This window comes from Streptomyces sp. NPDC019443 (genome assembly GCF_044389785.1).
Lineage (GTDB): Bacteria > Actinomycetota > Actinomycetes > Streptomycetales > Streptomycetaceae > Streptomyces.
Genome location: NZ_JBIRYJ010000026.1, coordinates 1 through 56,984, shown reverse-complemented (window position 1 = coordinate 56,984; position 56,984 = coordinate 1). Strand labels below are relative to the sequence as shown.

At 69.4% G+C, this 56,984-nt stretch carries 52 protein-coding genes, 2 tRNA genes and 2 pseudogenes (1 of these 56 running past the window's edge); 29 read left to right on the top strand and 27 right to left on the bottom strand.

The window, feature by feature from the left end; translation table 11 throughout:
* From ACH492_RS38140 to ACH492_RS38105, 8 genes are all read right to left on the bottom strand, one after another.
* Positions 1–278, bottom strand: the 5' end (the start) of a protein-coding gene (locus ACH492_RS38140; RefSeq protein WP_398993746.1) for a long-chain fatty acid--CoA ligase. 1,369 nt of this gene lie to the left of the window's left edge; only the first 278 of its 1,647 coding nucleotides appear in the window; its start codon is at positions 276–278; the stop codon falls past the left edge of the window.
* Positions 279–430: 152 nt separating this feature from the next.
* Positions 431–1,012 carry a SigE family RNA polymerase sigma factor gene (locus ACH492_RS38135; protein WP_398993745.1) on the bottom strand — a complete coding sequence of 194 codons (582 nt, stop codon included), beginning with the start codon at positions 1,010–1,012 and terminating at the stop codon, positions 431–433.
* A 229-nt stretch (positions 1,013–1,241) separates the two neighbouring features.
* Positions 1,242–2,408 carry a lipid-transfer protein gene (locus ACH492_RS38130; RefSeq protein ID WP_398993743.1) on the bottom strand — a complete coding sequence of 389 codons (1,167 nt, stop codon included), beginning with the start codon at positions 2,406–2,408 and terminating at the stop codon, positions 1,242–1,244.
* Positions 2,405–2,800, bottom strand: coding sequence for a MaoC family dehydratase (locus ACH492_RS38125; protein WP_398993741.1), 396 nt, complete (start codon positions 2,798–2,800; stop codon positions 2,405–2,407). The genes ACH492_RS38130 and ACH492_RS38125 overlap by 4 nt, the downstream gene beginning before the upstream one ends.
* Complete coding sequence (locus ACH492_RS38120; RefSeq protein ID WP_398993739.1) at positions 2,797–3,828, bottom strand: acyl-CoA dehydrogenase family protein; 1,032 nt, start codon at positions 3,826–3,828, stop codon at positions 2,797–2,799. Before ACH492_RS38120 ends, ACH492_RS38125 begins: the two co-directional genes overlap by 4 nt.
* Positions 3,828–4,757 carry a bifunctional MaoC family dehydratase N-terminal/OB-fold nucleic acid binding domain-containing protein gene (locus ACH492_RS38115; RefSeq protein ID WP_398993737.1) on the bottom strand — a complete coding sequence of 310 codons (930 nt, stop codon included), beginning with the start codon at positions 4,755–4,757 and terminating at the stop codon, positions 3,828–3,830. Before ACH492_RS38115 ends, ACH492_RS38120 begins: the two co-directional genes overlap by 1 nt.
* Before the next feature lie 41 nt (positions 4,758–4,798).
* Positions 4,799–5,989, bottom strand: coding sequence for an acyl-CoA dehydrogenase family protein (locus ACH492_RS38110; RefSeq protein WP_398993736.1), 1,191 nt, complete (start codon positions 5,987–5,989; stop codon positions 4,799–4,801).
* 237 nt (positions 5,990–6,226) lie between these two features.
* Positions 6,227–6,532, bottom strand: a complete 306-nt coding sequence (locus ACH492_RS38105) for a hypothetical protein (protein ID WP_398993734.1) — start codon at positions 6,530–6,532, stop codon at positions 6,227–6,229.
* 313 nt (positions 6,533–6,845) lie between these two features.
* Here ACH492_RS38105 and ACH492_RS38100 point away from each other — a divergent pair, with 313 nt between their 5' ends.
* From ACH492_RS38100 to ACH492_RS38085, 4 genes are all read left to right on the top strand, one after another.
* Positions 6,846–7,721, top strand: coding sequence for a bifunctional DNA primase/polymerase (locus ACH492_RS38100; protein ID WP_398993732.1), 876 nt, complete (start codon positions 6,846–6,848; stop codon positions 7,719–7,721).
* An 80-nt stretch (positions 7,722–7,801) separates the two neighbouring features.
* Positions 7,802–8,773, top strand: a complete 972-nt coding sequence (locus ACH492_RS38095) for a helix-turn-helix domain-containing protein (RefSeq protein WP_398993730.1) — start codon at positions 7,802–7,804, stop codon at positions 8,771–8,773.
* 27 nt (positions 8,774–8,800) lie between these two features.
* The gene (locus ACH492_RS38090; protein ID WP_398993728.1) at positions 8,801–9,226 is read left to right on the top strand and encodes a VOC family protein; all 426 of its coding nucleotides are present in this window, start codon (positions 8,801–8,803) and stop codon (positions 9,224–9,226) included.
* Positions 9,227–9,233: 7 nt separating this feature from the next.
* On the top strand, positions 9,234–9,599 hold the full coding sequence (locus tag ACH492_RS38085) for an MmcQ/YjbR family DNA-binding protein (protein WP_398993726.1): 366 nt from the start codon (positions 9,234–9,236) through the stop codon (positions 9,597–9,599).
* A gap of 145 nt (positions 9,600–9,744) precedes the next feature.
* Here the strand turns inward: ACH492_RS38085 and ACH492_RS38080 are convergent.
* Both ACH492_RS38080 and ACH492_RS38075 read right to left on the bottom strand, forming a co-directional pair.
* Positions 9,745–9,831: transfer RNA gene (locus ACH492_RS38080), tRNA-Ser, on the bottom strand.
* A gap of 45 nt (positions 9,832–9,876) precedes the next feature.
* Positions 9,877–11,388 carry a trypsin-like peptidase domain-containing protein gene (locus ACH492_RS38075; protein WP_398993724.1) on the bottom strand — a complete coding sequence of 504 codons (1,512 nt, stop codon included), beginning with the start codon at positions 11,386–11,388 and terminating at the stop codon, positions 9,877–9,879.
* A 250-nt stretch (positions 11,389–11,638) separates the two neighbouring features.
* Here ACH492_RS38075 and ACH492_RS38070 point away from each other — a divergent pair, with 250 nt between their 5' ends.
* The 3 genes from ACH492_RS38070 to ACH492_RS38060 all read left to right on the top strand — a co-directional run bounded on the left by ACH492_RS38070 (position 11,639) and on the right by ACH492_RS38060 (position 14,378).
* Positions 11,639–12,439 carry a glycerophosphodiester phosphodiesterase gene (locus tag ACH492_RS38070; protein ID WP_398993723.1) on the top strand — a complete coding sequence of 267 codons (801 nt, stop codon included), beginning with the start codon at positions 11,639–11,641 and terminating at the stop codon, positions 12,437–12,439.
* A 53-nt stretch (positions 12,440–12,492) separates the two neighbouring features.
* A complete protein-coding gene (locus tag ACH492_RS38065; protein WP_398993721.1) occupies positions 12,493–13,092 on the top strand; it encodes an ATP-binding protein in 600 nt (199 codons plus the stop codon).
* Positions 13,093–13,409: 317 nt separating this feature from the next.
* Positions 13,410–14,378, top strand: coding sequence for a DUF5926 family protein (locus ACH492_RS38060; RefSeq protein ID WP_398993719.1), 969 nt, complete (start codon positions 13,410–13,412; stop codon positions 14,376–14,378).
* A 195-nt stretch (positions 14,379–14,573) separates the two neighbouring features.
* Here the strand turns inward: ACH492_RS38060 and ACH492_RS38055 are convergent, their stop codons facing one another.
* Positions 14,574–15,191, bottom strand: coding sequence for a hypothetical protein (locus tag ACH492_RS38055; protein ID WP_398993718.1), 618 nt, complete (start codon positions 15,189–15,191; stop codon positions 14,574–14,576).
* Between the two features lie 187 nt (positions 15,192–15,378).
* Positions 15,379–16,062, bottom strand: a complete 684-nt coding sequence (locus ACH492_RS38050; RefSeq protein WP_398993716.1) for a bifunctional DNA primase/polymerase — start codon at positions 16,060–16,062, stop codon at positions 15,379–15,381.
* Positions 16,063–16,516: 454 nt separating this feature from the next.
* On the opposite strand from ACH492_RS38050, the gene ACH492_RS38045 reads away from it, so the two are divergent.
* Positions 16,517–18,067: a PP2C family protein-serine/threonine phosphatase gene (locus ACH492_RS38045; RefSeq protein WP_398993714.1), complete on the top strand. Its 1,551-nt coding sequence runs from the start codon at positions 16,517–16,519 to the stop codon at positions 18,065–18,067.
* An 88-nt stretch (positions 18,068–18,155) separates the two neighbouring features.
* A complete protein-coding gene (locus ACH492_RS38040; RefSeq protein WP_398993712.1) occupies positions 18,156–19,613 on the top strand; it encodes an aminopeptidase P family protein in 1,458 nt (485 codons plus the stop codon).
* 97 nt (positions 19,614–19,710) lie between these two features.
* On the opposite strand, the gene ACH492_RS38035 is transcribed toward ACH492_RS38040, so the two are convergent.
* Complete coding sequence (locus ACH492_RS38035) at positions 19,711–20,169, bottom strand: ATP-binding protein (RefSeq protein WP_307662401.1); 459 nt, start codon at positions 20,167–20,169, stop codon at positions 19,711–19,713.
* A 192-nt stretch (positions 20,170–20,361) separates the two neighbouring features.
* Between ACH492_RS38035 and ACH492_RS38030 the strand changes: the two genes are divergently transcribed.
* From ACH492_RS38030 to ACH492_RS37990, 9 genes are all read left to right on the top strand, one after another.
* A complete protein-coding gene (locus ACH492_RS38030) occupies positions 20,362–21,147 on the top strand; it encodes a hypothetical protein (protein ID WP_398993710.1) in 786 nt (261 codons plus the stop codon).
* 96 nt (positions 21,148–21,243) lie between these two features.
* On the top strand, positions 21,244–21,981 hold the full coding sequence (locus ACH492_RS38025) for a YcnI family protein (protein ID WP_398993708.1): 738 nt from the start codon (positions 21,244–21,246) through the stop codon (positions 21,979–21,981).
* Positions 21,982–22,025: 44 nt separating this feature from the next.
* The gene (locus ACH492_RS38020) at positions 22,026–22,679 is read left to right on the top strand and encodes an SCO family protein (RefSeq protein WP_398993706.1); all 654 of its coding nucleotides are present in this window, start codon (positions 22,026–22,028) and stop codon (positions 22,677–22,679) included.
* Positions 22,676–23,143 (top strand): copper chaperone PCu(A)C, encoded by a 468-nt coding sequence (locus ACH492_RS38015; protein WP_398993704.1) that lies wholly within the window; start codon positions 22,676–22,678, stop codon positions 23,141–23,143. Before ACH492_RS38020 ends, ACH492_RS38015 begins: the two co-directional genes overlap by 4 nt.
* 22 nt (positions 23,144–23,165) lie before the next feature.
* Positions 23,166–25,076: a copper resistance CopC/CopD family protein gene (locus ACH492_RS38010; RefSeq protein ID WP_398993703.1), complete on the top strand. Its 1,911-nt coding sequence runs from the start codon at positions 23,166–23,168 to the stop codon at positions 25,074–25,076.
* A gap of 67 nt (positions 25,077–25,143) precedes the next feature.
* The gene (gene efeB, locus ACH492_RS38005) at positions 25,144–26,388 is read left to right on the top strand and encodes an iron uptake transporter deferrochelatase/peroxidase subunit (protein WP_398993701.1); all 1,245 of its coding nucleotides are present in this window, start codon (positions 25,144–25,146) and stop codon (positions 26,386–26,388) included.
* A 27-nt stretch (positions 26,389–26,415) separates the two neighbouring features.
* Positions 26,416–27,351, top strand: a complete 936-nt coding sequence (gene pheA / locus ACH492_RS38000) for a prephenate dehydratase (RefSeq protein ID WP_398993699.1) — start codon at positions 26,416–26,418, stop codon at positions 27,349–27,351.
* A gap of 621 nt (positions 27,352–27,972) precedes the next feature.
* Complete coding sequence (gene serS, locus ACH492_RS37995) at positions 27,973–29,250, top strand: serine--tRNA ligase (RefSeq protein ID WP_398993697.1); 1,278 nt, start codon at positions 27,973–27,975, stop codon at positions 29,248–29,250.
* Positions 29,247–30,050: an HAD family hydrolase gene (locus tag ACH492_RS37990; protein WP_398993695.1), complete on the top strand. Its 804-nt coding sequence runs from the start codon at positions 29,247–29,249 to the stop codon at positions 30,048–30,050. The genes serS and ACH492_RS37990 overlap by 4 nt, the downstream gene beginning before the upstream one ends.
* Before the next feature lie 31 nt (positions 30,051–30,081).
* On the opposite strand, the gene ACH492_RS37985 is transcribed toward ACH492_RS37990, so the two are convergent.
* The 7 genes and pseudogenes from ACH492_RS37985 to ACH492_RS37955 all read right to left on the bottom strand — a co-directional run bounded on the left by ACH492_RS37985 (position 30,082) and on the right by ACH492_RS37955 (position 35,389).
* A tRNA-Ser gene (locus ACH492_RS37985) sits at positions 30,082–30,169 on the bottom strand.
* 270 nt (positions 30,170–30,439) lie between these two features.
* Positions 30,440–31,075 (bottom strand): NADPH-dependent F420 reductase, encoded by a 636-nt coding sequence (locus ACH492_RS37980; RefSeq protein WP_398993693.1) that lies wholly within the window; start codon positions 31,073–31,075, stop codon positions 30,440–30,442.
* A gap of 94 nt (positions 31,076–31,169) precedes the next feature.
* Positions 31,170–31,551 (bottom strand): annotated as a pseudogene (locus ACH492_RS37975) (hypothetical protein); the annotation flags it as partial.
* 275 nt (positions 31,552–31,826) lie between these two features.
* Positions 31,827–32,546, bottom strand: a complete 720-nt coding sequence (locus tag ACH492_RS37970) for an ABC transporter permease (protein WP_398993691.1) — start codon at positions 32,544–32,546, stop codon at positions 31,827–31,829.
* A gap of 17 nt (positions 32,547–32,563) precedes the next feature.
* Positions 32,564–33,475, bottom strand: a complete 912-nt coding sequence (locus tag ACH492_RS37965) for an ABC transporter ATP-binding protein (RefSeq protein WP_398993689.1) — start codon at positions 33,473–33,475, stop codon at positions 32,564–32,566.
* A gap of 49 nt (positions 33,476–33,524) precedes the next feature.
* Positions 33,525–34,427: an ABC transporter permease gene (locus ACH492_RS37960; protein WP_398993688.1), complete on the bottom strand. Its 903-nt coding sequence runs from the start codon at positions 34,425–34,427 to the stop codon at positions 33,525–33,527.
* Entirely contained in the window at positions 34,424–35,389 is a 966-nt protein-coding gene (locus tag ACH492_RS37955; RefSeq protein WP_307665897.1) for an ABC transporter ATP-binding protein, read from the bottom strand. Before ACH492_RS37955 ends, ACH492_RS37960 begins: the two co-directional genes overlap by 4 nt.
* Positions 35,390–35,652: 263 nt before the next feature.
* Here ACH492_RS37955 and ACH492_RS37950 point away from each other — a divergent pair, with 263 nt between their 5' ends.
* The 5 genes from ACH492_RS37950 (at position 35,653) to ACH492_RS37930 (ending at position 40,838) form a co-directional block, all read left to right on the top strand.
* Complete coding sequence (locus ACH492_RS37950) at positions 35,653–36,498, top strand: M24 family metallopeptidase (protein WP_398993685.1); 846 nt, start codon at positions 35,653–35,655, stop codon at positions 36,496–36,498.
* Complete coding sequence (locus ACH492_RS37945; protein WP_398993683.1) at positions 36,495–38,264, top strand: SDR family oxidoreductase; 1,770 nt, start codon at positions 36,495–36,497, stop codon at positions 38,262–38,264. Before ACH492_RS37950 ends, ACH492_RS37945 begins: the two co-directional genes overlap by 4 nt.
* Positions 38,261–39,178: a metal-dependent hydrolase gene (locus tag ACH492_RS37940; protein ID WP_398993681.1), complete on the top strand. Its 918-nt coding sequence runs from the start codon at positions 38,261–38,263 to the stop codon at positions 39,176–39,178. Before ACH492_RS37945 ends, ACH492_RS37940 begins: the two co-directional genes overlap by 4 nt.
* 36 nt (positions 39,179–39,214) lie before the next feature.
* Entirely contained in the window at positions 39,215–40,156 is a 942-nt protein-coding gene (locus tag ACH492_RS37935; protein WP_398993679.1) for a MerR family transcriptional regulator, read from the top strand.
* Positions 40,157–40,280: 124 nt separating this feature from the next.
* Positions 40,281–40,838, top strand: coding sequence for an RNA 2'-phosphotransferase (locus tag ACH492_RS37930; protein ID WP_398993677.1), 558 nt, complete (start codon positions 40,281–40,283; stop codon positions 40,836–40,838).
* Positions 40,839–40,889: 51 nt separating this feature from the next.
* On the opposite strand, the gene ACH492_RS37925 is transcribed toward ACH492_RS37930, so the two are convergent.
* Positions 40,890–41,789 (bottom strand): LLM class flavin-dependent oxidoreductase, encoded by a 900-nt coding sequence (locus ACH492_RS37925; RefSeq protein ID WP_398993675.1) that lies wholly within the window; start codon positions 41,787–41,789, stop codon positions 40,890–40,892.
* 93 nt (positions 41,790–41,882) lie between these two features.
* Here ACH492_RS37925 and ACH492_RS37920 point away from each other — a divergent pair, with 93 nt between their 5' ends.
* A complete protein-coding gene (locus ACH492_RS37920; RefSeq protein WP_398993673.1) occupies positions 41,883–42,731 on the top strand; it encodes a Cof-type HAD-IIB family hydrolase in 849 nt (282 codons plus the stop codon).
* Between the two features lie 8 nt (positions 42,732–42,739).
* On the opposite strand, the gene ACH492_RS37915 is transcribed toward ACH492_RS37920, so the two are convergent.
* The 5 genes from ACH492_RS37915 to hisC form a co-directional block, all read right to left on the bottom strand.
* Positions 42,740–43,789, bottom strand: a complete 1,050-nt coding sequence (locus ACH492_RS37915; RefSeq protein ID WP_398993671.1) for a peptidoglycan DD-metalloendopeptidase family protein — start codon at positions 43,787–43,789, stop codon at positions 42,740–42,742.
* A 202-nt stretch (positions 43,790–43,991) separates the two neighbouring features.
* Entirely contained in the window at positions 43,992–47,516 is a 3,525-nt protein-coding gene (gene cydD, locus ACH492_RS37910; protein ID WP_398993669.1) for a thiol reductant ABC exporter subunit CydD, read from the bottom strand.
* Between the two features lie 15 nt (positions 47,517–47,531).
* Entirely contained in the window at positions 47,532–48,533 is a 1,002-nt protein-coding gene (gene cydB / locus ACH492_RS37905) for a cytochrome d ubiquinol oxidase subunit II (protein ID WP_398993667.1), read from the bottom strand.
* A 22-nt stretch (positions 48,534–48,555) separates the two neighbouring features.
* On the bottom strand, positions 48,556–50,064 hold the full coding sequence (locus ACH492_RS37900) for a cytochrome ubiquinol oxidase subunit I (RefSeq protein WP_398993665.1): 1,509 nt from the start codon (positions 50,062–50,064) through the stop codon (positions 48,556–48,558).
* 248 nt (positions 50,065–50,312) lie between these two features.
* Entirely contained in the window at positions 50,313–51,392 is a 1,080-nt protein-coding gene (gene hisC, locus ACH492_RS37895; RefSeq protein WP_398993663.1) for a histidinol-phosphate transaminase, read from the bottom strand.
* 359 nt (positions 51,393–51,751) lie between these two features.
* On the opposite strand from hisC, the gene ACH492_RS37890 reads away from it, so the two are divergent.
* From ACH492_RS37890 to ACH492_RS37880, 3 genes are all read left to right on the top strand, one after another.
* A complete protein-coding gene (locus ACH492_RS37890; RefSeq protein WP_307662375.1) occupies positions 51,752–52,864 on the top strand; it encodes a LacI family DNA-binding transcriptional regulator in 1,113 nt (370 codons plus the stop codon).
* Positions 52,865–53,037: 173 nt separating this feature from the next.
* Positions 53,038–54,210, top strand: coding sequence for a metallophosphoesterase (locus tag ACH492_RS37885; RefSeq protein ID WP_398993661.1), 1,173 nt, complete (start codon positions 53,038–53,040; stop codon positions 54,208–54,210).
* A 147-nt stretch (positions 54,211–54,357) separates the two neighbouring features.
* On the top strand, positions 54,358–55,185 hold the full coding sequence (locus tag ACH492_RS37880) for a hypothetical protein (RefSeq protein WP_398993659.1): 828 nt from the start codon (positions 54,358–54,360) through the stop codon (positions 55,183–55,185).
* Between the two features lie 49 nt (positions 55,186–55,234).
* On the opposite strand, the gene ACH492_RS37875 is transcribed toward ACH492_RS37880, so the two are convergent.
* On the bottom strand, positions 55,235–55,462 hold the full coding sequence (locus tag ACH492_RS37875) for a hypothetical protein (protein ID WP_398993780.1): 228 nt from the start codon (positions 55,460–55,462) through the stop codon (positions 55,235–55,237).
* Between ACH492_RS37875 and ACH492_RS37870 the strand changes: the two are divergent.
* Together ACH492_RS37870 and ACH492_RS37865 are read left to right on the top strand one after the other, a co-directional pair.
* Positions 55,365–56,180: pseudogene (locus ACH492_RS37870) on the top strand (IS5 family transposase). The gene ACH492_RS37875 and the pseudogene ACH492_RS37870 sit on opposite strands and share 98 nt — an antisense overlap.
* A 77-nt stretch (positions 56,181–56,257) precedes the next feature.
* Entirely contained in the window at positions 56,258–56,824 is a 567-nt protein-coding gene (locus ACH492_RS37865) for a DUF4291 domain-containing protein (protein WP_398993658.1), read from the top strand.
* Positions 56,825–56,984 lie beyond the last annotated feature (160 nt).

The window sequence follows — 56,984 nt, the reverse complement described above, 5'->3', positions numbered from 1 at the left end:
TGCAGTACGGCCCCCATGGAGGGGATCGCGAAGTACGCCTCGACATGTTCGGCGTTGTTCCACATCAGGGTGGCGACGCGCTGGTCGCCGTCGATCCCGAGCTCGTCGCGCAGGGCGTTGGCCAGTCGGGTCGCACGCTCACCGACCTCCGCGAAGGTGCGGCGCTGCGGCTCGGCCTCACCTGTCCAAGTGGTGATCTGCGACTTTCCGTGGATCGTCATCCCATGCTGAAGGATGCGGGTCACAGTCAGCGGTACGTCCTGCATGGTGCTCAGCACGGCGTCCTCCCGGTGGGCGCTAGCGCTAGGTGGCAGTAAAGGTGTGAAGATTCTGCTCACGTACCGCTTGGTATGTCACTACCCGGGAGTAAGGATTCATCGCACATCAGCGCACGGGCGGGACTGGATCAGCACACCGGGGCCGGTCCGGATCAGCGCACGGGCGAAAGTTCCGGGTCCTCGCGGAGCTTGCCGAGCGCCCGGGACACCGCGCTCTTGACCGTGCCGACCGACACTCCGAGCACCTCGGCAGTCTGTGCCTCGCTGAGATCCTCGTAGTAACGGAGCACGACCATCGCCCGCTGCCGGTCCGGCAGCTTCATCACGGCGCGCCACATCGCGTCGTGCAGCACCTGCTGCTCGGCGGGGTCCGGCGTGGGCACCGTCTCCGGCTCGGGCAGCTCGTCGCAGGCGAACTCGTCCACCTTGCGCTTGCGCCACTGCGAGGTACGGGTGTTCAGCAGGGCACGGCGGACATAGCCGTCGAGCGCCCGGTGGTCCTCGATCCGCTCCCACGCGACATACGTCTTCGTGAGCGCGGTCTGCAGCAGGTCCTCGGCGTCGCTCGGGTTCGCGGTGAGCGAGCGGGCGGTACGCAGCAGTACGGGCCCCCGCGCCCGTACGTACGACGAGAACGACGAATAGCGTGCGCCGGGCGCATAGCGCCCGGTCGGCGCGTAGGAAGGCACCGGCGCGGCGGCCTTCGAAGCGCTTGTGCAGACTGGCGTGGTCATAGGTCCACGCTAGGAGTGGGCAGTACTGTCGCGGATCGGCCCCAGGTCCCGAAGCGTTGTCCGCCTCAGGTTGTACTGGTGGCGTTGCCCTCACCTCCTGAAGGTGGAGGAGACCCTCAGGGTCGGACAGGGCAGCGGACACGCCCACGGTCACCGTCAGGGCCGCCGATGCGCATACCGATACGCGTACCGATGCGCATACTGACGCGGATACGGCCACCACGGCTGCTCACCCGTCAGCGCCCAGGATCAGCCCGGAGGTGGGGACGCCGGTGCCCGCCGTGACCAGTGTCCTGGCCGCGCCCGGTATTTGGTTCACCGAGGTGCCGCGCAGCTGTCTGACCGCCTCCGCCATGCCGTTCATCCCGTGCAGATACGCCTCGCCGAGCTGGCCGCCATGGGTGTTCAGCGGCAGCGTGTCCGCAGCCACGAAATCCGCCGCCTCACCGGGCTTGCAGAACCCGAACTCCTCCAGCTGCATCAGTACGAACGGGGTGAAGTGGTCGTAGACGATGCCGACGTCGATGTCGCCGGGGGCGAGCCCGGACGTCCGCCACAGCTGCCGGGCGACCACGCCCATCTCGGGCAGGCCGGTGAGATCGTCGCGGTAGAAGCTGGTCATCTGCTCCTGCGCCCGGCCCGCTCCCTGCGCCGCGGCGACGATCACCGCGGGCGGCTGCGGCAGGTCGCGGGCCCGTTCGACGCTGGTGACGACGATCGCCTGGCCGCCGTCGGTCTCCTGGCAGCAGTCGAGCAGCCTCAGCGGCTCGACGATCCAGCGCGATGCTGCATGGTCGGCGAGGGTGATCGGCTTCTCGTAGAAGTACGCGGCGGGGTTGGTCGCCGCATGGCGGCGGTCGGTGACGGCGACATGGCCGAACGCCTCGGGGGTGAGTCCGTACGTATGCAGATAGCGCTGCGCTGCCATGGCGACCCAGGAGGCGGGGGTCAGCAGCCCGAACGGGAGGTTCCAGCCGAGCGCCGTGCCCTCGGCCGACGGCTCCCGGTGCTGCACTCCGGAGCCGAAGCGCCGCCCGGACCGTTCATTGAACGCCCGGTAGCAGACAACCACTTCGGCGACCCCGGAGGCGACGGCCAGGGCTGCCTGCTGCACGGTGGCGCAGGCCGCGCCGCCGCCATAGTGGATGCGGGAGAAGAAGGACAGCTCGCCGATGCCGGCCGCCTGGGCGACGGTGATCTCGGGGCTCGTGTCCATGGTGAACGTGACCAGGCCGTCGACATCGGTGGGGGACAGACCTGCGTCGTCGAGAGCCGCTTGCACCGCCTCGACGGCCAGCTTGAGCTCGCTGCGCCCGGAGTCCTTGGAGAACTCGGTCGCCCCGATCCCGGCGACCGCCGCCCGGCCACCGAGCGTGTCCCGGCTGCGGATGCTCATGATCCTTCCCCCGGAACTGTCACCGTCACTGTGCCGGTGACGTGGTTGCCGATGCTGTTGGCGCCGACGATCCGCACTTCGGCGGTGTCGCCCTCCACGGAGGCGACCGTGCCGCTCAACACCATGTTGTCTCCCGGGTAGTTGGGCGCGCCCAGCCGGATCGCGACCTTACGGAGCACGGCCCGCTCCCCGAAGCAGTCGGTGATGTACCTCCCGACCAGGCCGTTGGTCGTGAGGATGTTCATGAAGATGTCCGGGGATCCCTTCTCCTTCGCGAGCTCGGAGTCGTGGTGGACGTCCTGGTAGTCGCGGGAGGCCACGGCCCCGGCGACGATCAGTGTGCGGGTGATGGGGATGGCCAGTGGTGGCAGCTCTTCTCCGGCACTCGTCATACGGGCTCCTCCTTCGCGAGCAATTGGCCCAGTTCGGCGAGGAGTTCCGCGCCGCAGCCGAGGTAGGCGTCCAGCTGGCGCCCCCACAGGAAGTGCCGATGGACGGGATGGTCCAGGTCGGCGCCCGTCCCGCCGTGCAGATGCTGCCCGGCGTGGACGACACGCTTGCCGGCCTCGGAGGCCCACCAGGCGGCGGTCAACACCTCGGCGGCCGCGTCCAGGTCTTCGTCCTGTCGCCAGGCGGCTTCGTAGGCCGTGACCCGTATGGCCTCGGTGTCCATGTACGCGTCGGCGGCGCGCAGCAGCACGCCCTGTTTGGTGGAGAGGGGACGCCCGAACTGCTCGCGGGTCGAGGTGTATTGGACGGCCCGGGCGAGGGAGCCCGCGCACACCCCGGCCTGCAGGGCGGCGAAAGCCGTACGCCCAAGGGCCAGCACTGATTCGTACGCACCGGGCCCGCCCAGCCGTTCGCCCGGCGTCCCGGACAGGACGAGCCGCCCGGCCGCCCAGGGCGCGGTGGTCTCCACCTCCGACACCTCCGCGTCAGCTGTCTGTACGAGCCACAGCGCCCGGTCGGCGTCGGGGACCAGCACATGCGTGGCGTCCCGCAGCCACGGCACGAACGGGAGGGCGCCGCTCAACTGCCCCGGCGCGGTGGCCCGTATCCCACCTCCGCGCGCTGGGAACGCCCCGGTCGCCACCGCCGTGCCGTCCCGTAGTGCGGGCAGCAGCCGGACGCGCTGCTCGTCCGTGCCGTGCGCGGCCACTGCCAGCAGTCCGTACACACAGGTCGCCGCGAAGGGCACCTGTGCGGTGGTCCGCCCCTGCTCCTCCAAGAGCAACACCAGACCGAGCACGCCTATGTCTTCGGCGGCCCCGACAAGCCCCGCCGTACAAAGCGCCTTCCACAGCTCGGCGTCCGTCCCGGTCCCAGCGGCGGCCAGCCGCTCATGTGTGGAGAGGTCATCGAAGATCCGCGCGGCCAGCTCCTGTGCGACGCACTGCTCCTCGGTGGGTGTGAAGTCCATCAGCCCGCACCCCCCTCCGAGCCTTTGAAGACCGGTAGCTCCAACTCCGTGTCGACCCACAGGAATTCAAGCTGCACGGGCATCCCGATCCGCACCTTGTCGTACGGCACGCCGACGACATTGCTGACCATCCGCACGCCTTCCGCGAGCTCGATCAGTCCCACCGCATACGGAGGATCAAAGGCGGGGAAGGGCGGATGGTGCATCACGACGTACGAGTAGACGGTCCCCGCGCCGCTCGCCTCGACCGTGTCCCACTCCGGCGAGCCGCACACGGCGCACCCCGGCAGCCAGGGAAAGCGCAGCGTGCCGCACCCGGCGCACCGCTGTATCAGCAGCCGGTGCTCGGCCACCCCGTCCCAGAATCCGGCATTGTCCCGGTTGATCACTGGCCGTGGCCGCTCACCCTTGGGCTTCCCCCTGGGCCTCCCCTTCGCCGCCGGTGCGTACTTCAGGATCCGGAAGCGGTGGGTGCCCGCCTGCTCCCCGTCCGCCCGGACGTCCATCCGCGTCGTGACGAAATGGCCCGTCCCCAGCTTCGTCGTCTTGAGCTCCGACACCGACTCGATCACCGCGTCGAAGGTGATCCGGTCCCCCGGCCGCAGCGGCCGCAGATACTCCTGCTCACAGTCGGTCGCGACCACCGAGGTGTACCCCGCCCCGTCGAGCAGGGCGAACAGCTCGTCCTGCGCCGCCGACCGGTCCGTGTGCCCGGACAGACCGCCCATCGTCCACGCCTGCAGCATGGTCGGCGGCGCTACGGCGTCAGGGCCGGTGTAGGCGGGGTTGGCGTCCCCCATCGCCTCGCACCAGTGCCTGATCATCGGTTCGTTGACCAGGTCCTTGCCGACGCCCGCCGTGGCCGCGGCCCTCCCCTCGTACGCCTTCAGCCGTCCATAGAACTCCTCGCTCACCACTTCCCCGCTCACCACCTGACCCCTCACCACCTGGCCCCTCACCACTTCCCCGCTCACCTCTTCCCCCTCTTCATGCCGAGCCGCATCGTCGCGACGATCTCCCGCTGCACCTCGCTCACCCCGCCCCCGAAGGTGTTGATCTGCGCCGCTCTGTTCATCCGCTCCAGCTCCCCGTCACCCAGAGCTCCGATGTCGAGCGAGCCGGGCGAGCCGCCCCGGATCAGCCCCGCCTCCCCCGTGATTTCCTGGCACATTCGATACACCTCGACCGCGGATTCGGTTCCCGTGAACTTCACGCCGCTCGCATCGCCGGGCGCCAGCCGTCCCGCCCCCACATTGCCCACCAAACGCCAGTTGAGCAGGCGCGTTGCCGCCAGCCGGGCGTGCACTTCAGCCGCTCTGAATTGCACCCACGACTCGTCAATCCGGCGCTCGCCCGTCACTGGATCGGGTGTACGCGCCCGCTCCAGCGCCGCCTCGTAGAAGTCCTCGGCCTGCATCCCGATCGCCGCGAGCGCCACCCGCTCATGGTTGAGCTGGTTGGTGATCAGCCCCCAGCCGCCGTTCTCCTCGCCGACCAGGTTCTCCACGGGCACCCGTATCCCGTCGTAGTACGTCGACGTCGTGGTCAGCCCGCCCACTGTCTCGATCGGCGTCCACGCGAATCCGGGCGCGTCCGTCGGCACCAGGATGATCGAGATGCCCTTGTGCTTGGGCGCCTGCGGGTCCGTACGGCAGGCGAGCCAGATCCAGTCCGCGTTCTGGCCGTTGCTGGTGAAGATCTTCTGCCCGTCTACGACCCAGGAGCCGCCCTCAGCTGTGCGTTCCCGCACGGCGCGCGTACGCAGCGAGGCGAGGTCCGTCCCGGCCTCCGGCTCGCTGTAGCCGATCGCGAAGACGACGTCGCCGCTGAGGATGCGCGGCAGGAAGTACGACTTCTGCTCCGCGGTCCCGTACTTCATCAGGGTCGGGCCTACGGTGTTCAGCGTCACCATGGAGACGGGCGCACCCGCCCGGTACGCCTCGTCGAAGAAGACGAACTGCTCGTCGGGGCCCCGCCCCTGGCCTCCATACTCAACGGGCCAGCCGAGCCCCAGCAGCCCATCGGCGCCGATACGTCGCAGCAGCCGGCGCTGCCCCGTCTCGTCGTCGGCGGGCGGCGGTCCGTCCGGCATCACATCTCGGAAGTACGAACGCAGTTCGGCGCGCAGCTGCTGCTGCCGCTCCGTCGGGGCGAGGTGCACGGGCGGCCGCCTCCCGGGCGTACGAGTCAGGGTTTCTGACTGTCCGTCAGATACGCACCCGCTGTCAAGGCCGGCGCCGGACGCGGCCACCACGTACAGCGGCACGCTCACAGCGGCACGCACAACCGCACGCACAGCAACAGCAGACGGCCACGACGCACAACCGCCTGCGCGGCGGCACCGAAGTGCCGCCGCGCAGGCAGTCGTTCACCCCTTGATCGCACCCCCCTCGGGCCGTCACCACCACAGACTCGTGAAGTTCACCACCGTGTTGGACTGGTCGATCGCGGTGAAGCCGGAGCCGTTCACACTGGCGGTGTTGTTCTGGTTGGACGCGCCGGCGCCGCTCGCCACCTGCTGAGTGGTAGTCGAATTGCCCCAGTTGTCGCCGCCGACTCCGCTGACGACCGACGCCACCGTCGCGTTCGACCCGTCGTCCGCGAACGCGCCGTTGTCGGCCTGGGCAACACCCGAGAAGAGGGCGGTGGCGAGGGGCAGAGCGGCGACAGCGGCGATGGCGCGGGCGGTGCGGATGCTTGCCATGTCATTTCCTCCATGAACCGGAACTGCAGAAGTACGGCTTGCTCCAGGGCAGTTGGCCGACCGCCCCGGATCGTGGTCACGACGTCGCGGGATCAGAGTTGCCCACCGAATCCCCGGCGAACCACGCCGGAGCACCCAATTCGCCCTCAAGCGTGATGACATGCCGATAAACCCCCTTCACGCCCGCAGAGCCCTCAGTTCACGTCGGCGCGCACCACAGAGCCCGGCCAGGACAAGAGGTGAAGCGTTTCGGCATGTTTTCGGCCAGTATTCCCCTCTTCCCTTCTTCGAACGCTTGTACGAAAATAGAGCCATGGCCATCACCGACCGGCAGACCGCCACCCTGGCCCTCGCCCACGCTCTTTCCGCCGCCGAGCGCGGGCTCCCCGTCATTCCCCTGTCCCCCACCAAGCTCCCCGCCCTGCGCTCACCCCACCGGGGCGACCCCGAGCCGGTCCTGTGCCGCGGAGAATGCGGACTGCCGGGCCACGGCGTCCACGACGCCACCACCGACCCGGCGGGCATCCGCGCCCTGTTCGCCGCCGCCCCTTGGGCCACCGGCTATGGCATCGCCTGCGGCCGGCCGCCGCACCATCTGATCGGCATCGACCTCGACACCAAGTCCTCGACCGACTCCGTGGCCGCGCTGCAGCACCTGGCCCTGCGCCATCTCTTCACGATCCCGGAGACGGTCACCGTCCTCACCCCGAGCGGCGGCCGCCACCTCTGGCTGACCGGCCCGCCCGACGTCGTCGTCCCGAACTCCGCGAGCCGGCTCGCCGCCGGCATCGACGTCCGCGGCGCCGGCGGCTATCTCGTCGGCCCCGGCTCGGTGAGCGCCCACGGCGCGTACCGACTCGCGCCAGGCACGGCCGAGCTGTCCCCGGCGCCGTGCCCCCGCGCACTCCTGCGCCTCATCACACCCCCCGCACGCCCCCACCACCCCACGCACGCCGCCCCCTCCCGTCCATCCCAGGGCCAGGGCCTGGTCCAGTTCGTCCTCGCGGCCCACGAGGGCCAGCGCAACACCCGGCTTTTCTGGGCAGCTTGCCGCGCCTACGAGAACGGCTTCGGCGACGAACTCGCGGACGCCCTCACCGAAGCGGCGGTCCGCGCGGGCCTGACCGAGCACGAAGCCCGCGCGACGATCGCCTCGGCGGACCGGCTCACCTCGGGCCGGGGCCGCTGACGGAGGGCACGGGGTTGGGGAAACGGGGGTTGGGGAAACGGGGGAACGACTCCTTGGCCTGGCGGGCCGATACTGGTGGCGTGTACAGCGCGCCACGAGTGGACATCCCGGGGCCGCAGGCCGGCTCAGCGCCGCGCGAGCAGGTCGCCGCGGCGGCTACGACCTTGCCGCGCCACGGCGTGGTCAACGAGTCGGTCCGCGTGAGGGCCGCAGCCGCGCTGCGGCCCTATGTGGCCTGGTACACCGGCTACCGGCAGGACGGCTTCCCGGCCACACTGCACCGGGGGATGCCCTCGCCCTACCTGACGCTGATTTTCACGCTCGACGACCTGCTCACAGTGGCCGGCCACCCTGATCCCCGACAGGCACCGGGCAATTACGACACCCTGCTCGGCGGCCTGCACACGTCACCGGCGCTGATCACCCACCAGGGCCGGCAGTCGGGCATACAAGTTGCGCTGCATCCGCTCGGTGCGCGGGCGCTGCTCGGCCTGCCGGCCGGTGAACTGGCCAACACCGATATCCCCGCAGACGCCGTCCTGGGCCGCCTGTGCGGTGAGCTCCAGGCACGGCTGCAAGCGGCCGGTAGCTGGCCGGAGCGCTTCGCCGTGCTGGACAAGCTGCTGCTCCGGGCGACCCGCCCCTACGTAGGCGCTCCGCCCGAGGTCGCCCGCGCCTGGCAGCTGCTGATCCGCACCGGCGGTGCCGTGCCGGTGTCGGCACTGGCGGACGAAGTCGGCTGGAGCGGACGCCATCTGGCGGACCGCTTCCGCCGGGAGACCGGGCTGACGCCCAAGGCCGCCGCGAGGGTGGTCCGATTCGACCACGCCCGCAGACTGCTGGCGGCCGGTGCCGGCCGGTCGGAGCCTCCCCGGCTCGCCGACCTGGCCGCGGAGTGCGGCTACTTCGACCAGGCACACCTCGCGCGCGAGTTCCGCTCCCTGGCCGGCTGCGCCCCGAGCAGGTGGCTGGCCGAGGAGTTCCGAAACGTCCAAGCCTCCAGCGGCGGACCAGCACAGGATTGGCTGCGGCAAGAGCCCAACGAGTGCTGAAGGACTGGCCGAGGAGGCCTGGTGGACATGGACGACACAACACCGGCACCGCAGGTGTGGCCCACCCTGCGTGCCCACGACGCCCGCGCGCTGATCCGGTTTCTGACCGACGCGTTCGGATTCGAGGAGACCGTGGTCCACGGGGAGGGTGACCGCGTCGACCACGCCCAGCTGTCCTGGCCGGAAGGCGGCGGGATCATGCTCGGCTCGGCGAAGCGGGACGCCGAGACCGACGCCTGGCCGCTGCGCCCCGGAAGCTTCGGCGCCTATGCGGTCACGGCCGACCCCGACAGGTTGTACGCCCGCGCGAAGGCCGCCGGCGTGGAGATCACCTCCGAATTGCGCGAAACCGATTACGGCTCCAGAGACTTCGCCGCCCGCGATCCCGAGGGCAACCGGTGGTCGTTCGGCACCTATCGCGGCGAGCCCCGCAAGGCCGCGGATCCCGGCTGATCCGGCCATGGCACTTTCGGCGCTGTACCGGCTCCGGTCGATCTGCCTGGCACTTCCCGAGGTGGACGAGCGGCTCAGTCACGGGGAACCCACCTGGTTCGCCGCCGGGAAGAAGGTGTTCGTCACCTTCTCCGACCACCACCACGACGACCGGCTTGCTTTCTGGTGCGCGGCACCGGCCGGAGTTCAAGAACACATGGTCGCCTCCGACCCGGTGCACTTCTTCCGCCCGCCCTACGTCGGCCACCGGGGCTGGATCGGCGTCTACCTCGACGTCGCCGTCGACTGGGCTCTGGTGAAGGACCTCGTTCTGGACGCCTACTGCCTGGTCGCCCCTGCGCGCCTGATCACGGCACTGGAAGCGGAGGGCTGAGCAGAAACTCACCTGGGGGAGGCCCGGTCGGGTGGCGGACTTGTGCTCATCGCCTTGAGAACCGGCTTGCAGCGGATCACGGCGCTGACAAGGGGTGTCCGGAAGTTCCGGACACCCCTTGTCACCTGGCCTTACAGGCTCTGCGCGGTGGGTGTGGGATTTGAACCCACGGTGACATCGCTGCCACGACGGTTTTCAAGACCGTTCCCTTAGGCCGCTCGGGCAACCCACCCACGCCCCAGCCACCTGCGGCGGAGCGGGCTACAGACTACCGGGATCAGCTGTCGCCCGTGCGCTTGCCCAGGATGACCTCCGCTTTGTGCTCCTTGCCGTCGCGCTGGTACGTGAGCGTCACCTTGTCGCCCGGCTTGTGGTTCCAGATCTCGCTGATCAGGGTCGGACCGCTGTCGATCGGCTTGCCGTTGAACTTGGTGATGACGTCGCCCGCCTTGAAACCTGCCTTCGCGGCCGGGCCGTCCGGGGTCACCGACGGGGTGCCCCCCGCGCCCTCGGCGGCGATCTTGGCTCCCGAGTCCTTGCTCGACATGTCGACCGTCGCGCCGATCACCGGGTAGACCGGCTTGCCCGTCTTGATCAGCTGCTCGGCGACGTTCTTCGCCTGGTTGATCGGGATGGCGAAGCCGAGGCCGATCGAGCCCGCCTGCGACTGGCCGAGGCCGCCGCTGCCCGCCGACTGGATCGCGGAGTTGATACCGATCACCGCACCGCGCGAATCGAGCAGCGGGCCGCCGGAGTTGCCCGGGTTGATGGAGGCGTCGGTCTGCAGGGCGCTCATGTACGAGTTCTTGCCGCTGGAGCCGTCGCCCGAGGCGACCGGGCGGTTCTTGGCGCTGATGATGCCGGTGGTGACGGTGTTCGACAGGCCGAAGGGCGCGCCGATCGCGATGGTCGAGTCGCCGACGGCGACCTGCTCGGAGTTGCCGAGGGCCAGCGGGTTCAGCCCCGAGGGGGCGTCCTTCAGCTTCAGTACGGCTACGTCGTAGCCCTCGGCCCGGCCGACCACCTCGGCGTCGTACTTCTTGCCGTTGGAGAAAGTCGCGGACACCGTGCCGCCGTCGGCCGCGGAGGCCACCACGTGGTTGTTGGTGAGGATGTGGCCTTCCTTGTCGTAGACGAAGCCGGTGCCCGTGCCGCCCTCGGTCTCGCTGTTGCCGCCGACGCCGCCCCCCGCCTTCGCCTCGATGGTGACCACGCTCGGCAGCGCCTTGGCCGCGACCGCGGCGACCGTTCCCGGCTCGCGCTTGAAGTCCTTGGGCGCGTCCGCCGCGGAGACCGTGGTCGAGCCGGAGGTGTCGTCGTTGCGCTCAGCGGCCCAGTAGCCGATTCCGCCGCCGACGCCGCCCGCTACGAGCGCGGCGGCGAGCACCGCGGCTACCAGTCCGCCGGAGCGTTTGCGCGGGGGCTCGGAGACCTGGGCCGACGAGCCCCAGACCGGGCGGCCGCCGCTGCCGCCCCCATAGGAGGGGAGTGCGGGCGGGGGCGGCGGCCAGCCGGGTGCCGGGTGGTGCGCGCCTGTCGGCGCGACGGCCGGGACGGGACCGGGCAGCGGCGCGGTGGCAGGGTCGGGCTGGGGGGAGTGCCCGGGCCGCTCGGCCGCAGCCGCTGCCGGCTGGGTGTGGTGGTGCGTCCCGTCCTGGTGAGCTGATTCGGCTGTCTGCGGTGTCTCGGCTACTGAAGCGGATGCCGGCGTGCCTTCGGGAGCGGCGCCCGGCACAGGAGGTACGGACGGGGCGGCCGGGACCGCAGTGCCCTCGTTCTCGGTGCTCACAGCTTTCTCCTCAGGTTTTCCACAGGTTCCTCATCAGCGCTCGCAACTGTCTGCCGTCAGCTTTTCCCACCACACGTCAGACCACTGTAAGCAGGACCTGTGTGTATCTCGGCTATCCTTTACGTCCGACAAAACGGACGCACCTCCAAAGCCACCGGACGGCCGTCAGACAGCCACCGGACGCCCTCGAACCCGCTTCCGGACCAGCCCCCGGCACGCGCCTACCCCGCCTCGGTGACACCATGACGCGGTGACTCAAGCACGGCAGCACAACATCCAGGTCGTCGCCCACCGAGGCGCCTCCGAAGACGCCCCCGAGCACACCCTGGCCGCGTACAAGAAGGCGATCGAGGACGGCGCCGACGCCCTCGAGTGCGATGTACGGCTCACCGCCGACGGGCATCTCGTCTGTGTCCACGACCGTCGCATCAACCGCACGTCCAACGGCCGAGGCGCCGTCTCCGCCCTGGAACTCGCAGATCTCGCGGCCCTCGACTTCGGGTCGTGGAAGGACAGCGAGGAGAGCCCCGACTGGGGAGACCCGTCCTTCACCTCCGTACTCACCCTGGAACGGCTGCTGGAGCTGGTGGCCGATTCCGGCCGCCGCATCGAGCTGGCCATCGAGACCAAGCACCCCACCCGCTGGGCGGGCCAGGTGGAGGAGCGGCTGCTTCACCTTCTCGGGCGCTTCGGCCTGTCCGATCCGACCACGGCCGACGACTCGCCCGTACGGATCATGAGCTTCTCGGCCCGGTCCCTGCACCGGGTCTCGGCGGCTTCGCCGAACCTCCCCACTGTCTATCTGATGCAGTTCGTGACGCCGCGGCTGCGCGACGGGCGGCTGCCGGCCGGCGCGCGGATCGCCGGCCCGGGCATGCGGATCGTCCGCAACCACCCCGGATATGTCGCCCGGTTGCACCGCGCGGGCCATCGCGTGCACGTGTGGACCGTCAATGAACCGGAGGACGTCGAGCTCTGCTCCCGCCTCGGTGTCGAGGCGATCATCACCAATCGCCCCAAACAGGTGTTGTCCCAACTAGGCCGCCTCTAACGCTGATTACAGGGAGTGCACCGGCGCGTTCGTTCCGTATTGGATCGTTACGAGTGCGTCACTGGCCCGCGCTTGGCCGGTTTCCGGTCCAGTCCATTGGGGCATTCACACCGTGGCGTGGGGCAAAGGAGGTCTCGGGGGTGGCGTTGGTGGTGGCACAGGAGGTGCCCACGTCGTCGAGCATGGCCGTACCCCATGGCCCTGCGGGCGTGGGTGAGGCGAGACACCGGATGCGTGAGCAATTGCGCCGCAACGGAATGTCCGAATCGGTCGTCGACGATGCAGTACTGATCCTTTCCGAACTGCTCAGCAATGCCTGTCGGCACGGCAGGCCGCTGGGGCACGCGGAGGTGGGCGACGGCGACATCCGCGCCGCCTGGCGCGTCGACAGGGCAGGCCGGCTCACCGTCGAGGTGACGGACGGAGGCGGTCCTACCCGGCCGGTTCCAGCCACGCCATCGGTCACCGCGCGAGGCGGCCGCGGGCTCAACATCATCAGCGCGCTCGCCCAGGACTGGGGTGTTCGCGACAGCGCGACCGGTGAGGTCACGGTGTGGGTGATTGTCACCGAAGGTCACCGCCGCGAAGATTTCGCTACGCGCGTCGCAGGCCCCGGATTCGACTTCGCGGAGTCGTACGACGACCTCGACTGAGGCCGACGGAGTTCTACGGGCCCGGCGGAGCTCAGCGGAGAGCCCCGCCGACAGCCGTGCGGCGGGCGCGACAACAGCCCGACCGACAATCCGAGCGACAGCCGTGCGGCGGGCCCGACCAACAACCCGACCGACAGTCGTGCGGACAGCCGACCGACAGCCGGGCGGGGGGCCCGGCCGACAGTCGGCCGAGCTGTCCCGGGCTCGGCTCAACCCGATGCAGGGCCCAGCCAAGCTGTACTGAACCCGGCCGACGGCTAGGCTCGCGCCCGACGACACAGCACACAGCACCGCCGTAATCGGGAGAAAGCCACACCATGGCCAAGAAGCGACCCCAGACCAAGGCCGGGAAGCCGCAGCTCAGGGACGGAGAGATCCCCGTGGTCGGGGCCCGCGAGCCCTGCCCCTGCGGATCTGGCCGCCGCTACAAGGCCTGTCACGGCCGGGCCGCCGCGCACGCCGTGACGGAGCTGGTCCAGCGCCCGTTCGAGGGACTGCCCGGCGAGTGCGACTGGGTGGCCCTGCGCGAGCTGGTGCCAGCCGCGACCGCCACGCTCACCCTCAAGGGCGGGCTGCCCGAGGACGTGCCGTCCGTGACACTCGCGACCGTACTGCCGATGGCCTGGCCCGCCCTGCGCCGTGACGACGGCTCCGTCCTGCTCGGCCTGCAGAACGACACCTCGTCCGGCGACCTCAGCCGCGATCTGGCCGACACCCTGCAGCGCGCGCTTATCGCCGAGCCCGGCACCCCGGTCGCCGCCCAGAGGGTGCCCGCCGACGGTGTGCGGCTGCAGGAGCTGCTCGACGCGGACGCCGACTTCGAGCCGACCGTCCACTCCGGCTTCGAGTTCTGGGTCCCGGACTCGGCGGGAAGCGCCACGCCCGAGGTCTCCGCATCGCTGGAGCGCGCGAACGCAGCCGCGATCCCGACAGTGAAGCTCTCCAGCGTCGAAGCCGCGTACTGGTGCGAGACCCCGGAGAAGAACCACCTCCGCTGGGTCATGCCGCACCCCGAGGAGCACCTCCTGGACGCGCTTGCCCGGCTGCACGCCGCCGGTGCCTCCTCGATCGGCGAGGGGACCAGGCTGGTCGGATCCTTCCGTGCGCACGGGCTGATGGTCCCGGTCTGGGACCTGCCGAGCTCGATGGGTGCCGAGGAGTGCGAGAAGCCGGCCGCCGAGCTCGTCGAGCGGCTCGCGAAGGCTCTCGCGACCGACGGGCCGCTGACCGCGGAGGAGCGCCGGGCGCGCGGCGGTCTCACCAACCGCCAAGTCACCCTCAGCTGAGAGTGACGGTTTCTGTCGACCGATAGGTGACCCCAGTCACAACTCGCCCTATGGACAGGTAAATCCCTGTCCGAATACCCGAGATCGAATTTGCGAACTGCCGATCTCTTGTTACCGTTCTAGAAGCCCGGTCGCTGGTGCATCCCCCGTCGCCAGCGACCGGGCGCTTCCATTTCTACGGAATGGTTCGTTCCGTCAACGGCCCGCAGGCGACGCGGAGTTGCTCCCGGACCGCAGCAGCAGCGGCCCCTCTCCGACCTCGTCGGCAGTTGCGAACTCCGCCACCGCGGAATACCCCGCGACAGCCCCACGAGAGGCCTCACGGGGCGTTTCGCAGACGTCCGGCTCGCCCCCCACCTCGACCACGCAGTTGATCTGCAGTGTGCGCCCGCCGGGTCCCATCAGAGTGAGCAGGGAAGTCAATTCCTCGCCTGTGGCATTGCGGTAGTACGTACGCGCCCAGGTGTCGCGCCCCTCGGTAAGCACGCAGGTCTGGGCTTCGACCCCGTCGGGAGAGGCGAGTTCCGGCCCACATTGCGCGGATGTGTGCGGGGCAGTGGGCCGGCTCACGCCGACGGCTGGGGATGCGCCGGGCCCGGGCAGCAGACCCGGCTCGGGCTTCGGCCTCCCCTTGTCCCCGAGAGGGGGGTCGGGCGCGGGAACGAATGCGGAGATGGCCCCCGACCCCGGCCGGAGTCCTCCCCCAGAGCCTTTGGCCCGGGAGGTACCCCCAACCGGACCTGCGGAGGCGGCCAGCGGCAGCAGCCCGGTGAACACCACGACGGCGGTGAGCCCGATCATGCGGAGATTCATGGGCCACCTGCCGACTGCGCGGGAATTCTGACGGTGGGCCGAAGATATCCACCCAATGTCGCCGCCAGTGGGGCCCCGCGCCCAATTCCCGCACAACTCGGGCCGGCCCCTACCCGTACGAGTGACAGAGCCGGCCCGGATCAAGAGATGGATCAAGGGCCCGCGGTATCGCGGGCCCTGTGCGCGTTCAGTACGCGAGGCGGCTACCGCCGTCCGGTGCGCTGGTGCTCGCCTCGACCAGCGCGTCCACCACCGCCTCCACACCCGGCAGCCAGGGAGCCGCGGATCCCGGCAGCGGCGCGCGCTCCCAGCGCACCTGGCCCGTCCCCGTCTCGGAAGGCGGCAGCACCAGATAGCCGCCCTCGCCGTGGAAGCGCAGCGAACTCGGCACGCAGTCCTTGACGAAGAGCAGTTCGCCGAGCTCCTCGAGGGTGTACGGAGCCACCAGGAGCGACCAGCGCGTGGGCGTCGCGACAACAGGACCGAGCCGCATGCCCATCCGGTCGAGCGCCGACAGCGCACGCGCCCCGGCAACCGCGGGCAGGCTCACCGCGCACGGCGCGCGCCCTCCGGTGGCCAGCATGATCGGAGCGGTGGGCCGATTGGTCCACCACCAGCGCACCATTCGCTCGTCGGTCGTCGCCGCCAGGATTCCGGGGTCGAAGGGGTGCGCGCCGGGTACGACGCACTCGGGGTCGGGGCAGGCGCAACCGCGCCCGCCGTCACCGCGACTTCCGGCCGCCTTCAGTCCCACACCGGGGAGTACCGGCCATTGCCACTCGCCGGCGCAGGTGAGCGCCGCTTCGAGCTGTACAGGCCCCCTCTTGCGCCGGAACCCGAGCCTGCGTCGCCTTCCGAGGATCTCGCGCATGAGCGCTCGTTCCTTTCCGTTGAACGCCGAGGTCCACATCACAACATGTGTGCAGCTCTTCACTGTGCGTACAAGTCGGCGCATCACCGCCCCTTGCCGGTGGCATGGGCGACCCCCCGCTTCGCCTGCGACAGGATCGCCGCCCGGGGGCCGAACGTGGGCTGTAGTCCATTAAACGCGTGGCGAGGGGTGGCGCGCGCCTGGCGCTTGCTGTCCCGCTGAACTTTTCCCCGCCACTCGGGGATGGGGCGCGGCCTCCGGCTGCTAAGACGCCCGGGCCCGCCGCCAGGTTCCGGGGCGGTCCCAACTGCCCCTGGCCATCACCGTTTACGTACCCATCACGCTTGGAATGACGCCCTACTGACCGCCCTCAGTCGACCCCAATCAACCGCCATAGGGTGCATTTTTCAGCCAAGTTAACAGTCCCGTAGACACCACCAATCCCACTGGGGCAATGCTGGACATCCCCTTACGTGTGCGTGTACATGTGGATGCATTGATAGCCGCGCAGAATGACATGGGGGTTTGCGATGCTATTGAGCGAAACGCACCAGTCGGAAAGCCGGCTGCCATGAGCGCCCCTCACCTGCCGAAAGTGGCTGGAATCGATTCAGCGGTTCCCGCTCCAGCGCACACTCCCTCCCCCCTGCCCGCCCTTCCTGCCTCAGCGGCCCCTCCCGGCGCGGTGATTCAGGACCGGCTGGCCGGCTGGGTCTCCGACCTGACCACCCTCCACGAACTCACCGAGCGCCTGGCCAGAACCGCTTCGCTCGACGACGCCCTCCATGAACTGCTGCGCGCGGGAGCCGCCCTGGTCGGCGCCCGCCGCGGCATGGTCGTCCTCGAACCCGCGCCGGGCTCCTGGCGGGCCGACTGTTTCGAGCCCGATCACGGCCCCGCCCTCACCAAGGGCCTCGGGCTCACCCATGCCGAACTTGGCCATATCGAGACGGTCCCGCGCGGCGCGACCGCGTACGGCAGGATCCTGGACGGTCAGCTCCCCGACGGGCAGCCCGGTCCGGGCGGCGTCCCGAAGGCCGTCGCCCACCCCGACCTGCTCGCCGAAGAGACCCTCGACGCCCGCCACCGCGACGTCGTCGTCCGCCTCGGCTATGCCGCCAGTTACACCCAGCCGCTCGCCTCCGAAGCGGCAGGCACGCTCGGCGCCGCCGTCTGGATGTACGACGAGCCCGCCGCGCCTGTGGAGCGCCAGTGCCATCTCGTCGGGCTCTATATGCGCTACGCCACCGAGCATCTGGCCCGGCTCCTCGAGCTGGAACACGCCCGCGCCACCGTGGCGACCGTCGCCGAGGAGCTGCTGCCCAGCCGGCTGCCCCGGGTGCCGGGCGTCCAGCTCGCCGCCAGGCACCGCACAGGACCGCACGGCGGCGGCGACTGGTACGACGCGCTGCCGCTGCCGGAAGGCGCGCTGGGACTGGCCGTTGGTTCGGTCAGCGGCTCCGGGCCGAGCGCGCTGGCCGCGATGGGGCGGCTGCGGGCATCCCTGCGGGCGTACGCCGTGATGGAGGGCGAGGACCCCGTCGCCGTACTGTCCGACCTGGAGCTGCTGCTGCGGCTGACCGAGCCGGCCAGGACCGCCACCGCGCTCTTCGCGTACGCCGAACCGGCCAGGAGGAAGATCGTGCTGGCCGGGGCGGGGCACACACCGCCGTTGGTGGTCGGCGAGCGGCGCACCGAGTTCATCGAGACGTCCCTGTCGGCCCCCCTGGGGATGCTCGCCTGCTGGGAGGCGCCGAGCGTGGAGCTTTCGCCCGAGCCAGGAGAAACGGTGCTGCTGTACACGGACGGACTGCTGCGGCGTACCGGAGATCCCATGGACCGGGCCTTCGCGCGGCTGCACGCGGCGGCGGCGAGCGTGCCTAAGGCCGTACGCCACGACCCGGCAGCGATCGCCGACCATGTGCTGCGCACGGTGCTTCCGGAGGGTCTGGACGAGGCCGACAGCGGTGAGGACGTGGTGCTGCTCGCCGCCCGTTTTGACTGACATCCCCCACGTTTTCCACAGGGCACCGGGCGGTCTTCCCGTCGCACATACGATGGAAGCCGGTCCAGTGTCGTATCGAGGAGAAGACGTGGCTGAGGAGCTCACCCCGGAGACCCCGGAAGAAGAAGAGCAGCCAATCAAGCAGCGCAAGAACGGCCTGTACCCGGGCGTGTCCGACGAGCTCGCCGAGAACATGACGACCGGCTGGGCCGACACCGAGCTGCACGATCTGCAGCCCATCGCCCAGGCCTCGCACACCGCCGCCCGCCGTGCCGCGCTCTCGGCGCGTTTCCCCGGCGAGCGCCTGGTGGTCCCGGCGGGCAATCTGAAGACCCGCTCCAATGACACCGAGTACGCCTTCCGCGCCTCGACCGAGTACGCGTACCTCACCGGCGACCAGTCCGAGGACGGCGTCCTGGTCCTGGAGCCGCACGGCGAGGGCCACCGCGCCACCATCTATCTGCTGCCCCGCTCCAACCGTGAGAACGGCGAGTTCTGGCTTTCCGGCCAGGGCGAGCTGTGGGTCGGCCGCCGCCACTCCCTCGCCGAGGCCGAGCAGCTGCTGGGCATTCCCGCCAAGGACGTGCGCGAACTGCCCGAGCAGCTGCGCCAGGCGACCGGACCGGTCCGCGCCGTGCGCGGCCACGACGCCGACATCGAGGCCGCCCTGACCGACAAGGTCACCGCGGAGCGCGACGAGGAGCTGCGCGTATACCTCTCCGAGGCGCGTGCCGTGAAGGACGAGTTCGAGATCGGCGAGCTGCAGAAAGCGTGCGACTCCACGGCGCGCGGCTTCGAGGACGTCGTGAGGGTCCTGGACAGGGCCGAGGCGACCAGCGAGCGCTACATCGAGGGCACCTTCTTCCTGCGCGCCCGCGTCGAGGGCAATGACATCGGCTACGGCTCGATCTGCGCGGCCGGACCGCACGCCACCACCCTGCACTGGGTGCGTAACGACGGCCCGGTCCGCTCCGGCGAGCTGCTGCTGCTGGACGCAGGCGTGGAGACCCACACCCTCTACACCGCTGACATCACGCGCACGCTGCCGATCAACGGCAGCTTCAACGAGCTCCAGCGCAAGATCTACGACGCGGTGTACGAGTCGCAGGAGGCGGGCATCGCGGCCGTGAAACCGGGCGCCAAGTACCGCGACTTCCACGACGCCGCGCAGCATGTGCTCGCCGAGAAGCTCGTCGAGTGGGGTCTGCTCGAAGGACCGGTGGAGCGCGTGCTGGAGCTGGGTCTGCAGCGCCGCTGGACCCTGCACGGCACCGGCCACATGCTCGGCATGGACGTCCACGACTGCGCCGCCGCGCGCACCGAGGCGTATGTCGACGGGACGCTGGAGCCGGGCATGTGCCTGACCGTGGAGCCCGGGCTCTACTTCCAGGCGGACGACCTGACGGTGCCGGAGGAGTACCGCGGCATCGGCGTCCGGATCGAGGACGACATCCTGGTCACCGAGGACGGCAACCGGAATCTGTCGGCGGCGCTGCCGCGGCAGGCCGACGAGATCGAGGCCTGGATGGCCGCGCTCAAGGGCTGACCCCCCGGACGTACAAGGAACACGGCGGAGGGCGCGCGGCTCAGGACCTCAGAAGTTCTCAGGAGTTCTCAGGAGACTCAAGAAATCTCAGGAGACCTCAGGAGACCTTGAGCAGCGCGTCCTCCCGCCATTTCAGGATCTTGTCGAAGCTGACCACCGCGCCATGGCCGGGCCGGTTGCGGAAGTGGACATGGTCGGCGAGCTGCTCGATCAGACAGAGTCCGCGGCCGCTCTCGTCGGTGAGCGCGGCCTGCGGCACGGCGTAGGCGCACCCGCCGCGCCTGGTGGGGAAGCCGGGGCCCGAATCGGCCACTTCGATACGGCACTTCTCGCCGTCCAGATACGCGGTGACGCGGTATGCGGCGGAGGCTTCGCCGGAGCCCTGCCCGCCGCCGTGCTCCACGGCGTTCGCACAGGCTTCGCTGAGCGCGACCGACAGATCGTAGGAGATGTCGGGATCGACGCCCGCGGTCTCCATGGTGCCGAGCAGCAGGCGCCGGGCGAGCGGGACGCTCGCGGCTTCGCGCCGCAAGTGGAGAGACCACCAGATGCTCATGCTCCAGCCTCCTGGCTGCGGCTCGACATACCGATACGTATTGCCGCAAGACGCGGTCCGTAAGCACACAGTTGACGTGATTGCGCTCATTCGGCGGACGCGCGCTGCTCGCGCGGCGATGTATGTCACCAAAGGGGATCTTCCGGACCTGCCGTATGGCCGCTCCCACCGCAGTGCGATGATGACCCGGCCATGTCGTCCATCCCCGTTGCACGCGCCGGAGCCGGTCTGCGGCTGCTGAGGGCCGCGGTGTTCACCGCGGTCTGCGTCGTGCTGTCCGCGACGGGACATGTGCTGGCCGCCTGTGCGGCCGTGCCCCGGTGGACGCTGGCGGCAGGCTTCATCGGGGTGTTCGCGCTGGTCGCGCCTTTCGCCGGGCGGACGCGCTCGTTGCCGTCCATCGCCGTCGCGCTGACCGTCGGACAGGTCGCTCTGCACGCCCTGTTCGGGGTCGGACAGCACCGGTTGCAGCTGTCCCCGACGGCCGACGACGCGCTGATCAGAATGGCCGCGAAGCTGATGTGCGGGGCGGGCGCAGCGTCGCTGAGCCCCGCGGACGCCCGGCGGATCGTCACCACCGCGGGCATCACCCCGCCGGGCCACGGCACCCACGACCATATGGCGCAGACCGTCACCGCTTCGCCTCAGCTGCTGCCCAGCCTCCCCATGCTGCTCGGGCATCTGCTGGCCGCGCTCGCGACCGGCTGGCTGCTGCGGCGCGGGGATCTCGCACTCGTACGGCTGACCCGGCTGTCGGCGGACTCGGCCCATGAGGTGGCCCAGACGGCGTGGCTGCGTCCGCTGCGCGCCGCGCTCACTCTCGTACGGGCGCTGCGGGCCGGTCTCTCGGGGGCGCCCACGGTGGATCCGCGCGCTCCCCGGACGTCGTGCGACCCTCCCGCGCCGGCCGCCGGGGAGGCGCTCCAGCACACGGTGATCAGGCGCGGGCCTCCCGCGGACCTCGCTCTCGCAGCCTGACGCGGCCCACTCGACGGGAGTGGCGCCGTGGTGCCGGCGCACCCCTGTGTGCGCGGCGCACATCCGCCTCCCATAAGCCGTGGAGTGTCCTCTGCCATGAACGTTTCCCGCATCGCTGTCGCGACCGGTATCGCCGCCTCCTCCGTGCTGCTCCTGTCCGGCACCGCCTTCGCGCACGTCAGCGTGCAACCGCAGGGCGAGGCCGCCAAGGGCGGCTACGCGACGGTCAACTTCAAGGTCCCCAACGAGCGCGACAACGCCTCGACCGTGAAGCTCGAAGTCACCGTCCCCACCGACCACCCGCTGTCGTCCGTGATGCCGCAGCCCGTGCCCGGCTGGAAGGTCGAGGTCACCAAGTCGAAGCTGGCCAAGCCGCTCGAGGTGCACGGCAAGCAGATCACCGAGGCGGTCTCCAAGGTCACCTGGACCGCGGACGGTTCCAAGATCGCCCCTGGCCAGTTCCAGCAGTTCCCGGTCTCGCTCGGGCGGCTGCCCGAGGACAGCGACCAGTTGGTGTTCAAGGCGATCCAGACATACGACAACAAGGAGGTCGTGCGCTGGATCGAGGAGACCAAGGAGGGCGCTGAGGCGCCCGAGTCCCCCGCGCCGGTCCTGAAGCTGTCTGCGGCCACCGAAGATCACCACGGCGGCGGCGCCACGGACGCGGCCGCCAAGGACGCCAAGAACGCCGGGCACGACGAGGGCGAGAAGACCGAGGCCGCGTCCGACGACAGCAGCGACAACACGGCGCGCATCCTGGGCATCGTCGGCATCCTCGTCGGCGCCGCAGGCGTCGCCTTCGGCGTCCTGGCCGGACGCCGCCGCACCTCCTGACGCGCCGCCTGACGGTCCGTAAACCATATTTGGGACATTTCTCCATGCGCAAGAAGACTTTGTCCGCGGCCGCGCTCGTCGTGGCCGCCGGGCTCATCCTGTCCGCCTGCTCGGGCGGCGACGACTCCGCCAAGGGGCCCGTCGCCGATATCTCCGCCCAGGCGAACCGTCCGGCGACCTTGCTCGACCAGCCGTACGCCAAGCCGAACCTCGTCCTCACGGACACCCACGGCAAGAAGTACGACCTGCGTGAGCGGACCAAGGGCAAGCCGACGCTGATCTACTTCGGCTACACGCACTGCCCCGACGTCTGCCCGCTGACGATGAGCAACATCGCCATCGCCAAGAAGCAGCTCCCCAAGGCCGACCAGGACAAACTCCAGGTCGTCTTCGTCACCACCGACCCGGAGCGGGACACCTCGGCCGAGCTCGCCAAGTGGCTGCCCAGCGCGGGCGACCCGTCGTTCACCGGCCTCACCGGCGACTTTTCCACGATCCAGGCCGGCGCGCGCCAGATGGGCATCGGCATCGACCCGCCGAAGAAGGAGAAGGACGGCACGGTCGTCTCCATGCACGGCGCGCAGGTCATCGCGTTCTCCCCGAAGACCGACAAGGGCTATGTGCTGTACGGCGAGGACACGACGGTGGACGACTACGCCAAGGACCTACCGAAGCTCGTCCGCGGGGAGAACCCGTGAACCGCCGCGCAACCACCGCCCCCGCGCTCGCCTCGGTCATAGCCCTGACCGTGGGGCTGGCGCTGGCGGGTTGTTCCACCTCGTCCGGCAACGGGCCCGAGTTGAAGGTCAGCGGCGCGTTCATGCCGCAGCCCGTGGGTGACGACATGGCGGCCGGGTTTCTGACCGTACAGAACAGCGGAGGCGGCGCGGACAAACTCACCTCCGTCACCAGCGACATCTCGGACGACATCACGATTCACGAGTCGAAGAACCAGAAGATGCAGGAGGTGAAGTCCTTCGACGTGCCTGCGGACGGCGAGCTCGATCTCGAACGCGGTGGAAACCACATCATGTTCATGAAGCTCAAGCAGAAGCCGAAGCAGGGCGAGAAGGTCGCCGTGGAGCTGCGTTTCGAGAAGTCCGGCCCGATCAAGGTCGAACTTCCCGTGAAGGAGCCCACGTACAACCCGATGAAGCACTGAGCACCGAGGGACTGATCACGCCATGACAGCCACCGCCCCGCGCTTCGGCCCTTCCCCCGTTCGGCTGCTACTCGCCGCGGCCGTGCTCATCGGCACGCTTCTCGGCGCACTCCTGGCCGGCGCGAGTCCCGCTTCGGCGCACGCCGCGCTGACCGGAAGCAACCCGAAGGACGGGGCGGTGGTCGCCACCGCCCCCAAGGACGTCACGCTCACTTTCTCCGAGCAGGTCGCCATGGGGAACGACTCGATCCGGGTCCTCGAACCCAGCGGCAAACGCTCCGACAAGGCGAAGATCCGTGATCTGAGCACCGGTGGCACGGTCAGCTACGGCGTCGATCTGCTGCCCGGTCTGCCCAACGGCACATACACCGTGGCCTGGCAGGCCGTCTCGGCCGACAGCCATCCCATCTCCGGGGCCTTCACCTTCTCGATCGGAGCGCCCTCCAAGACCACTGTCGCCCTGCCCGACAAGGAGGCCGGCGGAGGCGTCGTCGGCGTCCTCTACGACATCGCGCGCTACGCCTCGTACGCGGGCTTCGTACTGCTGGCAGGCGGCGCGGCCTTCGTACTCCTGTGCTGGCAACGCGGCGCTTCCGTCCGCCCGCTGCAACGCGTGGTCGTACAGGGCTGGGTGACACTCACCGCGGCCACCCTCGCGACGCTCCTGCTGCGCACCCCCTATACCGGCTCCGGAAAGCTGGCCGACGCCTTCGACCTCGGCGGGCTGCGGGACGTCCTGGAGACCAAGACCGGGGCGGCACTGATCTCCCGGCTGCTGCTGCTCGGGGCGGCCGCGCTGTTCGTCGCCGTGCTCTTCGGGGCGTACGCGAAGCGCGAGGACGAAGCCGAGAAGAAGGACCTCACCTTCGGTCTCGCCATCGGCGGCACGGTCGTCGCGGCCGGGATCGCCGGGACCTGGGCGCTGTCGGAGCATGCGTCGACCGGCATCCAGCCGGGGCTCGCGATGCCCGTGGACGTAGCTCATCTACTGGCCGTGGCCACCTGGCTGGGCGGGCTCGCGGCGCTGCTGACCGCGCTCTACCGAGCGCCGTCGATCGAGCGGGCGGCGGTGCGGCGGTTCTCCAGGGTCGCGTTCATCAGCGTCGTCGTGCTCGCCGCGACCGGGCTCTACCAGTCCTGGCGGCAGGTCGGTTCGTGGTCGGCGCTGACCGGAACGTCGTACGGACAGCTGCTGCTGGTCAAGGTGGGGCTGGTCGTCGTCATGGTCGGTGTCGCGTGGATCTCGCGACGGTGGACGGCGCAGCTCGGGGAGCCGACGGCGGAGGCGACGGCGGCAACGGAGCCGACGGACGCCAGCGCCGAGGAAGCAGAGGAAGGGATGGACTCGTCGGACCCAGAGAGGGCGACTCAACTCGCCCTCCAGAAGGCCGCGGTGGCCACTGCCCAGAAGAAGAAGGCACGGGGCGCCGACCCGGAGCGTTCCGGACTGCGCCGATCCGTGCTGGCGGAGGCGGGTGTCGCGGTGGTGCTCCTGGCCGTGACCACCGTGCTGACAACCACCGAACCGGGCCGTACGGAAGAAGAGGCTGCCCGGCCCGGAGATGCCCAGGCGGCCGCTCCCGCACCCGCCGGTCCCACCGAGCTCAGGCTGCCCTTCGATACCGGCGGCCAGAACGGCAAGGGGACGGTCCGGCTCAGCCTCGATCCGGCCACCTCCGGCGCCAACGAAATGCACGTGTGGATCTACAACCCGGAATTGAAGCCGATGGACGTGCCCGAGGTGAAGGTTTCCTTCACCCTCAAGGCCAAGCAGATCGGCCCGCTGCCGATCACGCCCGACCGCCTCACCACCGGACACTGGAGCGCGGGCGCGGTCCAGATACCGATGCCGGGCGAGTGGCAGGTCCAGGTGACCGTGCGGACCTCCGACATCGATCAGACCACCGTCGACAAGAACGTGAAGATCGGCTGACGTACCCGTGAGTGACTCCGTGAAAGATCCCGTGCACGACCCAGTGAGTGCCCCAGGGAGTGCCGCAGTGAGCGACCCCGCGAGCGACGGCGACATCTCGAGGCGGCGACTGCTCGGCACCGTCGGCGCGGCGGGCGCGACCGCGCTGGTGCTGGGGGCTGCGGGCGGCGCCGCCGCGCACGCGGCTGCCTCCGGCGACGCCCCGACCGCGCTGACGACGGTCGGCTCGACCGGCATCGCATTCCACGGCGAGCACCAGGCTGGCATCACCACGCCTCTGCAGGCCCGCGGCCATCTGATCGCCTTCGACCTCGCGCCGGGAGCGGGCCGCAAGGAAGCCGCCGCGCTGATGCGCCGGTGGTCCACGCTCGCCGCCGAACTGATGGCGGGCCGGGCGGGCGGCGACGGCGACACGGGCATCGCGCTGGACGCCGGGCCCTCGTCGCTGACGATCACCTTCGGCTTCGGCCGCACCTTCTTCGACCGTACGGGGCTGGTGGCGCAGCGCCCGCCGGAGCTGGACCCGCTGCCCGCCTTCTCCTCCGACCAGCTGGACGCCAAGCGCAGCAACGGCGATCTGTGGGTGCAGATCGGCTCGGACGACGCGCTGGTCGCCTTCCACGCGTTGCGCGCGGTCCAGAAGGCGGCGGGGGAAGCGGCCCGGGTGCGCTGGCAGATGAACGGGTTCAACCGTTCGCCGGGGGCCACGGGCAAGCCGATGACCGCCCGCAATCTGATGGGCCAGGTCGACGGCACGCGCAATCCCAAGCCGTCCGAGGCCGACTTCGACCGGCGGATCTTCGTCCCGTCCGGGACCGAATACGCGTGGCTGGCGGGCGGCTCGTACGCCGTCGTACGCAGGATCCGGATGCTGCTCGACGACTGGGAGAAGCTCTCGCTGAAGAAGCAGGAGCTGGTCATCGGCCGGCGCAAGTCCGACGGCGCGCCGCTGACCGGCGGCACCGAGACGACCGAGCTCGCGCTCGACAGGACAGGGCCCGACGGGAAGCTGGTGATCCCCGACAACGCCCATGCCCGGATCTCCGCGCCGGAGCAGAACGGCGGTGCCGCGATGCTGCGCCGGCCGTTCTCGTTCCACGACGGGATCGGCCCGGACGGGACGCCGGACGCTGGCCTGCTTTTCATCTGCTGGCAGGCCGATCCGCTGCGCGGCTTCGTACCCGTACAGCGCAAGCTCGACCGCGGCGATGCGCTGTCGCCGTTCATCCGGCACGAGACGAGCGGACTGTTCGCGGTGCCGGGCGGGCCCAAGGAGGGCGAGTACGTGGGGCAGCGGCTTCTGGAGTCGTGAATCATTGCGGCCCATTAGGGTGACGGTATGTCGGCCACGCGCTACACGTATCTCGGTCCCGAGGGCACCTTCACCGAAGCCGCCCTGCGCACGCTCCCCGAAGCCGCCACCCGGGAACTCGTCCCCATGGTGTCCGTACCGGCTGCGCTCGATGCCGTACGCAACGGGGAAGCCGCTGCCGCCCTCGTTCCGATCGAGAACTCCGTGGAGGGCGGCGTCACCGCCACCCTCGACGAGCTGGCCTCCGGCGAGCCGCTGATGATCTACCGCGAGGTGCTGCTGCCCATCGCCTTCGCGCTGCTGGTACGGCCGGGCACCAAGCTGTCCGAGGTGAAGACGGTGACCGGGCACCCGGTCGCGCAGCCGCAGGTCCGGAACTGGCTGCGGAACAACCTGCCGGACGTCCTGTGGGAGTCGGCAGCCTCGAACGCGGACGGCGCGCGGCTGGTGCAGGAGGGGCGGTACGACGCGGCCTTCGCGGGCGAGTTCGCGGCGGCGACGTACGGGCTCAAGCCGCTGGTCACCGAGATCCATGACGCGGAGAACGCGGAGACCCGCTTCGTACTGGTGGGTCGGCCCGCCAGGCCCGCGGCACCGACCGGCGCGGACAAGACGTCGGTGGTCATCTGGCTGGGCGACGACCACCCGGGTGCGCTGCTCGAACTGCTGCAGGAGTTCGCGGCGCGCGGAGTCAACCTGATGCTGATCCAGTCGCGGCCGACGGGCGCGGGGATCGGGAACTACTGCTTCGCCGTGGACGCCGAAGGCCATATCGCGGACCGGCGGGTGGGCGAGGCGCTGATGGGGCTGAAGCGGATCTGTCCGAAGGTGCGTTTCCTCGGTTCGTATCCGCGGGCGGGTGTGGCTGTGGGGGACGTACGGGAGCTGCGCGCGGGGACGTCGGACGCGGAGTTCACGGCGGCGTCGGACTGGCTGGCGCGCTGCCAAGACGGCCGCGCCTGAGGCCAACGGCCGTGCCTGAAGGCGCTGAGAGGCCTACGGGCGCGGTCCTACCTGCAGATTTTCGTTGTCCACAGGACTTATCCACAGGCGCGCTTCTCGACCTGGGGACAAGTCGACAACACAAGCCGACATGGTCGACAAATCTGCTCACTCGCCCCACTTCCGTCCACAGGGCCGCAGGGTGCCCTCTGTCACCTCAATTCCATTGATCAACTCTTTAGAGCGAGGAATTCCCACCCGAATGAGCGTGTGAGGTGGGTTTGGATGGGGAATCCTCCGGCCCACGCACAACCCTGAAAACGATCTTTTCCGTGGTTTTCCGCGGTCCACAGATCTCACACACAGCCTGTGGATAACCTTGCGAGAAGCCGCATCCCTGTGGACAAGGGGAGCTCAGCTCCCCATCCCCATCCCCATCCCCAAAGGGTGTGGGTCAATGTGACCCCTCACTCCATGCCCCATTTCGGCGAATAGCGTCGTGTTTATTGACGCTTGCCCGCTCAATCGGCACCCGATTTACCGACCCTTATCCAATTCCGGCAATTCGAGCAATCCGGACAAAATTACACGCAAGGCAATATCGGGTGGGGTGCCGTCAGTCCGCACCGGTAGCCTGGTGGGGTGATTGACCTTCGCCTGCTCCGTGAGGACCCCGACCGTGTTCGCGCCTCCCAGCGCGCCCGTGGAGAGGACGTCGCCCTCGTCGACGCCCTGCTCTTGGCCGATGAGCGGCGCAGGTCGTCCGGCCTCCGCTTCGACGAGCTGCGCTCCGAGCAGAAGCAGCTCGGCAAGCTCATCCCCAAGGCCTCTCCCGAAGAGCGCGCCGAGCTGCTGAAGAAGGCCGAGCAGCTGAAGTCCGACGTCAAGGCGGCCGATGCCGCGCAGGACGAGGCCGACGAAGAGACCAGGCGGTTGCTGCTCCAGCTGGGGAACATCGTCCATGAGGACGTTCCGGTCGGCGGCGAGGAGGACTTCGTCGTCCTCGAGACGCACGGCACGATCCGCGACTTCGGCGCCGAGGGCTTCGAGCCCAAGGACCACCTGGAGCTCGGCGAGGCGCTCGGCGCCATCGACGTCGAGCGCGGCGCCAAGGTGTCCGGCTCGCGCTTCTACTACCTGACGGGCGTAGGCGCGCTGCTCGAGCTCGCACTCGTCAACGCCGCGATCGCGCAGGCCACCGAGGCCGGCTTCATCCCGATGCTGACCCCGGCGCTGGTCCGGCCGCGCGCCATGGAGGGCACCGGCTTCCTCGGGCAGGCCGCGGAGAACGTCTACCACCTGGAGAAGGACGACTACTACCTGGTCGGCACCTCCGAGGTCCCGCTCGCCGCGTACCACATGGACGAGATCATCGAGGCCGACAAGCTGCCGCTGCGGTACGCCGGCTTCTCGCCGTGCTTCCGCCGCGAGGCCGGGACGTACGGCAAGGACACCCGCGGAATCTTCCGGGTGCACCAGTTCGACAAGGTCGAGATGTTCTCGTACGTCGCTCCCGAGGACGCGGAGTCCGAGCACAAGCGGCTCCTGGACTGGGAGAAGCAGTGGCTGACGGGCCTGGAGCTGCCGTTCCAGGTGATCGATGTGGCGACCGGCGACCTCGGCGCGTCGGCCTCGCGCAAGTACGACTGCGAGGCGTGGATCCCGACCCAGGGCAAGTACCGCGAGCTGACCTCCGCGTCGAACTGCGACAGCTTCCAGGCGCGCCGCCTGTCGGTCCGGATGCGCGACGGCAAGAAGGTGCAGCCACTGGCGACACTGAACGGCACGCTGTGCGCCGTACCGCGCACGATCGTGGCGATCCTGGAGAACCACCAGCTGGCAGACGGTTCGGTGCGGGTGCCCGAGGTGCTCCGTCCGTACCTGGGCGGGCGTGAAGTGCTGGAGCCGGTCGCCAAGTGACGTTCCCTTACCGGCTCGTCGCGACTGATCTCGACGGCACGCTGCTGCGTGGCGACGAAACGGTCTCGGAGCGCACGCGCGACGCCCTCGCCGCGGCCACCGCTGCGGGCGCCGCGCACATCATCGTCACCGGACGGGCTGTTCCGTGGACCCGGCACATCCTGGACGACCTGGGGTACGACGGCCTCGCGGTCTGCGGCCAGGGGGCCCAGGTCTACCACGCGGGCGAGCACCGGCTGCTGACGTCCGTGACGCTGGACCGGCAGCTGGCCGGTCTTGCGCTCTCCAAGATCGAGGCGGAGGTCGGCCCGCTGGCGCTGGCGGCGAGTCGGGACGGACTCGACGGCGAGGTGCTGGTTGGCGCCGGCTACCGGGTTCAGGAGAGCCCGCTGCCGGTTGTGGCGTTCGAGGACCGGTCCGAGCTGTGGTCCGCGCCGATCAACAAGGTCTACATCCAGCATCCGGGGCTCGACGACGACGCGCTGGCGCAGGTGGCCAGGGCGACGGTCGGCAGCCTGGTGGACGTGGTGATGGCGGGCCCGGGCGTGGTGGAGATCCTGCCGCTGGGGCTGAGCAAGGCGACGGGGCTGTCGCTGGCGGCGCGGCGGCTTGGGCTGCGGGCTGCGGACACGATCGCGTTCGGTGACATGCCGAACGACATCCCGATGTTCGGGTGGGCGGCGCAAGGGGTGGCGATGGCCAATGCGCACGAGGAGCTGAAGGCCGTGGCACACGAGATCACGGCGTCGAACGAGGACGATGGCATCGCGGTGGTGCTGGAGCAGCTTCTTCGGGGCTGACGCGCTGCGGTGCTGCGGTGTCGCGATGTTGCGGAGGATGCGCGGATCGAACGCGCGCGGGGCTTTCGGCCCCGACGACGGCTTAGCAAGCCGCTGCCTTACCACTCGGCCAATCCTCCGGGAGGGGGCGGCCCGCGCGGATGCGCGCTCGAAGCGGCCGCCCCCGGGCAGCTGCCTGCGGGCGGCTTCGCGGAGTGGTCGGTGGCTACTCCGCTGCCTGCCCGGCACTGCCCTGCTGGGAGCTCGACGGACTCGCACTCGTACTCTCGGTCATCGCCGCGCTCCTCTCCCGGTCGGCGGCGTCGGTCGCACTGGCGTGCGCCGGCTCAACTACTGTGCCCCGGGCGGCCCTTCGGTGCCACTGGTTTTCGAGTCGGGTCACCTCTCGGTCATGACGCGTGCTCCTGCCCCGCGCCTCGTACGACTTTGAGGTTGAAGGTGTACGTGCCGAGGGCGGCAGCCACGCCGAGGAACAGCCACGCGAGGTGTTCCTGGCCGCGGGCGGTGGTGATCCCGCCCAGGTCGAGCTGCGACGAGGACGGCCAGCCGAGGTCGCCCAGCACCGCGGCGACCTGTGCCTTCGCTCCGGCGTCGGCTCCGGAGAGGAAGACGGTGCTGGGGCCGGCGAGCGCGTCGGGGGCGGCCATGAGGGAAGCGTCCATGGTGCAGAGGCTCTTGACGACCTTGGTGTCCGGGAGCGCCTGCTGAATCTGTTCGCCGATGCTGGAGTTGGGGTGGGCCAACTCCATGCTGTCAGTGAGGCCGACAGCGATGTCGAGGAGGACCTTTCCGGCGAGCTGCGGAGCAAGGACTTGGAGCAGGGCGAGGGATTCGGTGCCGGGTGTGGCGTTGACGACGATGTCGCCGTGGGCGGCGGCCTCGGCGAGGGGGACGACGGGAAAGTCCAGATGCTTTCGGTTGTCCGGTTCGCGCGAGCCCAGCACGACGTCATGACCGGCGGCGGCCGCTCCGGCCGCCACTGCCCTCGCGACATGGCCTGTGCCGAGAAATCCGAGTTTCGTCATGTGCGTGACGCTAGGCGGGGCGGCAGGCGCTCCGTATCGGGCGCTGGAACCAGACGGGGCCGGGGCAGGGCCTAGGACTGGAGGGCCAGGTGTTTGTGCGGACGCAGCGGGCGATGTCGCTGTCGCGAAGGAGCATCGCGATGTTGAGCACGGTCCGGCGGGTGTAGAGCCGGAGCTGGGTGCTCGCCTGTGGATAACTCTCGTCCCATGTGGCCAGAACGGCCATATGGAAGCTCTGCAGTTCAGAGCCTTTCAGAGTGATCATGCCATTGGCTTGCAGCTCATCACGATGGCGCTTGACGACGCTGTGGACAGCGTCCCTGTGGATTTCGAAGTAGCGGGCCACATCCTCTGTGCGGACGTGCGTTCCGTCCGGGAGCATGACAAGCGCCTTCACCTTGTCCAGGACATTCGACACGCCCCTGATGCTCGTCACGCATCGCACGCGACTCGAGCAGGGCGACTTCCGATGGCATGAAGATGCCTTCCGTTCACAGAACCGATCATGGACGGCCCTCCTCCCCGGGCTTCAGGGGTGGAGGTCGGCTCACGGTGCTGCTCACCCAGTGACCGGCCCGGCTTTCGATCCGGCACCGGCAATCCCCAGTTTCACGAACTCTCGTCGCCACGAACTCCAGTTGCCTCCACGCACAGTGGACAACGAACCGACAAACGTACAGTTACGCGGATATGCGTCAACCCCCGCCCACCGGACGGGGGTTGACACCCGAGAAACACGGACCCCGCCGCCTCACTCCTCCCCGGCGAGCTTCAGCACCCTCAGCTTCTGCCCCGCGTACCACGTCGCCACCACCGTGACCCCAGCCAGCAGCGCCACCGCCAGCGGCAGCCCCACGTCCGAGCCGATCAGGCCCTCCCCGCCGATCTTCTCCGCGAGCGACAGCGACCACTGCTGGACGCTCAGCGTGCGCGCCCCCGGCACCAGGCTGCCGAACAGCGTCTCCCACACCAGCGCGTAGACGAGTCCGATCACCACCGCATGCCGGCTGACCGTCCCGAGCAGCAGGAACAGCGCGCTGTACGCGATCGACGCGACCAACGCCGCCACGGTGTACGCCACCGCGACCTGCTGGCCGTTGCCGTTCAGGATGAATCCGGCGATCAGCGTCGGCACCGCCGAGAAGGCCATCGTGATCGCGATGGCCACGACCAGTTTCGTGACGATGATCGTCGGCCGCTTCACCGGCTTGGCCAGCAGATAGACGATCGACCCGTCGTCGATCTCGGGCCCGATCGACCCGGTGCCCGCGATCACGCCGATCAGCGGCACCATCGTGGCGATGGCGAACCCGCCCAGGACATCGGCGGCGACCTGGTCGTCCACGCCGTTGAAGCTCCGTACCGCCGCCGCGATGAGCAGCAGCAGTCCGGGCAGTACGAACAGGATCGCTGCCCGGCGCCTGCCGAGCACGGCCCGATAGGTGAGCCGGGCGACTGTGGGGTTGTACATCTGCGTCACAGCTCCTTTCAGGCCGCTACGAGGTAGGAGAAGACCGACTCGAGGGACTCGTCCGAGGGCGAGACCGTGAGCAGCCGGATGGAGTGCTCGCGGGCGACCCGCGGCAGCAGTTCGGTGAACCGGCCGAAATCGACGGCCTGGATGCGCAGCGCACCCTCGGCCAGGTCGACCTCGATGCCCGCCGTCGACGGGTCGGCGATCAGGGCCGCGGCGAGCGCCCGGTCGTCGCTGGACCGTACGAGATAGCGGTGCGGCCGGTCCGTCATCAGCCGGCGGATCTTGCGGAAGTCGCCCGAGGCGGCGTGCCGGCCGGCCACGATCACCTCGATGTGGGAGGCGAGTTGCTCGACCTCCTCCAGGATGTGGGAGGAGAAGAGGACCGTACGGCCCTCGCCGCCCATCCGGCGCAGCAGGTCCATCAGCTGCATCCGCTGGCGCGGGTCCATGCCGTTGAAGGGCTCGTCGAGCAGCAGCACGGACGGCTCGTGCACCAGCGCCGATGCCATCTTCACGCGCTGCCGCATGCCCTTGCTGTACGTCGCGATCTTGCGGTCCTGCGCGTACTCCATCTCGACGGTGGCCAGCGCGCGCTGGGCCTCCCTGGCGCCCAGGTCGTGCAACTCGGCGTTGGCAACCACGAATTCGCGGCCGGTGAGGAAGTCGTACATCGCTTCCCGCTCCGGTACGACGCCGATCTGCCGGTATACGGACTCATTGCGCCAGATCGTCCGACCGTCGAGCGTGACGCTTCCCGTCGAGGGGGCGAGGAAACCACCCATCATGTTGATGAGCGTGGACTTTCCGGCGCCGTTGGGGCCGAGCAGACCGGTGACGCCCGGGCCGATCGTCATGGTCACGTCGTTGACGGCCACGACATTCCCGAACCACCGTGAGGTGTGCTCGATGTGAAGAGTGCTCATGGGCGCAGCCCATTCCTTAGAGGGGTGGTGGCGGGCGACGGGTGGGCGGTCACAGCCCGACCTTTCGGTAGCGGCGCATCAGTACGGCGTACGAGCCGAGGACGAGCGCAGTAACGACGAGCAGATAGGCCACGCCCGCACCGGCTCCCGGTCCCGCCTCGCCTGGGAAGGCCGAGGTCGCGCCGAGGAATGCGGTCTGTACGCCGTCGATGAGCGTGACCGGTGAGAAGAGGCCGAGCCACTTGATCGCTCCGGGCGACCCGGTCTCCCAGGCGATCGCCTGGACGGTGGAGACGGCTCCGTACGTGATGGTCAGTGTCGCGATCACGGCGGCGACGCCGAAGCCGCGACGCGGTGTGAGGGCGGCCATCACCAGGCCGAGGCCTCCGAAGAGTACGGAGAGGAGCGCCACGGAGACCATGCCCTGCGCGAAGCCCTTCGTCTGGTCCGCGAAGTCCATCTTGGCGAGCAGCGAGCCGACGTAGAGGATGACCAGCGGCGCCGCGGTGAGTACGAACAGCGCCGAGGCCATCGCCCCGTACTTGGCCAGGACGTAGTCGATGCGCTCGATCGGGCGCGAGAAGTACAGCGGCACCGTCTTGAAGCGCAGATCGCGGGAGACGGACTGCGGGGCCTGCGCGGCCAGGAAGAGGCCGATGACCGCCTGGGTGACGATCGCGTAGCGGGTGTAGTCGAGGGGGAGGTCGTTGAGCTTCGTGGCGACGGCGACCGCGACGATGATCGCCGCGGGCAGGCACATCACCGCGAAGAGGATCATCGGCAACACCTTGGACTTGGCCGAGCGGCCGAGTCCGTAGGCGCCGCGCAGCGACTGCGAGTAGAGGGAGCGGCGCGCGTACGCACGGCCGAGCCGCGGGCCCTCGTAGTTCCGGTATCCGATGTTGTGGATCCGGGTGGTGTCCTTCTGGATCCCGGTGGTCTCGATGCTCATCGCGCCTGCACCTCCATGGGCTGTGCCGCTGCCTCCGGACGGAAGACCTCCGCGATGTGGTGGCGGCGCTGTTCCATCCGTACGAGTCCGAGGCCGAGCCCGGCGACAGTGTCGCGTACGACGTCGTACGTCTCCTCGCCCGTCGCCTCGATGAGCAGGATGTGGCCCGCGCCGGGCAGACCGTCCTCCACGCGCGCGTGGAGCGTGATTCCGGCGGCGGCAAGTGCCTTGCGGAGCACGGCGGTGCCGTCGGGATGCGTGTCCGTGTCGGTGACCTCGACCGCGAGGGTCGCGGTGGTCTGGGTGAAGTCGCTGGTGGAGCTGGAGCGCAGCAGGGCGCCGCCGTCGATGACGACGACATGGTCACAGGTGCGCTCGAGCTCGCCGAGGAGGTGCGAGGTGACCAGGACCGAGATGCCGAAGTCGGTGTGGACGCGGCGGATCAGGCCCAGCATCTCGTCGCGGCCCACCGGGTCGAGGCCGTTGGTCGGCTCGTCCAAGAGGACCAGCTTCGGGTCGTGGACGAGGGCCTGCGCGAGTTTGACGCGCTGCTTCATGCCGGTCGAGTAGCCGCCGATGGGGCGGTACCGCTCCTCGTAGAGGCCGACATGGCGCAGGGTGTCCGCGGTGCGCTCGCGGGCAGCCGTAGGCGGCAGCCCGGACATGCGCGCCATATGGACGACGAACTCGGTGGCCGAGACGTCGGGCGGCAGGCAGTCGTGCTCCGGCATGTACCCCACCTGTTCGCGGATGGCGGCGCCGCTCGTGGCGACGTCGAGGCCGAGCACCGCGGCCCGGCCTTCCGTGGCGGGGGACAGACCCAGCAGGATCTTGATCAACGTGGACTTGCCGGCTCCGTTGGCGCCCACCAGTCCGGTCACACCGGGTCCGATGTCCAAGGAGAGCCGGTCAAGCGCGGTCACCCTGGGGAACCGCTTGCTCAGGCTTTCGGTCGCGATCACAGTCACATTTCGAAGGTAGTGGCGCACGACACATGGAGCGTCAGCCCTGGCGGCTGGATCGGTGTCCGACTCAAGAGGTACGGACCCGTAGGGGGCAGCGACGAAAGTGAACAGCGGCGAGGTTGTCCACAGGCCGGTTGTCCACAGGTCGGTTGTCCACAGGTGATGCATGACCCTTGACGCAGCCGCCGGGCATTGTCACATTCATCAGTGTCAAGTTATGGCTGCGTACCGCACTCGGGACGGATGGACGGGCAGGTGGCATGACCTCAGCAGCAGCAAGCGAACTGACCGCGGAACTGCGAGGGTTCAGAGAAGTGCAGCGCCTCGCGTACGAATGCGCGGAGGCGGTCGCGGCGCAGCTCAAGCCCGGGGTGACCGAGCGCGGGGCGGCGCGGATGCAGCGCGAGTGGCTGCGGGAGCGCGGTGTGCGCGACTGGTTCCACCTCCCCTTCGCCTGGTTCGGGGACCGCACGGCCTTCGTAGGCTTCCGAATACCGCTGCAGTTCTTCCCGACCAACCGCGTCCTTGAAGCGGGCATGCCCTTCATCCTCGACATGGCCCCGGTCTACAAGGGCTACACCGCGGACATCGGGTACTCCGGCTGCCTCGGCCCGAGCCCTGTGCACAACAGACTGCTCGCCGATCTTGAGGCGCACCGCGAGCTGATACTGCGCGAGGTTCGGGAGCGGCGCTCGCTGCGCGAGATCTACGAGGACGTGGACCGGCTGATGGTCCGGCAGGGGTATGCCAACCGGCACCGCGCGTATCCCTTCGGTGTCATCGCCCACAAGGTCGACCGGGTGAAGGAGCGGCGCTGGTCGCCGCATCTCTTCGGGTTCGGCACACAGTCGCTGAAGGGGCTTGCGAGCGACGCGCTGCACGGCCACCGGGACGGCTGGTCGCCGCTGTGGAGTCCGTACAAATTCTCCGACCACCCGCCCCGGCCTGGGCTGTGGGCGGTCGAGCCGCACCTCGGATTCAGGGGTACGGGCGCGAAGTTCGAGGAGATCTTGGTGGTCACCGACTCCAAGGACCCGGAGCAGAGCGCGTTCTGGCTGGACGACGATCTGCCGCATGTGCGGCGTTGGGCGGAGGAGTCGGCGTGAGTCTCAAGGGGGCGCGGGAGCGCTGGGTCCATACGGGCGGAATCGAGCTCTGCGTCGCGGAGCTGGGCGACGCGACGCAGCCGACGGTGCTGCTCGTGCACGGCTATCCGGACAGCAAGGAGGTGTGGTCGGAGGTCGCAGAGCGGCTGGCTGACCGCTTCCATGTCGTGCTGTACGACGTCCGGGGGCACGGCCGCTCGACCGCGCCGACGCCACTGCGCGGCGGCTTCACCCTGGAGAAACTGACGGACGACTTCCTGGCTGTCGCGGACGCGGTGAGTCCGGACAGGCCGGTGCATCTGGTCGGCCACGACTGGGGGTCGGTGCAGTCCTGGGAGTTCGTGACCGTGAAGCGCACCGAGGGCCGGATCGCCTCCTTCACCTCGATTTCAGGACCGTCCCTGGACCACTTCGGCCACTGGATCAAGAAACGGATGAGCCGGCCCACGCCCCGCAGGGTCGGCCAACTGCTCGGACAGGGCGCCAAGTCCTGGTACGTGTACATGCTGCATACGCCGGTGCTGCCGGAGCTCGCCTGGCGCGGGCCGCTGGGCAAGCGGTGGCCCAGGATCCTGCAGCGGCTGGAGAAGGTGCCCGGCGGTGACTACCCCACGCCCTCGCTGCCGCAGGACGCGGCGCACGGCGCGTGGCTCTACCGCGACAACGTCCGCGCGCGCCTGCGCCGCCCGCGCTCCGACGCGTACGCCCAGGCTCCGGTCCAGCTGATCACCCCGACGGGTGACATCTTCCTGTCCGAGCGGCTCTACGACGAACTGGGCGAGTGGGCACCGCAGTTGACGCGTCGCACCCTGCCCGCCAAGCACTGGGTGCCGCGGACCAGGCCCGACCAGCTGTCGGCCTGGATCGGCGAGTTCGTCCTGGCCAACGAGGACGGCGCGGCCGGTGTGGCCGCGCGGGAGACCATGGCCCGCGGCCCGTATGCCGAGCGGTTCGGGGGGCAGCTCGTCCTGGTGACGGGCGCGGCCAGCGGCATCGGGCGGGCCACGGCCTTCGCGTTCGCCGAGGCGGGGGCACGGATCGTGGCCGTGGACCGGGACGGGGAGGGCGCGGCCAGGACTGCGGAGATGTCGCGGCTGATCGGCGCGCCCGAGGCCTGGGGCGAGACGGTCGACGTCAGCGACGAGCAGGCGATGGAGAAGCTCGCCGGCAAGGTCGCCACCGAGTACGGAGTCGTGGACGTCCTGGTCAACAACGCGGGCATCGGCCTGGCCGGCTCGTTCCTCCAGACCAGCGCCGAGGACTGGAGGAAAGTCCTCGACGTCAATCTGTGGGGCGTCATTCACGGCTGCCGGCTCTTCGGCCGGCAGATGGCCGCACGTGGCCAGGGCGGCCATATAGTCAACACCGCGTCGGCGGCGGCCTATCAGCCGTCCAAGGCACTGCCCGCGTACAGCACCTCCAAGGCCGCGGTGCTGATGCTCAGCGAGTGCCTGCGTGCCGAGCTGGCCGGCCAGGGGATCGGGGTCTCCGCAATCTGCCCCGGCTTCGTCAACACCAGCATCACCTCCACCGCGCGTTTCGCCGGAGTGGACGAGGCGGAGGAGAAGCGGCGCCAGAGGAAGTCCGCCCGGCTGTACGGACTGCGCAACTACCCGCCGGAGAAGGTCGCCGACGCGATCCTGCGCGCCGTCGTGAAGAACCAGGCGGTGGTGCCGGTGACGCCCGAAGCCCGCGGCGCCCACTTCCTGTCCCGCTTCATGCCCCGGACGTTGCGTGCGATCGCCCGATTGGAGCCGCCGCTGTGAGCGCCGAGGAGCACATCGGCCGCTACCCCATCACGCCGCGCCGGGTCTCGTTCGACTGGGGCAGGACCCCGCTGCACTGGATACCGGACGAGCCCACCGCCACCCATGTCATCAATGTGCTGCATCTGCTGCTGCCGGCCGGCGAGCGGTGGTTCGTCAAGGTCTTCAAGGAGGCTCTGCCGCTGGTCGGCGACCCGGTACTGCGAAAGGACGTCAAGGGCTTCATGGGCCAGGAGGCCACGCACAGCGTGCAGCACGCGTACGTGCTGGACCACCTGGCCGCGCAGCGGCTCGACACCGAGGGATTCACCAGGTACGTCGAGCTCCTCTTCGAGAAACTGCTCGGCGAGAAGCCACCGTTCGGAGCGCCGATACCGGCCCGGGAGTGGCTGCGCTTCCGGCTGGCGATCATCGCCGCGATCGAGCAGTTCACGGCGGTCCTGGGCAACTGGGTGCTGCATGCCGAGGGGCTCGACCGGGCGGACGCCGACGAGATCATGCTGGATCTGCTGCGCTGGCACGGCGCGGAGGAGGTCGAGCACCGGGCCGTCGCCTTCGACATGTACCAGCACTGTGGCGGCGAGGGGCTGCCGCGCTATGCCCGCCGTGTCGAGGGCATGGTCGTCACCGCTCCCGTGCTGCTCTGGCTGTGGGGGTGGGGCACGGCCTATCTGATCCGGCACGATCCACAGCTCGCCGGCCGGCTGCGGTACTCACTGCGCGAGCACAACCGCGCCGTCGGCAAGGGGCTGCTGCCCAGCTGGCGGGAGTTGGGCGCAGCCATACCCCGCTACTTCCGGGGGTCGTACCATCCCTCGCAGGAGGGCTCGCTGCGCAAGGCCGTCGACTATCTCGCGACTTCACCCGCGGCCCGCGCCGCGGCGGGGGCGGTGGGCCGTGCCGCCTTGTCGTAGGCGGCCTGTCATCGAGCTGTCATCCAGGGAGCGGGCTTGTCCGAGCAGCCAGTAGCCGAGTACCGGATCGAGGATCTGGCGCACCACAGCGGCGCCACCGTCCGTACGATCCGCGCCTACCAGGACCGCGGACTGCTGCCGAAGCCGGAGCGGCGAGGGCGGGCCAATGTGTACGGCTCCACACACCTGGCCCGGCTGCGGCAGATCGCGGACCTGCTCGACCGCGGCTACACCCTGGCTTCGATCAAGGAGTTGCTGGAGGCCTGGGACGCCGGGCGCGGGCTCGGTGGGGTGCTCGGCCTGGCCGCCGAGGTGCAGGGGCCGTGGACGGACGAGGAGGCAGCCCGGATCACCCGCGCCGAGCTGGACGGGAAGTTCGGCGGGAGGCCGGACGAGGCGGCCGTCGCGGAGGCGGTGGACCTCGGTGTGCTGGAGCGGATCCCGGGGCATGCCGACGAATTCCTGGTGCCCAGCCCCCAAGAGCTCGCGGTGGCAGCCGAGTTGTACGCGGCTGGGGTGCCGCTCTCGGCAATCTCCGGTCATCTGCGGGAACTTCGCGGGCAGGTGGAGCACATAGCGTCCCGTTTCCTGGAGTTCACCACCGAGCATGTCTTCGCACGTTATCTGGGACACCGGCCGCCGACCGACGCTGATGCGGCCGAGGCCGCGTCGCTGGTCCGGCGGCTGCGGCCGCTCGCGCAGCAGACGGTCGACGCCGAACTGGCACGGGCCATGCGGACGTTCGCCACCCGGCATCTGCAGCAGCACCTGGGGGCCGAGGGCCCGCCGACGATGGACAGTGAGCCGCGCTCGGTGACGCTGCCGCCGGAGACAATTCGGGCGGTACACCGTCTGGTTGGCCAGGAGAATGCGGCCGCCTTCATCGCGGCCGCGGCCGAACGGGAGGTGCAGGCAAGGACATTGGACGCCCTGACCTCAAAGAATGGTGATTCCAGGCAATTTGACCAAAGACCTTGAATCGGCGCCGTGTTGTCCACAGAAACGTCAATTCCCTTGTGGATAACTACAGTTGGCTGTGGATCAAACCTGTAGCGCGATTTTTTCGGTGGCGCCGGACCGAGCCGACGGGCACGCTGACGGCATGAACGCAAGACCCGATGAACAACGCACCGTGAAGGTGTCGAAGTACCTCTCGAAGCATCTGCGGCACCAGCCGGACCGGCTCGGCATCACCCTCGACGAGAACGGCTGGGTGGCGGTGGACGAGCTGATGCGGGCCGCGGCCGCGCACGGCTTCCTGTTCACCCGCGCCGAGCTCGACCATGTCGTCGCCGTCAACGACAAGCAGCGCTTCACGATCGACGGCACGCGCATCCGAGCCAATCAGGGCCACACCGTCGAGGTCGATCTGGACCTCCCCCCGGCCGAGCCGCCCGCGTACCTCTACCACGGCACCGTGGCCCGCAGTCTGGAGGCAATCCGCGCCGAAGGCCTGCGCCCGATGAAGCGCCACCATGTCCATCTCTCGCCCGACCGCGAGACCGCAACCCGCGTCGGCGCCCGCCGCGGCCGCCCCGTCGTCCTCTCCGTACACGCCGGGGCGATGCATCGGGCGGGCCACCTCTTCCACGTCAGCACCAACGGCGTCTGGCTCACCGACGCCGTACCGCCGGAGTTTCTGCGCTTTCCCGGCGCGTAGGCCACTGTCAAGGGGTGGACGCCGTGAGGCCGTCCCCCCACGAGGTCCGGCTCAGCGGGTCAGCTGAGCGAGACCCTCCGTCGCGATCTGCTCGAAGACGGCCTGGTCCGCGGCGAAGTACGAGTCCGGGATCGGAGCGTGCAGCACGATCTCCGTGAAGCCGAGCTCGAAGTGCCTGCCCGCGAAGTCGACGAAGGCGTCGAGGGACTCCAGCACGCGGCCGGGTTCCGGAGTGAAGCCGGTGAGCAGGATCTTGTCCAGCTCGGCCACATCCCGGCCGATATCCGCACACGCCTTGCCGAGCTTCTCGATCTGCCCGCGGATGGCCTCGACGGACTGCTTGGGCGTGCCCGTCTCGAACAGCTTCGGGTCGCCGGTGGTCACCCATGCCTGCCCGTGATTCGCCGCGAGCTTCAGTCCACGCGGCCCAGTGGCCGCGACGGCGAAGGGCAGCCGGGGCCGCTGCACACAGCCGGGGATGTTGCGGGCCTCGACCGCCGAGTAGAAGGTCCCCTCGTACGTCACGGAGTCCTCGGTCAGCAGCCGGTCGAGCAGCGGCACGAACTCGCCGAATCGGTCGGCCCGTTCACGCGGTGTCCAGGCCTCCTGACCCAGCGCCGTCGCGTCGAAGCCCATGCCGCCCGCGCCGATGCCCAGCGTGATCCGCCCGCCGGAGATGTCGTCGAGCGAGATCAGGTCCTTGGCGAGGGTCACGGGGTGCCGGAAGTTCGGCGAGGTGACCAGGGTGCCGAGACGCAGCCGCTCGGTGGCGGCGGCCGCGGCGGTCAGCGTCGGGACCGCGCCGTACCACGGGCCGTCGCGGAAGGACCGCCACGACAGATGGTCGTAGGTGTACGCGGTGTGGAAGCCCAGCTGCTCGGCTCGGAGCCACTCGTTGCGGCCACCGTTGTGCCAAGGGCGGACAGGGAGGATCACGGTACTCAAACGCATGCATCGAGCGTACGTGGCCCCGGAGTGCCGCGTGCGCACTCAAATGTGCGCCCTGTCGCACGCCCGTGCACCGGCGTACGGGAGAATGGATCTGTGACCTCAGCTACCGATCCCTTCCCGCTGCCCGCTGCCCCTCGGCTGATCGCCACTGACCTGGACGGCACTCTGCTACGCGACGACAAGTCCGTGTCCGACCGTACGATCGCCGCCCTCGCCGCCGCCGAGGACGCGGGAATCGAGGTCTTCTTCGTCACCGGACGGCCGGCCCGCTGGATGGACGTCGTCAGCGAACATGTCCACGGCCATGGGCTGGCCATCTGCGCCAATGGCGCGGCCGTCGTGGATCTGCACGCCGGCGGCAAGCTGCTGGAGGTCCGCGCCCTGGAGCGGAGCGTCGCCCTCGATGTCGTACGGACCCTGCGCGACGCCGCTCCGGGCACCTCCTTCGCGGTCGAGCTGACCACCGGTATCCACTACGAGCCGGACTACCCGCCCTTCCATCTCGACCCGGGCGCGACCGTCGCCACCGCAGAGAAGCTGCTCGACGAGGACCATCCCGACGCGGGCGCCCCGGTGATCAAGCTGCTCGCCCACCACCCCGAGCTGACGCCCGACGGCTTCCTCACCCTGGCCCGTACGGCCGCCGGCGAGCTCGCGTCCTTCACCCGCTCCAGCCCGACCGCGCTGCTCGAGGTCAGCGGCCTGGGCGTGAGCAAGGCCAGCACGCTGGCGCTCTGCTGCGCCCAGCGCGGGATCTCCGCCGACGAGGTCGTCGCCTTCGGGGACATGCCCAACGATGTGGAGATGCTGACCTGGGCCGGGACCTCGTACGCGATGGGCAACGCGCACCCGGACGTGATCGCCGCGGCCTCCGGACGGACTGTCGCCAACAATGAGGACGGCGTGGCGGTCGTCATCGAGCAGATCCTCAAGAACGTTTAGCAGCGCTGCTAGAGCCAGACGCCTCGCTCGCTCAACCAGGCCACCGGATCCACCCCGGACCCCAGATACGGCGTGAGCCGCACCTCGAAATGCAGGTGCGGCCCCGTCGAGTTGCCCGTGGTGCCGGTCTGTCCGATCCACTGCCCGGTGCGTACCCGATCGCCCTGGTCGACGGTGACCGCCGCCAGATGCGCGTACTGCGAGAAGTAGCCGCCCGGGTGCTGCACGACGATCGCGATTCCGAAGCCGCCGCCGCAGGAGACTGAGATCACCCGGCCCGCCCCGATCGACCGCACCGGGGTCCCGATGCCGACCGCGAAGTCCTGGCCGGTGTGCCGCTTCGCCCAGCGCTCACCGGCACTGTTGAACCCGGCGGACAGTTCGTAGTGCTCCACCGGCGCCACCCACGCCGCACCCCGCGGCGGCTTGCCCCCGCTGCGGCCGAGCTTTACGGCGCCCGAACACCTGCCGGCCGCTACGCTGCGGTCCGCCTCGGCCTGCAGCTTCCACTGCGCGGCCTCCAGCTTCGCTTCGATGGACCGCTTGATCTTTGCCAGCTGCGCCTCGCGGGCGTCGAGCTCGCGCCGGGCGGCCCGGGCCTTCCCCTCGACCTGGGTGAGCTTCCGGTTGGCCTGCCCGGCCCGGCCGAGCAACTGGTTCACAGCCAGCCCCGCCTGCCAGGCCAGCCGCCGTCCGCGGAGCAGTTCGTCGGGGTTCCTGGCGAGCAGCAGCTGCGCAGTGACCGCGAGCGTCCCGCCGGTGCGGTACTGGGCGCGGGCGACGCTGCCCACCTCGTCGCGGATCGCTTCGAGTTCATCCCGTTGCATGTTCAGCTGCCTTTGCAGCCCGTCCGCCTTGTCGCGCTGTACCTCGGCCCTCCGCCTGCCCTGCTCGTAGGTCGCGGTGGCCTTCGCCGCGTCCTCGAACAGCTGCGCCACCTCGGCGCTGGTGCTGGCTTGCGGACCGTCGGACGCCATGGCCTCGGGCGCGCTCGGGCCAAGGAGCGCGCACAGCAGAACCGGGACGAGCAGCAGCCGGTCGCGGTGTCTCAAGCGCATCCTCGGATAATCGCCCGGAGCCGCGGCGATTCCTGGTACCCGTGAGGTGTCGTACCGCCACTTGGCTCAGTTTCCCGCCGACGTGCGGGATTTCCCGCCCCGTCCGGACTAGAGCGGGGCCCGCCAGAACACCGTCGTATCCTCGCCGTCCTCCCCGATCCCGGGCCGCAGCCGACGGAGCGCACGGCTTCCAGCAGCTCGGTCATCCGGAGGGCCGGGTACCGAGCAGGTCCGCCGCCCGCTCGCGCTCCAGCATCCGCCGCAGCGGACCCTCGGCCGCGGCGAGCTCGGCGTAGGAACCGCGCTGCGCGATCCGCCCCGCTTCCAGGACGACGACCTCGTCGACGGCGTCCAGCCCTTGCAGCCGGTGCGTGATCAGCAGCGTCGTCCGCCCCTCGGTCGCCGTCAGCAGATCCGCCGTCAGCGCGTCCGCCGTCGCCAGGTCGAGATGCTCGGCGGGCTCGTCGAGTACGAGTACGGGGAAGTCGGCGAGGAGCGCGCGGGCCAGCGCCAGCCGCTGCCGCTGACCGCCGGAGAGCTGAGCGCCGTGCTCGCCGACGAGGGTGTCGAGGCCGTCGGGCAGCGCGTCGACCCACTTCAGCAGCCTCGCCCTGCCCAGCGCCTGCCTGAGCTCGTCCTCCGTCGCCGCTGTACGCGCGAGCCTGAGGTTCTCCCGAACGGAACTGTCGAAGAGATGCGCGTCCTGTGCACACAGCCCGACGAACCGCCGGACCGCGTCTCCGTCGAGCTCGGCCGCATGCACGCCGCCGATCGTGTACGTCCCCTCCCTGGCGTCCAGGAAGCGGAGCAGCACCTGCGCAAGGGTGGTCTTGCCCGACCCCGAGGTCCCGACGACGGCGATGCGTTTCCCCGCGGTCAGCGTCAGATCGACGCCGTCGAGTGCGTCCCGCTCCTGCCCGGCGTACCGGGCCCGAAGGCCCCGCACTTCGAGCGGGAATGCCGTCCTGGGCGGGGTGAGCGGCGACTCCGGTTCGTGTACGGGGACGGGCGCGTCCAGCACCTCGTACACCCGCTCGGCGCTCCGCTTGACCCGCTGCCTGTACTGCGCTGCCAGCGGAAGTCCGGTGACCGCCTCGAACGCGGCGAGCGGAGTGAGCAACACGACCGCCAGAGACACGCCGTCGAGCCGCCCGTCACGCACCGCCTGCACGCCGGCAAACGCGGCGCACACAACGGTCAGCCCGCAGGCCAGCGCGGAGAGCCCGCCGCCGAGCGCGGTGGCCGCGGCGCCCTGCGAGGCGATCCGGGTCAGCCGCCGGTCGGCCTCCCGCGTCTTGTCCAGCCGGCCCTTCAGCGCTCCGGCGACGGTCAGTTCCGCGGTCCCGCGCAGGAGGTCGACGACCCCGGTGGCCAGCGCCCCGCGCGCGGGGGCGAGTTGCCGCTCGGCCCGCCGTGCACAGGTCCCGCTGATCAGCGGGACGGCAACCCCGGCGACGAGGAGGCCGACGGCGAGCACCGCCCCGGCCTCGGGCAGCAGCCACGCCGTGAAGCCGACGGACCCCGCTCCCACGACAACGGCCACGCCCGCGGGCAGCAGCCAGCGCAGCCAGTAGTCCTGCAGGGCGTCCACATCGGCAACGAGCCGGGACAGCAGATCGCCGCGCCGGGTCTGCCGCAGCCCGGCGGGCGCGATCCGCTCCAGCCTGCGGTAGACGGCGACCCGCAGCTCGGCAAGCATCCGCAGCACGGCGTCGTGCGAGACGAGCCGCTCGGCGTACCGGAAGACGGCCCGCCCGATGCCGAAGGCCCGGGTCGCAGTCACGGCCACCATCAGATAGAGCACCGGCGGCTGCTCGGAGGCGCGCGAGATGAGCCAGCCGGATACGGCCATGAGCCCCACCGCGGACCCCAGAGCGAGGCTGCCGAGCAGCAGCCCGAGCGCGAAGCGCCCCCGCAGCTCCCCGGCCATCCCCCGCACCCTCGCAAGGGCAGCCAAGTCAGATCCGGGGGGATGCAGCTCCTTGACCCCGTCCAGCGAGGCCGCCGGACGGAGCCTCTCGACCGGGCTCCCTCCCACGCCCTCCGGCGAAGCCAACGGACGCAGCCCCTCGACCGAACCCCCTCCCACAGCACTCACAGGCGCCCGCAGCTCCACCCCCCTGTCCGCCACGGCCAGCAGCGCCGGGCGGTGGACCACCAGCAGCACCGTCCGCCCCTCCGCCAGCCGCCGTACCGCGTCGACGATGCCCGCCTCCGTCTCCCCGTCCAGCGCCGCCGTCGGCTCGTCGAGCAGCAGCAGCGGCCGGTCAGCGAGGAACGCCCGGGCCAGCGCGAGCCGTTGCCGCTGCCCGGCCGAGATCCCCGCGCCGTCCTCCCCGAGCAGGGTGTCCACACCCTGGGGGAGTGCGGTCACGAAGTCGTACGCCCCGGCGTCCCGCAGCGCTTCCCGCACCGCCGTGTCATCGGCGTCCGGCCGCGCCAGCCGTACGTTCTCCGCGACCGTCCCCGCGAAGAGATACGGGCGCTGCGGCACCCAGGCGATCCGCTCCCGCCACCGGTCCAGATCAAGGCTGGCGAGATCCACGCCGCCGACCCGCACTTGTCCCTCGACCGGCGCCACGAACCCCAGCAGTACGTCCAGCAGCGTCGACTTGCCGACGCCGCTCGGCCCGACCAGCGCGACCGTCTCGCCGGGCTCCACCACCAGCGAAGCCGTCTCCAACGACGCCTCGCTGCGCCCCGCATGGCGGACGGTCAACCCGTCCAACTCCAGCCGCAACGTGCCCGGCTCCCCCGCACCGCCCGCCCGCGGCTCGGTCTCCAGTACCCGGAAGATCTCCTCCGCGGCCGAAAGCCCCTCGGCCGCCGCGTGATACTGCGCACCCACCTGCCGGATCGGCAGATACGCCTCGGGCGCCAGGATCAGGATCACCAGCCCCGTGTACAGATCCAGATCCCCGTGCACCAGCCGCATCCCGATACCGACGGCCACCAACGCCACCGAGAGCGTCGACAGCAACTCCAGCGCGAACGACGAGAGGAACGCGATCCGCAGCGTCCGCAGCGTGGCCCGCCGGTACTCCGAGGTGATGGACCGGATCGACTCGGCCTGCGCCTTCGCCCGCCCGAATACCTTCAGCGTCGGCAGACCTGCGACCACATCCAGGAAGTGCCCCGACAGCCGGGACAGCAGCCGCCACTGGCGGTCCATCCGCGCCTGGGTGGCCCAGCCGATGAGCACCATGAACAGCGGAATCAGCGGCAGCGTCACCACAATCACCGCCGCCGAGACCCAGTCCTCGGTCACGATCCGCGCCAGCACCGCCACCGGCACCACCACCGCGAGCCCCAACTGCGGCAGATAGCGCGAGAAATAGTCGTCCAGCGCATCGACACCGCGGGTGGCGAGCGCCACCAGCGAGCCTGTGCGCTGTCGGCTCAGCCAGTCCGGCCCCAGCTCGGCAGCCCGCTCCAGCAGTCGCCCGCGCAGTTCCGACTTGACCGCCGCGCTCGCCCGGTGTGCGGCCAGTTCGGTCAGCCAGGACACGACCGCCCGGCCGACCGCGACCGCCGCCAGCAGCGCCAGCGGCATACTGAGGCCGGAGGTGGAGAGTCCCTCCTGGAAGGCCCCCACCACCACTTCGGCGATCAGCATCGCCTGGGCGACGACCAGCGCCGCCCCGACAAGTCCGAGGAGCACCACCGCGATCAGAAAGCGACGGGTGGCCCGGGCGTACCGGAGCAGACGCCGGTCGATCGGTTTCACGTGAAACATCCCCCACTAGTGGGCATCGGCGATGTGCTGCGTACCGATCCGCTTGCGGAACACCCAGTACGTCCAGCCCTGGTAGAGCAGCACCAGCGGCGTGGCTATGCCTGCCAACCAGGTCATGATCTTCAAGGTGTACGGACTCGACGAGGCGTTGGTGACCGTCAGGCTCCACTCCTCATTGAGGGAGGACGGCATGACGTTGGGGAAGAGTGTCAGGAAGAGCATCGCGACCGCGGCCACGATCGTCACTCCCGACAGCGCGAACGACCAGCCTTCGCGGCCCGCCTTGATCGCCACAACGGCCCCGACCAGCGCCAGCACCGCGACGATCATCGCGACCAGACTGTTGCCGTCACCGCGCGAGACCTGGGTCCAGGTCAGGAAACCGAGCGCCAGCGCGGCGGTGAGCAGCCCCAGCCTCAGCGCCAGAGCGCGGGCCCGCATCCGAATGTCCCCCACCGTCTTCAGCGCGGCGAACACCGCACCGTGGAAGGTGAAGAGGGTCAGCGTGACCAGCCCGCCCAGCAGCGCGTACGGGTTGAGCAGGTCGAAGAAGTTGCCGACGTACTCCTTCTGCCCGTCGATCTTCACGCCGCGCACGATGTTGCCGAAGGCGACGCCCCACAGCACCGCCGGCACCAGCGAAGTCCAGAAGATCGCGTGCTCCCAGTTGGTCTGCCACCGCTCCTCGTCCCGCTTGTGCCGGTACTCGAAGGCGACTCCGCGCACGATCAGGCAGACCAGGATGAGCAGCAGCGGCAGATAGAAGCCGGAGAAGAGAGTGGCGTACCACTCGGGGAAGGCGGCGAAGGTCGCGCCGCCCGCGGTCAGCAGCCACACCTCATTGCCGTCCCAGACGGGCCCGATGGTGTTGATCAGGACCCGCCGCTCGGTCCGGTCCCGGGCCAGCAGCTTGGTCAGGACGCCGACCCCGAAGTCGAAGCCCTCGAGGAAGAAGTAGCCGATCCACAGGACGGCGATGAGTACGAACCAGACGTCGTGAAGTTCCATGCCTCAGCAGCTCCTCAGGGCCTCAGTACGAGAAGGCCATCGGCCGGTCGGCGTCACGGTCGTCGCCGCCGATCTTGGTGGGCGGGTTGAGGTCGGCCTCGGTCAGCTCGGGCGGTCCGGCCTTGACGTACTTCACGAGCAGCCTGACCTCGATGACGGCGAGCACCGCGTAGAGCAGGGTGAAGACGAGCATCGAGGTGAGCACCTCGCCCTGCGAGACGCCGGGGGAGACAGCGTCTCGGGTGCGCAGCACGCCGTACACGACCCAGGGCTGACGCCCCATCTCGGTGAAGATCCAGCCCCAGGAGTTGGCGATCAGCGGGAAGAGCATGGTCCAGAGGGCGACGATCCAGTACCACTTGGTGAGCTTGGGGTTCAGCGCCTGGTTCTTGAAGAGCACCAGATGCGGCACTTCGTCCTCGCCCGTCCGCAGCCCCGGCGGCAGCATGAACTTCTTCCGGGTGAGCCAGAGCCCGATCAGCCCGATGGTGAGAGACGCCATACCGAAGCCGATCATCCAGCGGAATCCCCAGTACGCGACGGGGATGTTGGGCCGATAATCGCCGGGTCCGAACTTCTCCTGCTCGGACTTGTTGACGTCGTTGATGCCGGGGACGTACGAGTCGAAGTCGTCGTTGGCCAGGAAGGACAGCAGTCCTGGCACCTCTATGGCGACCTTGTTGTGGCCGGCGTCGACATCTCCGTACGCGAAGATCGAGAAGGGAGCCGGCGCCTCGCCGTCCCACAGCGCCTCGGCGGCGGCCATCTTCATCGGCTGCTGCTTGAACATGACCTTGCCGAGCAGGTCACCGCTGACCGCGGTGAGCAGTCCGGCGACCATCACGGTGATCAGCCCGAGCCGCAGTGAGGTGCGCATCACCGGGATGTGCTTCTTGCGCGCCAGATGGAAGGCGGCGATACCGACCATGAAAGCGCCGCCGACGAGGAAGGCGGCCGTCATGGTGTGGAAGAACTGGGTGAGCGCGGTGTTCTGGGTCAGTACCTGCCAGAAGTCGGTGAGCTCGGCCCGCCCGCGCTCCTCGTTGATCCGGTAGCCGACGGGATGCTGCATCCAGGAGTTGGCGGCCAGGATGAAGTACGCGGAGAGGATGGTGCCGATCGACACCATCCATATGCAGGCCAGATGGATCTTCTTCGGCAGCTTGTCCCAGCCGAAGATCCACAGCCCGATGAAGGTGGACTCGAAGAAGAACGCGATCAGCGCCTCGAAGGCAAGCGGGGCGCCGAAGACGTCACCGACGAAGCGCGAGTAGTCGGACCAGTTCATGCCGAACTGGAACTCCTGGACGATGCCGGTGACGACACCCATGGCGATGTTGATCAGGAACAGCTTGCCCCAGAACTTCGTGGCCTTGAGGTACTTCTCCTTCTCCGTCCGCACCCAGGCTGTCTGCAGGCCGGCTGTGAGCGCGGCGAGCGAGATCGTCAGGGGGACGAAGAGGAAGTGGTAGACGGTGGTTATGCCGAACTGCCATCGCGCCAAGGTTTCCGGCGCCAGAGCTAGGTCCACGTCGTCCTCTCCTTACATCGCCATGGTCACAGCGGCGGTTTGCCCCTTTAATCCGATCGATCTCAGGATGATCAGGGCGCGCTTGTGAACGCGTTCACATTCACAAGCATTATGGCTCATACGAAATCCGAACCTTCGAGCGGGGGGGTACCTCTTCGGATGTCTCGTCCCAGGAACTCCAACAGCTTGTTGAGCCCGGCGGGTGCAGATACGTATCTCATGGCCCGCCGGGCAGCTGCCTGGACCGGCTAGAGCTCCTTGCGGAACGCCTCGGCGGTGTGCAGGAAGATGTCGTTCGCCTCGTTCTCCCCGATGGTGACCCGTACGCCCTCACCCGCGAACGGACGCACCACGACGCCGGCCTTCTCGCAGGCCGCCGCGAAGTCGACCGTACGGTCGCCGAGCCGCAGCCAGACGAAGTTCGCCTGGGTCTCGGGCACGGTCCAGCCTTGCTCGACCAGTCCGTCGTACACACGCGTGCGCTCGGCAACCAGCGAGCCGACCCGGCCCAGCAGCTCGTCCTCGGCACGCAGCGAGGCGACCGCCGCGTCCTGGGCGAGCTGCGTGACGCCGAAGGGGACCGCGGTCTTGCGCAGCGCGGCGGCCACCGGCTCATGGGCGATCGCGAAGCCGACGCGCAGCCCTGCCAGGCCGTATGCCTTGGAGAAGGTGCGCAGCACCGCCACATTGGGGCGGTTGCGGTAGATCTCGGTGCCGTCCGGGACATCGGCGTCACGGATGAACTCACGGTAGGCCTCGTCCAGCACCACCAGAACATCCGACGGCACCCGGTCCAGGAACCGCTCCAGCTCCGCCCGGCGCACCACCGTGCCGGTCGGGTTGTTGGGGTTGCAGACGAAGATCAGCCGGGTCCGGTCGGTGATCGCGTCGGCCATCGCATCCAGATCGTGCACGTCACCGGCGGTCAGCGGCACCTGCACCGGCTTCGCCCCGCTGATCCGGGTGATGATCGGGTACGCCTCGAAGGACCGCCAGGCATAGATGACCTCGTCGCCCGGGCCCGAAGTGGACTGCAGCAGCGACTGAGCGACGCCCACCGAGCCGGTGCCGGTGGCCAGGTGCGTCACGGGCACCCCGAAGCGGTCAGCCAGCTCATTCATCAGGCCGGTGCAGGCCATGTCGGGGTAGCGGTTGAAACCCTGCGCCGCGGCGATCGTGCTCTCCATCACACCCGGCAGCGGCGGATACGGGTTCTCGTTGGACGACAGTTTGTACGCGACCGGGCCGCCTGCAGCGGCGGGCTTGCCCGGCTTGTAGGTGGGAATGCCGTCCAGCTCGGCGCGCAGCTTGGGGCTCGTCTCGCTCACCGCAGGTCCTCCTCGTGCCATCAGTTGCAATCAGCAGCTTCGAATACTTCTCACCTTATGAGGATTCCAGGCCGCTGCGAACGGCAGCGGCCGGGAAAGGGGGGCGCCCTCTCCCGTAGCGCGCGCCGGTAGCTCACTCCGTGGCGCGCATCGCCCGTACTAGTGAGTTGAGACCTCTTCGCAACATCGACCATTCGAGAGGCCTGCACGTCTCCACACCCGAGACGTTATGGGATGATCGCTCAAGTCCCTTGATTTCCAAGGCAGTTGAGTAAGAACGATCATGCAGAAACGTGCCTGTCAACGAGTGAATATGCGACCGGCTCAACCGCCCACGCGAGCCCTACTATCGGCTCGCCATGACAGCAGCAGGGAAGCACCAGGTGAGCCGGACGGAGACATCCCGGCGGGGCAGCAGGCGGAGTCGGGCGGGCATCCGAGACGTGGCCGCCGCAGCCGGAGTCTCCATCACGACTGTCTCAGACGCACTCAACGGCAAGGGCCGGCTCCCGGACGCCACCCGCCGACATGTCCGCGAGGTCGCCGACCGGCTGGGCTACCGGCCCTCCGCCGCGGCCCGAACGCTCCGTACCGGAAAGTCAGGCTTGATCGGCCTGACCGTGACGACGTACGGGGATGAACCTTTCACCTTCACAGAGTTCGCGTACTTCGCCGAGATGGCGAGAGCCGCGACCTCCGCCGCGCTCGCCCGCGGCTACGCCCTCGTCATTCTCCCCGCCACCTCACGCCATGACGTCTGGTCGAACGTCGCCCTCGACGGCACCGTCGTCATCGACCCCTCCGACCACGACCCCGTCGTCACCGAACTCGTCCGCCAGGGCCTGCCCGTCGTCTCCGACGGCCGCCCGGCCGGCACGCTCCCGGTCACCGCCTGGGTCGACAACGACCACGAAACCGCCGTACTCGATCTGCTCGACCATCTCGCCGCCGCCGGCGCCCGCCGGATCGGCCTGCTCACCGGCACCACCACGGACACCTACACCCGCCTGTCCACCACCGCTTATCTGAACTGGTGCGAGCGCGTGGGCCAGGACCCGGTCTACGAGTCCTACCCTGCCCACGACCCGTGCGCCGGCGCCGTCGCCGCCGACCGGCTGCTCGCCCGTCCGGACAGGCCCGACGCCGTCTATGGACTCTTCGACCCCAACGGCACCGATCTCCTCGCCGCCGCCCGGCGATACGGCCTGCGAGTCCCCGACGATCTGCTGCTCATCTGCTGCAGTGAGTCGACCGTGTACGCCACGACCGAGCCGCCCATCACCACCCTCTCGCTCAAACCACGCAGAATCGGCACGGCGGTCGTCCAGCTCCTGATCGACGCCATCGAGGGAATCGACGAAGACCGGCCGGTCGAGCAGGTGATACCGACCGAACTGATCGTCCGGACGTCCTCGCAGCGCCGCCCTTCGCGGACGACTGTCAGCCCACCTCGATCCCCTTCATCGGACTAGACCTTCCCAATCAGGACGAAACAACCGGCGAACCAGGGGTGCAACCGGATTCACCACCCCTGGTGCGTCACACAGCACGGACCTCATTCCTATGATGGGCGGACGACACCGCGGACCACCCCGACCAGGCTGGGCCGACTGGTGAACGGCGGCGCGACGGTGTGGAGGGGTCGATGACTCAGGGGGCCGGTCAAGGACCCGTGGTGCGGACGGCAACATTGCGCGACTTCCGCGTTCCGCCGTACGCGCAGGTTCCCGTGCAGTCGCAGGTTCCGGCGCACCCGCAACTCCCCGCACACTCGCAGCTGCCGCCGCAGGAGCACCCGGCCAGTACGCCGCCCGAGCAGCCGACGCGGCAGTCCCCTGAATCCCCGGAATCCGCCCACCCCGGCAACGCAGTCCCGGAGGGCGAGGCTCCGGACGGCTACACCCCCACCGCGCGCGATCTGCCGGTGATCGGCCGCGGCGGTCCGGGCGACACCGTCCAGGTGCAGGTCACACCGGACGAGGCGCCCACCCCCGAAGGCCTCGGCCCGCTCTATGTGGTCGGCGACGTCCACGGCTATCTCGACGAACTCGTCGAGGCCCTGGCCGAACAGGGCCTCATCGACGCCGACGGCCACTGGGCCGCGGGCCATGCCCGCCTCTGGTTTCTCGGCGACTTCACCGACCGCGGCCCCGACGGCATCGGCGTCATCGACCTCGTCATGCGGCTCTCCGCCGAGGCCGCGGCCGCGGGCGGCTACTGCAAGGCCCTGATGGGCAATCACGAACTGCTGCTGCTCGGCGCGAAGCGATTCGGCGACACTCCCGTCAACTCCGGTGCCGGCACCGCCACCTTCCAGGCCGCCTGGCTGCTCAACGGCGGCCAGAAGACCGACATGGACCGGCTGCAGGACGTCCATCTGCAGTGGATGGCACGCCTCGACGCGGTGATCGAGGAGGACGAGCATCTGCTGATGCACTCCGACACCACCGCCTATCTGGAGTACGGCGACACCCTCGAGGACGTCAACGACACCGTCCACGCGATCCTCACCCGCAATGACGCCGACGAGTGCTGGGACCTGTTCCGCAAGTTCACCAAGCGCTTCGCCTTCCGCGACGACGCGGGGCCGCAGGCCGTACGCGAACTGCTCAGCACCTACGGCGGCCGCCGCGTCGTGCACGGCCACAGCCCCATTCCGTATCTGCTGGGCGAAGTGGGCACCGAGGACGGCGAGGACGGCGCGCGCCCGGTCGTCGAGGGCCCGCATGTGTACGCGGACGGGCTGGCGATCGCCATGGACGGCGGCGTGACCATGGCCGGAAAGCTCCTTGTCGTCCAGCTTCCCCTGCCCAACTGATCCAAGCCCGACAGGCGATTTACTCAAACCCCCTGTCACCCCGTGCCGTAACCGCTCTACCATCGGCTTATCCGTAGCAGGCTCTCCTCCGTTTCTGCCCAACCGCCCGGTCGATGCGGGCAATCCGGCCCTACGGAGCATCGGGGGATGCAGATGAACAGCGCTCCGCACCTGCTGACCGAGGACCGCGCCGAGTACGAGCGCATCCTCGACGACGCACTGCGCAACGCCCATGACCGTCCGGATCTCGCTGCCGTGGGGCAGCGCCTGAACACCGAACAGCTGCGCACGATGGCCCTGAACGCGACGGCACTGATCACCACCGCCGCCGCTGCCGAGTATGAGCACTACATAAAGATCCGCGAGGAGATGCGAACTCCCGCGGCCACCGACTCCATGCACAACTCCGTGCTGTCCCCGGCCGTCGGCGAGGCCTCCGAACGCGGCGCGGGGTTCGCCGCCGTCATAGCCGTGCTCGCCCCGGTGCTCGCCGGGACAGCCGCGGTGATCTTCCTGCTGGTCGGCTACATCCTGAAGATGCTCAGCCCCACGCCGTCGTTCGCAGAGGCTCTGGTCTCCGCGGGCTGGTTCTTCGGGGCTCTCACGGCGGCCGCCATCCTGGTCGCCGCGATCGGACTGCTGCTCACCGCGCTGAGCAACGGCGCGACACAAGTCCCGGCCGAGGAGTCGACGGGCGAGTTGCCCGACGAGGTGGCCCGGGCCAAGGAAGCCTGGCGGCACGCTCTGCTGGAGCGCGGACTGCTGCCCTTCCTGCGGGCAGCGCTGGCGGACCCCAGCGCCGACCCGACCTCAGCGGACCCGCCGCGCCATGTGAGCCGTATCCCCAAGATCGGCTACAGCGGCCCGGACTACTCAAGCCCGAGCGAGGGCTCGACGGCGGGACAGCGGCCCACCTTCACCAGCCCGGACTTCACCAGCCCGGAATTCGGCGGCCCCGAGCACCAGCCGGAGTAATCCCCGGCCGGCGCTCGTGGCGGCACGTCATTGCGAGATCACTCCGCCATCATTCCGCGATTGGCAGATAGACGCGGTTGCCCGCGGCGGCGAACTCCTTGGACTTCTCCGCCATGCCGTCCTCGATCTCCTGCTGAGACTCCTGTGGCTGCTCGGACTCCTGCGAGTCGCCGCGCCGGATGTCCTGCGAGATCAAGCGTCCGCCGACGTGGACGCGGCGGCAGTTGATCGACGGCATACGGTGGCGGACTCGGACCGGTGCGCCGTGGCGTGACATGCCGGAGCGATACGGGCCTTGGGATCGGGCCTATGACCTGTTCCGGCGTTGGCAGCGCAACGGCACCTGGCAGCGCATCTTCGTGGAGCTGCAGGCCGAGGCCGACGCAAAAGGCCTGATCACGTGGGATGTAAGCGTGGACTCAAGTCGCTCGGGCCCATCAGCACGCCGCCGGGGCGCGTAAGAAGGGGCCTCGCAGAAGGAGCCTCCCGGCGGTGTCTTCGCCGAACCGGACGACCACGGCCTTGGGCGGTCGCGTGGCGGGCTGACCACCAAGCTCCACCTGGCCGTGGAGCAGGGCCAGAAGCCGCTATCTCTGCTTGTCACTGCTGGCCAGCGACATGACAGCCCGGAGTTCCAGTCGGTCCTGGAAGGCATCCGGGTTCCCCGCACCGGCCCGGGCCGGCTGCGCACCAAGCCGGACAAGGTTCGCGCGGACAGGGCGTACGGCTCCCGCGCGGACCGGGCGTACCTGCGCAAACGCGGGATCAGCTGCACGATCCCGGAGAAGTCTGATCAGGTCCGCAACCGCAAGAAGCTCGGATCTCGCGGCGGGCGCCCGCCCAAGTTCGACAAGGACGACTACAAGGAGCGCCATGCGGTGGAGTGCGGAATCAACCGCCTCAAGCGTCATCGAGCGGTAGCAACGCGCTATGACAAGCTTGCCGTCCGCTACGAAGCGACCGTTCTGGTCGCAGCCCTCAACGAGTGGCTGTGACCAGCGCATTCGAACCGGCCGGGTCGGTGGGGAAAACGGTTCGCGATGCGAGTGGAGCGGATGACAGGGTGCGGCGCATGGCACCCCAGTACCAGATTCGCGCCGACTACGATGCTCACACGATCGTGGTCTACCAGGCGTACGCGCCTGCCATCGCCGACGCGGCGCTGCAAGCGGGCCGTTTCGTTGCGCCGTTCTCGTTCCACCGGATGACATGGATCAAGCCCTCGTTCCTGTGGCTGATGCATCGCAGCAACTGGGCCCGCAAACCCGGTCAAGAGCGTGTTCTTGCAGTGCGGATAACCCGGCAGGGCTGGGAAGAAGCTCTGTCCCAGGCCGTGCTCACGACCGCCGACCCTGCTGCCGTGGCCCAAGCAGCCGTACATGTCCAGTGGGACCCGGAACGCTCGCGGCGCGGAGCGGCGCTGAACCACTACAGCATCCAGGTCGGCATCGGCCGCCGCTTGATCCGCACATTCACCGACGACTGGATCGTCAGCCTCACCGACCTCACCCCCCAGGTCCGCAAGGCCGCGGCACTGATACAAACCGGGCATGCCGCCAAGGCCCAGCGGCTGTTTCCCGCAGAGCGCGTCTACCCACTGCCACGGGCACTGGAAGGCCTCCTTTCCTCCGGTAGATGACGGCCGACTGGTGAGGGAGCCACCTGCGGCCCCAGACACTATGAGCAGCACTTTCGCAACAGGCCCTAAAGCGTGTTGCAGAAGGTTGCGTTTTGGCAGGTCGGGGCCGTGTCCGGGGTGGTTCTGTTCACGCGGCGAGGGCGAGGTTGTGCATGTGGGC

Bases quoted from the DNA above. Each gene is read 5' to 3' on its own strand.
- ACH492_RS38135 (WP_398993745.1), bottom strand. From the start codon at position 1,012: ATGACCACGCCAGTCTGCACAAGCGCTTCGAAGGCCGCCGCGCCGGTG.
- ACH492_RS38130 (WP_398993743.1), bottom strand. From the start codon at position 2,408: ATGAGCATCCGCAGCCGGGACACGCTCGGTGGCCGGGCGGCGGTCGCC.
- ACH492_RS38125 (WP_398993741.1), bottom strand. From the start codon at position 2,800: ATGACGAGTGCCGGAGAAGAGCTGCCACCACTGGCCATCCCCATCACC.
- ACH492_RS38120 (WP_398993739.1), bottom strand. From the start codon at position 3,828: ATGGACTTCACACCCACCGAGGAGCAGTGCGTCGCACAGGAGCTGGCC.
- ACH492_RS38105 (WP_398993734.1), bottom strand. From the start codon at position 6,532: ATGGCAAGCATCCGCACCGCCCGCGCCATCGCCGCTGTCGCCGCTCTG.
- ACH492_RS38100 (WP_398993732.1), top strand. From the start codon at position 6,846: ATGGCCATCACCGACCGGCAGACCGCCACCCTGGCCCTCGCCCACGCT.
- ACH492_RS38090 (WP_398993728.1), top strand. From the start codon at position 8,801: ATGGACGACACAACACCGGCACCGCAGGTGTGGCCCACCCTGCGTGCC.
- ACH492_RS38085 (WP_398993726.1), top strand. From the start codon at position 9,234: ATGGCACTTTCGGCGCTGTACCGGCTCCGGTCGATCTGCCTGGCACTT.
- ACH492_RS38060 (WP_398993719.1), top strand. From the start codon at position 13,410: ATGGCCAAGAAGCGACCCCAGACCAAGGCCGGGAAGCCGCAGCTCAGG.
- ACH492_RS38055 (WP_398993718.1), bottom strand. From the start codon at position 15,191: ATGAATCTCCGCATGATCGGGCTCACCGCCGTCGTGGTGTTCACCGGG.
- ACH492_RS38050 (WP_398993716.1), bottom strand. From the start codon at position 16,062: ATGCGCGAGATCCTCGGAAGGCGACGCAGGCTCGGGTTCCGGCGCAAG.
- ACH492_RS38045 (WP_398993714.1), top strand. From the start codon at position 16,517: ATGCTGGACATCCCCTTACGTGTGCGTGTACATGTGGATGCATTGATA.
- ACH492_RS38035 (WP_307662401.1), bottom strand. From the start codon at position 20,169: ATGAGCATCTGGTGGTCTCTCCACTTGCGGCGCGAAGCCGCGAGCGTC.
- ACH492_RS38030 (WP_398993710.1), top strand. From the start codon at position 20,362: ATGTCGTCCATCCCCGTTGCACGCGCCGGAGCCGGTCTGCGGCTGCTG.
- ACH492_RS38025 (WP_398993708.1), top strand. From the start codon at position 21,244: ATGAACGTTTCCCGCATCGCTGTCGCGACCGGTATCGCCGCCTCCTCC.
- ACH492_RS38020 (WP_398993706.1), top strand. From the start codon at position 22,026: ATGCGCAAGAAGACTTTGTCCGCGGCCGCGCTCGTCGTGGCCGCCGGG.
- ACH492_RS38010 (WP_398993703.1), top strand. From the start codon at position 23,166: ATGACAGCCACCGCCCCGCGCTTCGGCCCTTCCCCCGTTCGGCTGCTA.
- pheA (WP_398993699.1), top strand. From the start codon at position 26,416: ATGTCGGCCACGCGCTACACGTATCTCGGTCCCGAGGGCACCTTCACC.
- ACH492_RS37980 (WP_398993693.1), bottom strand. From the start codon at position 31,075: ATGACGAAACTCGGATTTCTCGGCACAGGCCATGTCGCGAGGGCAGTG.
- ACH492_RS37970 (WP_398993691.1), bottom strand. From the start codon at position 32,546: ATGTACAACCCCACAGTCGCCCGGCTCACCTATCGGGCCGTGCTCGGC.
- ACH492_RS37965 (WP_398993689.1), bottom strand. From the start codon at position 33,475: ATGAGCACTCTTCACATCGAGCACACCTCACGGTGGTTCGGGAATGTC.
- ACH492_RS37960 (WP_398993688.1), bottom strand. From the start codon at position 34,427: ATGAGCATCGAGACCACCGGGATCCAGAAGGACACCACCCGGATCCAC.
- ACH492_RS37950 (WP_398993685.1), top strand. From the start codon at position 35,653: ATGACCTCAGCAGCAGCAAGCGAACTGACCGCGGAACTGCGAGGGTTC.
- ACH492_RS37930 (WP_398993677.1), top strand. From the start codon at position 40,281: ATGAACGCAAGACCCGATGAACAACGCACCGTGAAGGTGTCGAAGTAC.
- ACH492_RS37925 (WP_398993675.1), bottom strand. From the start codon at position 41,789: ATGCGTTTGAGTACCGTGATCCTCCCTGTCCGCCCTTGGCACAACGGT.
- ACH492_RS37915 (WP_398993671.1), bottom strand. From the start codon at position 43,789: ATGCGCTTGAGACACCGCGACCGGCTGCTGCTCGTCCCGGTTCTGCTG.
- cydB (WP_398993667.1), bottom strand. From the start codon at position 48,533: ATGGAACTTCACGACGTCTGGTTCGTACTCATCGCCGTCCTGTGGATC.
- ACH492_RS37890 (WP_307662375.1), top strand. From the start codon at position 51,752: ATGACAGCAGCAGGGAAGCACCAGGTGAGCCGGACGGAGACATCCCGG.
- ACH492_RS37885 (WP_398993661.1), top strand. From the start codon at position 53,038: ATGACTCAGGGGGCCGGTCAAGGACCCGTGGTGCGGACGGCAACATTG.
- ACH492_RS37880 (WP_398993659.1), top strand. From the start codon at position 54,358: ATGCAGATGAACAGCGCTCCGCACCTGCTGACCGAGGACCGCGCCGAG.
- ACH492_RS37875 (WP_398993780.1), bottom strand. From the start codon at position 55,462: ATGTCACGCCACGGCGCACCGGTCCGAGTCCGCCACCGTATGCCGTCG.
- ACH492_RS37865 (WP_398993658.1), top strand. From the start codon at position 56,258: ATGGCACCCCAGTACCAGATTCGCGCCGACTACGATGCTCACACGATC.